Below are 44,565 nucleotides of genomic sequence, written 5' to 3'. Positions count from 1 at the left end.
AGCGGCTTACTTGAACCATCGCTTGCACACGGAAGACCGGTGGTGCGTTTTCAGGAAGGGATGCTCAATGTCCGAGGCGTCGGTGACGCGAGCCAATCTCCGACAATTGCTGACCGATTCACTGCGTGACGTGAACTGATTGCCATGCCAGACTTCGCCCAACTCAAAACACCAATCGCGTTCGTCGTGATACTTACGATTCTTGGCTGCTTGGGCGGTGCTGCGATTGGTTACCTGATGGGGACGTATCATCCAGCGTACTACCGTGCCATGTTTCCTAATGTTCAGCCGCAGCGTTTAGATGAGCTTTCTGTCGGTATAGGCTTGGGAGTGACGCAAGGCGGGTTCGGTGGCTTCATCGCGGGAACTGTGCTAGCCGTGGCAAGTGTATTCGCAAATGCGCGGTCGCGATCCGGTGATTCCTCGTGACACACATTCCTGAAGCCAGACGGCGGAGAACCACGACGTGCACCGAAGCACGCGATTGAAGTAAGATGACCGTCACGCGTCCACCGTGCATCCTCGGTGACGCTGGCGTTCCCCGACAATGGGCTGGTCAACATTGAACTGGATCGCAACCCTATCTGAACTCTACGCGACTGAAGTCCAACCGAAACGTGCCGCGCGTCCGCATTTTCGCGACCCCGTGACAGTTGCTGGAATCGAAGCGATCGAGTCCGAATTAGATTGTTCGTTGCCTGGCAGTCTACGCTCGCTGCTGCTTTAAACAAACGGCGTCTCGGATCGGATTGAGGCGGAGTGTGATTGTCTACAACGGTATCGAGTGGGTTGGCGGACTTGATTTAAAATCTGGATCCTGGCCGCATAGGCGTACTTTCAATCCGGCAATCACGTAGGGCGTGAAGAACGCGGAGTGAGCTGGCCGGGGATTGGGAGGCTTGGGCTGCATGTGTACGTGGTGGATTTTGCCACAGAGGGCACTGAGGTCACAGACACTTCAGACGCACCTAACCTCTGTGTTCTCGGTGTCCTCTGTGGCTCATTCCTCTTCTGAGCCGGCGTTGCACGTACGGTCAGCGTGGCTGAGATAGCGTTCACGTGTCGATGCTGCGCGATGTAATGGGCGCCGGTTCGAGCGTTAACGTTAGGCCGCAGGAGAATTGGAACCGATTGGAGATTCCGTTTCGGGTTAATCTGGCGTGGTTGCACGCTGGCGGCCAAAACGAGGAAAGCCCCGCTTTCGATAAGAAAACGGGGCTTTCGGTAGATCAAGATAGTGTGGGGAAAACTATCTAATGGGCGTTGAGGGACTCGAACCCCCGACCCTCTCGGTGTAAACGAGATGCTCTAGCCAACTGAGCTAAACGCCCTAGGGAAGCTGTGAGTGGTGGACCGCGAGCTTCGGATTTTGTTTCTACATTGCCGTCGTCGCTCTTGGCTGGGAGCGAGCGGCTGATTGTGGAAGGCGGTGGGCCTTCTTAGCGGGCCAGCAATTGGGTGCGTTTGTTGCGGCGTTCGGCTCGCAGGCGGGCTCGGCGGTTGGTTTCGCTCGGCTTTTCGTAGAATTCGCGGCGACGCATTTCTTTCTTGATACCGCTACGTTCCACTAACTTCCGGAATCGTCGTACTGCCTCTTGAATCGTTTCCCGATCTCGCACCAATAACTTTACCATGTCCGCTTCGTAAACCCTTCGTTTTGAATTCGTTGCATTTGAAAATCGCCTCCGTTTGAGGTCTGTTTTAACGGGAATCGTGGCACATATTGGCACGTCGTCAACGCACCGCGGGCCGGAATCCCTCTCGTGGGAAGCGGAATCATAGCGTCCGAAGTGGATCGTCGACAACCGAGGAAGCGACGAAAACCCGGATTTTTCGATTCTATCAAGGCCATTTCAACGTCTTGGTGTGCCCCATCGGCATCTTGCCGCGGGCACCGCGATCTTTCCCCGCCCTTGACCGGCGGGGCGGTGGTTAGCGGAGTTGGTCCCAGCTAACCGTTTCTCGGCGAACCCCATCGCTGCCGTAGAACACCATCGAACGGGTCTTGAAATCTGCGATCGCGGTGAGCTTGACGCTCCGAGGGCCGTGGAGGCAGAAATAGATGGCACAGGTTTTTCCGCGGCGAACGACTTCGCGTTGCGTCAGCGGGAACTCGCGTGGCTCGAGCGATCCGAGTTCGCAGAGTTTGGATTCGACTTGCAGCCTCATCTTGGGCAAATCAAGCGATTGGAGGGAAAATCCGATCATCGACAACTTTCAAGAAAGAACGAACGACAAGGGAGATTGTCGTCTTGAAGATGCTGCCCCACGGGCCTCATGCCGGTGCGGGGGCGGTCATCCGTCACGGCCGGCGGAGGAGAGCCTATCATTGCGAAAAGACACCCCGCCGGTCGAAGTCGAATGCCCGACAGCGTTGGGTATCGGCGCGATCGGCGATCGGCATTAAGCCTGGACCCGACTCAGAAGAGACTTAACCGCGTCAGCCGACCGGTCGCGATGACTTCATGTGAAACGTCGTGTCGTACCGATCGTGATGGGGGGCGGGGGCGCCTTATTGCGAGTTTTGCAAACTTTTGTTGATCTCACGCCGAGGCTGGACGACGTGAACGTGTTGCGCCGGAGCCACGACCACTAGATACGTATTGCGGCCATTGTCGATTCGCACAGATGCCTCGGAATCGTGCCCGACCGAAAATCCGTCGGGGCCGACGGGGGCGAGCCGGATGGCATGATCACCGACGGGTAATTCCGCTCGCAATACCTGGATCTCACGCGGGAGCAGCCCCCAGCACCGGGTATCCGCGGTTTCAGTTGCCGTCCATGCGGATGAGGCGGCGAATTGGAAAAGGGATCCGACTCCGCCGGTGATGCCAAGGGTTTCGCGGACTTTGCCGACCGCCATCTCCTTACCGGCCTGCCGAACAAAACTTCTCGCAATCGTCCAAGGACGTTCGGCGTCGGCTTGGGTTTGTACGAGTGCACCGACGTCGGTCAGCGATTGGGTGGCGCCGAGGAGCCCGAATGCGCGTGTTGGTGACGAAGGGACGATTGGAGCTCCCGCGACGGTGACGGCCGCGATCGGAGACGGCGGTATCACGACGGTGGGAATCTTGACGCTGGTGATCTTCGGCAGCCGTGTGATGTCGTCGTCCTTCTCGTCATCGTGCAGTAACAAGGTGGAGGCGATCGCGACGGCGGCGGAGGTGACGGGGGCTTCGGTGGGGACGAGCACCGGGCCCCTGCCGACCATGGCGAATACATACAGGACGCCGTGCCCAGGGCGGCTGTGGTTACCAACGGTCGCCCGCTCAAGATCGTCAAACGCCGGGCGGAAGTCGGGTTTGATCGAGCTGACGAGTCGGTAGTTTCGCTGGGCGTCGTCGAAGTCGTGATGGGTGGCTTCGCGGAGGACGCCCCGCAGGTACGGCGCGAATGCGAGTTCCTGGTGTGGCGTGGTGTCGAGAAGTTCAGGAAAGAATGTCTTTTGTCGTTCCTCGGCGACGGTCCGCAGCTTGGCTTGATGCATCGCGGCTTGGTTGATGTAACTTTCCGCGTCGACACCGTCACCGGCGAGTGAACAGATCGCGAGCATCGTGCGGATCATCACCTCTTCATACCCGGCCGGTTTGAAGACACGCGAGGTGTCATCGGTGACCATCGATAGGGCACTGCCTCCGGCCGCTTTGGCACCGGCCAGTAGGTTGCCGCCACCGCCGATCGCATTGGCTTCGCTCGTTTCATCGAACCGGTCGCGTAGGGCCCGCAGGCGTGCCGATGCGGCATCGACGTTGCCCGCGGCGAGTTGGACGACGGCCAAATCGAGTTTGGCAGGGTCGGAAAAACGACCTCGCTTCTCGGCCACTTCGCTGAGCATTGTTTCGGCGGCGGCGAGGTCTCCGGAGACAAATGCGTCTCGGGCCATGTCGATCGAAGCGAGCTTGGCCGCGCAGCCACACATTAGCAACGTGGTTAGCGTTGCGGCGGCTGCCGGAAGGAAAAAGGTCGCTTTCAGGAGTCGATTTCCCGCGAGTGAACATATCGGGAATGCAACGGTGCGGGAGGAATCTGTCGCTGTCGAAATTCCCATCTTTTCGACACCATTGTCCGTGGTGGCGAAACGGTTCGGCGAACCCTATCAACGCCGATTGACATGCCAGCACCGATTGGCATGCCAGCACCGTTTGGCAGGCCAACAACGGTTGGGCTCAGCCGTCCGCTTGGTCGAAGATTCCAAAGTTCCACCATTTGCCCGCCCGCGTCTTGTGGTAGCCCTTGCGGATCTTGGCGGATTCTTTGATGTAGTCGCCGCTGTGCAGGTTGACCATTTCGAGTGTCAGCACGTAATCACGCTGTGTCGATTTGTTGCGTTCGGTCGTTCCGGTGGTGATCGTCGCGTAGAGCAGGTAGTCAACAGGCGTTCCTTGGCGGCCGAGAGCGGCTGCAAAAGCGGCGCGGTTGGCGGGCAGGAACAGCGAGTCGGGACGCAGCCGGGTTTCGATCAATGCGGCGTCGACCATCCGGCGGCTGATGCTGCGGAAGGCTTCTCCGGCGTTGATTTGCGAATCGATCCTCTCGTAAAGCTGGTCTTTGAAGTCGACGAGTTCCTCAGCACTCTTGTTTTCGATGCCGATGAAACAAACACGGGCGGGCCCGGTGGCTAGCTGGGGTGGGCAATTCGGGTCCAGGGCACCGGGGACACCCAACATGTTGGGATCGTTGAGTTGGATTTCGCCGTTGGCGTGATGGCTGGCCATCATCGCGGGGGGCGTCGATCCGTTGGCGAAAGGCGATCCGAATGGCACCGGTTCGGGCGGCGGAGGACAACGGCTCAATAGCTGGGCCACGGAGGAGTCAACCAGCGGGTTCCAAGTCGCCGCGCCAGCCTCGTGGCTACCGACGAGGTCTTTGTCGTCATTTGCGACGATGTGGCCGTAGCGGTGAGCGCATCCACTAAAAATTGCCGCGGAAAAACCCAATGTTGCCAAAAAGAGTGTCGCGACGGCGGTGAAACCCGTTCGACGGGGTATGCCGGACGCCGAGAGATTGGCGGGGTTGCTGGTCGAATACTCACCATCCATGGCAATGCGAACTCTCAAATGACGAAAATGCCAGAATTCCGGCGTGGGGTGACTTGTGATGATTGCATCAGTTAGCAAAATGATCGGCACAACGTCGAGATGAGGCACTGAAAAGACGGGCCAGGCGAAATAGACTTAGCAAACTACTGTGCTTCTCAGACTGGCCCATTTTGACATCTGGCGGGATCTGTTCGAAATTCCCGTGATCTGTTCCATTAGCGATCCGTTTCGCTAGTGATTAACCTCTCGCCGTCTGAGGGAGTGTGTTGATTGCGTTTTCTCGTCTCGCTCCCCTTTTCGTCCCTGTGCTGATTGACCGTACATGACTGTCACGTTCCAACCGAATACCACTGAAATCGAATCCAGTTCTGATGTCGCGACGATGGAGCCGACCAAATCGCTGGAGCCGTCCAGGGGCGTCTCCCCGTTGCTTATCGACGATGACGATGATGATGACGACGTGGAAGACGATTCGCCATCAACGGACGATGACGATTCTTCGCCCGGATTCGGGGACGATTTGGACGACGCCGAAGATGACATCGACGAGTTCGATGACATCGACGAAGACGACTTCGATGATGACTTCGACGACGATTTCGAAGAGGAACTCGATGACGATTACGAGATCGAAATTGATGATGAGATCAGTGCCGAGTTCGGTCTCAACACGGCGGGTGATGATCTCGATGAAGATGACGACGATTTAGACGATTTTGACGATTTCGAAAACATCGACTGATCGCCGGTAAAGCGTGCCGGTGTTTGGCGCGGAGGGCGGGATTCGTGGGACTTCTTAGCGGAACGGCGCAGGCGGTCCACTCCCGCATTACCGGACGGTTGGCGGCGATCCGCTACTTTTGAAATCCCGCAGTCATTCAATCGGCATCCCTTGAATTCCCAGTCGCCCCGCGATCACCGCCGCGATCGGATCGTTGATCCGCGTGGTGGTCGCCGTTGGAATTGGCGATCAATCGATCGTCAGTTTGCCACGCATTCCCGGACGGGCTTTCCGGTTCGGGTTGTCGACCGTTGCCCACAATCGGACTTGCGAAGTCACCGGGTGGAGTTCAGCGGAAACGAATGTGACCACGCCATACAGCACGGTGGCTTCGTCAACATTGTTTTCCACTGCGACTTTCGAGTCACCGTTGCTATTGGCAGCGAATGAGGTCACGTCGGAAGACGGTTGAGGTGGGGCGATTTCGAATCGCACTTTACGTCCGACGAGACCGGAGTCGTGGAGTCGGCCGTCGACGAACCCGCTGACTCGAATCGGGTCGAGTGAGATTAATCTAACGATCGGTGCCCCGGCTTCTACCCATTGCCCGTTCTGCACGAAGACCTCGGCGACTTGGCCGTTGATTGTGGATTCGATGGTGTGTTCGTCGAGTCTCTGTTTGGCGAGTTCGCAGGCGGCTTGCTTTTCCGCCGCCGTTGCTTGGGCGATTTCGCGTTCCTGTTCGGATTGCTCGACGGCTAGTTCGGCTTGGTCAATCACCAATTGCAGACGATCGATTTCGGTTGCTGTCACCGAGCCCGGATACCGTTTGTTCGCCTCGTCGCTTTGTTGCAGTTCACGCTCGCGGACTTCGAGACTGCGTTTCGCGTACCGTGTGTTGACATCGTTTTCGGCTTGAATCATCGCCGCGTGCAACGCCGCTTGGGCTGCCGACCATTCGCCACGGGCACGACGTTCGTCGAGGCGTGCGAGTACTCGGCCGGGGACGATCTGCTCTCCTTCGACAATTTCAACCGAGTCAACGCGGCCTGCGATCGGGGTGGAAAGGGAGGTGTTCTGGATCAACAGCACTTGGGCTTGGTCGATCTGGATGGGTTCGTCGGCGTGGGTCGAGCGAACCGAAATGGCGCTTGCGACGATACCTGCGAGGAGGCAGGCGATCGCGCGAGATCGGCGTAGGGTCATGGGGCCGATTGCGGTCGCAGCGGTGCCGGGGGAGTGCGATGGGCACATCTTTTCGACTATCTTAGGGGGCACGAGGGTGGACCACTTCAGGCTAGTCTCGTGATTCAAAAGAGCAACTTTCCAACCTGTTTTCCCGTTTCAAGGCGGTCCTCACGCGTGCAACAAGTCAAACTTTTTAAGGGCGTCGACAACGATCTGCCGGAACTCGAGCGTCAAATCAACCGTTGGATTCGTAAGACCGGAGTGAAAGTGTTGTCGATTTCGGGCAATCTCTCGAGCCAACCGAACGCCGGAGCGGGCCCGATGAGCAGCTTCGCCGCCGGTGATGTGTTGATCATTGTTCAGGTAGAAACGGAGAAGCCGCTCGGCTAGCGGGAACGCGTGGACATGCCCCCGAGTGCGTTTGCCGTGCGCGGCGTATTTGCCGTCAATTGCCTTTTGGGCGACGACATCGGACCCTAATCCGGCCTCCCTCGACTTTGACGATTAGGGAAACTAGCCGTCTGTAATCATTGTTCTTCATATTCTGAAAGTGCGTCTGCCGATCATCTCCGGTAGAGGGGATGTCGATCGGGTCGTGTGGATTAAAACGATCATTTACGTCCCAGTTCGAATTCATCACACTCCGAATACTGATTGAACTCAAGGGCGGTCATCATGTCCACGAAAAGGACTCATCGTTTTCTCCGGCGTTTAATCGTCGGTGGCTTTGTGCTCTGCGGCGGTTTCACCTCCGGCACCATTTCCATCGCTGCGGATACCGACGGTATTCCTCTCGAACTGGTCGCAGGACTTTACGAGGAAAGCGAAACCAACAGCGGCGTGGAGACGATTTCCTCGACCAGCGACGCACTCACCGAGCAACCATTGCAGTTGTGTGCTGCCGAAGGCGGTTGTCTCGGCGGTGCCGGACCCGCTGGGATCCTTGAAGGTTCGTTGTTGGGGGGGCTCGGCAGCGGTTCAGCGAAATGTCCACAACCTTGGTGGGCGCACCGCAGCGGCGCGTTCGGCGAATTCCTTTATCTGACCGCAGGCAGTAGTGACCTGATCTACGCTGTCGAAGGAACCGATCCTGACCCAGCCGTTGGAACGCCTACCGGACCAATCGGCATCGCTCAAATGGAAGGTGACGCGGGGTTCCGCACCGGCTTCTCAATCGCCGCAAGTCCTTGCAGCAGTTTGAATGTGGCCTACTCCTATTGGCAAGGCAGCACGTTTGATGTGATCAATGCTGACAACGCAAGCGGCTATGTTTTGAATTCGCAGTTATTGCACCCGTCGCTCGATAACACGGGCGTGAGCAGTCTGCAGTCGAACGCCGATCACGAAATCTCGTTTCAGACCGTCGATCTGAATTACCGCCATCTGTGGAAACAAGCGGGAGCTCTCGCGGTGAACTGGACCGCCGGTCTACGCTACAGCAACCTGGAGCAAACGTTGCGGAGTCAGCAGACGTTCCAAGTTGCCAACGGGCTTACCGATGTCACGACCGATATCGACTTCAATGGTTTTGGTCTGACCGGTGGTTTGGATCTGAAGCGTTACAGCTGCGAAACTGGGCTTTATATCTACGGCCAAGGGATGGCTAGCTTGCTCGCTGGGGATTGGAAAGCCGACTATCGTCAAGCGAACCAGTTTGACGGTGGCGAAGCGAGAAACTCGTACGAAGATTTCCACGCAACGCCGATTCTCGAAGGTGAGATCGGATTGGGTTGGCAGAGCCCTGCCGGACGCGTGACGATGCAGAGTGGATACACGATGGCGGGATGGTATTCAGCGGTCACAACTCGCGGTTATATCGACGCGGTTCGCAACAGCGACTTGATCGACATCGGCGAAACGATCACGTTTAGCGGATTGACTTCACGTGTGACGTTCCAGTTCTAACTACCTGCGTCGTGCTGACGCGAGTCGTCTTGAGGTGAAGTAGACCAGCCGGAATCAACCGGCTGTCCGATGCCCCTCAATCAGCCGTTGGTTCGACAAGGTTGCCGAACCAACGAGCGGTGGAAACGCGGTCGGCATTGCCGCCGCTATTTCCGTTTCGGTTGATTCGAATTCGTCCGCGAGGGCGGCGAGTGAACCTTGAGAACGGGAATGTCTTCGGACGCGATCATGGAACCCGTGCCGGTCGCGGTGATTTCTGATGTGCCCGATTCAGCCACGTCGGTTTGCCAAGCGGTAACGAGATCGTCGTTGTCGCTGCTCTTGAGGCCATCGGAGTCGTCCTTCGGTCCGGCTGAAAAACCCAGTCGCGGCTTAAAGCACTTGCCGAGTGGGCTAACCAGCAACGCGGGCAACAAGATTAAATCGCCCACCAAAGCTGCGGCGAGCATGACCAGCATCAACGTACCGAAGCGTTGCGTCGGCGTGAACGTGGACAACGCGAACACGAATAAGCCAAGACCGCCGACGATCGTCGTTTGCGTCATCGCGGGGCCGACTTTGCGATACGTTTCAATCACCGCTTCGTATCGCGATTTGTTCTCTTCGAGGAATTGGCGATACCACGATAAGAAGTGAATCGTGTCGTCGACGGCGACACCCATCGCCACCGACGCGGTCATCATCGTTCCAATGTCGACCGCAATTCCGGCGATTCCCATCAATCCGAATATCAGCAATACCGGAAAGAGGTTGGGGATCATCGAAACCGCACCGGCGGCGATGCCGTCGAGGAGGTTCCGCGGTGCGAGCCATTGTGATGGGAAACTACCGGGGTTGAGCAAGACGATCATCACGAGGCCGATCAGCACAAAGGCCATCATGATCGATTCGAGCAAGCTGCCCAGCAGCGTCCGTTGAGCTTTGTAGACGACCGGCACGACGCCGGTGAACACGACTTGCGGCGCTATCGCATTCTTGACGTCGAACACGGGAACCTGACGATCGCCCTTGGTAATTCGAACCGCATGCGGGTTGTTGTGGTCGTGAGGCGTGGGTGCGACCCTCACAATCTCTTTACCGATCGGGGTGGCCGCAATCTCGTCAGCACGGATGACGATTTTTGCCGCTGCCAAAAACTCAGACGCTTTCGACGCAGCGCCAAGATGCAGCGGTTCGCCGTTGCCGCGTTGGCTGACTAACGAGGTTTCGATCCCATCGACCCAAATCACGGCATCGTAATTTGCGATCGTTCGGTCCCACGCCTCGCTTCCCGGTTGGGGTTGCAGTTTGGGGTTTTTGGGGTCGATCCAGTGTGGTCGTTGAACCTGTTCATTTTCAACCAACTCGTGCAGGGTACTCAGGAAGACTGCCGCTGCGTTGACCGAACCGTCTGCGTTGACGAGTGTTGCTTCGGCGAGACCTTTGACCCGATCACTACCCACGATCAGGATGCGTTGTTTGCCCGTGATGCCGGATTTCGATTCACTCAACGCGGTTAGCAACGCGGCACGCGTACGGTAGGCCTCGATCACCGGGGAGACGACATCACGTAGATCGTTGATGAACAGACCGTAATCGTTATCCGACAAGGCACTGACTCGCAAACTCAGACGCCACATTTCGCTGCCGGCGAGCGGACCGTGTTCCTCGATTTTGACGTAGTCGCTGTCGAGCATTTTGTCTTTTGATTCGCCAATGCGTTGTCGCATCGTGCTGCGAACGGTACTCCATCCTCGACTCACACCTGGCAACGGCGGCAAGAACGTGTCCATGCTCGACGCTTGACCAACCTCGCCGGTCCCCTCTTCGCCGAGGGTCCGCGTGACGGCGATTCGAATCCTTGACACCGCTTCGATGCGTTCGAGTAAATCAAGTGAAATCGCTTCTTCGGCAGCACCCGGTTCACCCCGTTCCGCCTTGGCCGCAACGGTCGAAGGGCTGGCAAAATCGTGCTGCAACTCAGGCGGCATCCGGACCACGATTTCCATCGGGACGAGTTTGCCGAAGTTCTCTTCTAGCCATGCGTAGTCGCGGAGGATCCGGGCGTTGGAGTCGAACAGTTTGAGCAACTGCACCGACGTGGTGATGCGAAACAGTCCCAGCGAAGCGATTGCCAATAAGAGCATACAAGTGATCGCGACGGCTCGGTGGTGCCCAGTAATGAACCGTCCGAACGCGACCCACCAAGCTGCCAATCCCATGTCGGTTTTGATCGGGAACGCGGCGGTAGGGTCCGGGTGCTCGGAAGTTTTGGCGGTATTGTCCGCCTTTGGTTTCTTCGTTTTTTTGCGGTCGACAAACTTGGGTGCGAACACCTCAAGTGCGGCGGGCAAGTACGAGAACAGAATCGCGAGCGTCGCGATCACACCGATCGCGGAATAGAGCCCGAAGTTGCTGATCGGTTTGAGGTTGCTCGTGTAGAGAGAACCAAGCCCGATCGCGGTGGTGACGGCGGCGAGTGTGCAGGGCAGTAACGCATGTCGTAACGCCCGGCCCGCGGCTCCGCGTTGGCCACGCACGCGGACTTCATCGCGATAGTAATTGATCACGTGAATCGCGCCGGAGAGACCAAGCACATAAACCAGCGACGGCATGCTCAAGAGAATCGCGTCGACCCGTCCTCCCGTCCATCCGACCATGGCCATCGAAAGCATGGCGGCAGAACCACCGACGATAAACAGCATGAGTGTCGTCTTGATGCTGCGGAAGCAAAAATACGACAGACCAACACCGATCAAGATGCAGTATCCGATCAATCGCACCAACGTCACGGTACCTTCTTCGTCGATCGCGATGTTATCGATCGGGGGTCCACCCATACGAAGCGGAGGCAGCGAGCCGACGGTTTCCGGCGGTTCACGATTGAACGGTGGTGGGGCCGTCGACGGTGGTGATGGCGGATGCACGCCGCTTTGTTCGGCAAGAGCCAGTAAGCGACCTTGGGGACTGCCCAGCGTGCCACGTCCGATCGCGTATGCCAAATTGTCTTTGGCCAAATCGGTCAACGTGACCAGGATGCAAGTCAGGCGTGGCGGTGCTTCTATTTCCAATGCGTCAAAGACGGCGTACCACGCGTCGGTCTGCACCGGAGTGATTGCACTGGAGATGGCATCGGGATTTCCATCCAACCGATCGTCAGCAAAGTCCTGCAGCGTTGAGTTAACGATGAACTCGTAGTCGGTAGGCAGTTTCTCGCGTTTTTCTGGAGGCAAAACTTCAACAAAATCCGCGACTGTCCATTCGAAACCGGGCGGGACCGCCGGTGCAAACAGGCTGCCCGTCAAGCGTTCCATGGCGCGGCGTCTGGCCACGAGCGGTCGCTTTTCGGGATCCGTCGTATCCACGGGCCAAAGCGCCCCGCCTTCGGCCGATAGTTCGCTGACGATTGTGGCTCCGGTTTGAACGGTTTCAAACAAGGGGGCGCACAGCAATGTAGGGTCGTTGTAGAACTCGTTGATCTTTTCCGGGGTCGATGGTTCGCCCAGGGCGGTGACGAGTTTCCCGTCGAGGTGATACTGGCCGATCGCTTTCTTGATCGCCCGCAGCAGACCGGCGGGACCGTTGTTGGCTTCTTCCCAACGATAGAATCGACCGTCAGGGGTGATGAAGTACCACGTTCCATTGGCGGAGGCGACCCACTTTTCGTCCCTGCCGCCCCAATTGTCGAGGTCTTGGCCGGGCGGGAGGAGCTTGAGCTCCTCACCGAGAGCACGGGCCCGCACGCGGGTGCGCCGTTCGGCAAGCGAGAGGCCACTCGCCGCATCGGCTTCTTCCGCGAGCAGTTGTTTGCGGAAGTCCGCTGATTCGTGGAGCAGCTTGTTTTCGAGTAGGTGCAACCGCTGATCACCGACGGTGCAGCCGGGCCATGTCGCCAACACAAAACTCTCCCCGGCGAAATGCTCGGCGAACCAATCCAGTTCGGCGGTTTCAGGGAAATCGCTCGGCAGCCAATCTTTGATGTCGTTCTCTTTGTTCTGCAGCCCCGAGCGGGCGCCACGAAACGCCGATGGCAGAATAAAGAAGAACCCCATCAGGACCAGCAATGCCATGCTGGTTCCCAGCGGGCCGGGACGTTCGAGAAAAGAACGCGAGGAAGGTGACGAGCTCATACGCGGGATGCGATGGGTGGAAGGCGTGGGGATGCGGATTGCAGTGAAAAGTAAGACTCAACCACGCAAACCTCCCGATTTCGGATCGAAACGGTTGGTTTGACAAACCACACAGGCTAACGAGAACACGCCCGTAAAACCATTGCTATCTGAACCATCCCACCCGATTTATGGGGCGAACGCATTGGGTCGGGAGGGTGAGTGAAAATGGTCGGCTTGGCAAAGCGAGGAGGTTTCCGCCCACTCGTGGGGATCCGGCGGCAAGGCGGCTCGGGACCGAACGCAGATCGGTTGGCGGGGCGGATGCCGCCCGATAGCGAGTGGCGAGCGCGTGAGACCAGTCGCGGGGGGGCGTTGCCAGCGGCCGATCAAACGCGAAAAACTTCGGAAACACCACGCCGGAGAGGTCGGGAGAGTTACCGACCGCTACCAGACCGCCCGTTGCGAACCCGATCGCTGGGCGAGTAACATGTTGCCATGCTAGGACCCGTATTTAATCGTGAAGCCACTGTCGCTCCCAAGCGTTCGTCAACGTATCTGGCGCGCGGAATCTATCTGCTGACGCTGTTTCTGCTGTTGTGTACCGGTTATTTGGTGCTCGACGGCTCGCGATCGCTGTTTGCCAACTCCGATGCGGCGAAATTTGGCGGTTGGATGTTCAGGCTTCTGGCGCCGCTGGAACTTGTGATTTTGTCGGCGTTGGCTGCCGTGAGTGCGGCCAGTAACGTGGCGCAGGAGAAGGATCGGCGGACGCTGTTGCTGCTTCTGATGACACGGTTGTCTGGGTTTGAGATTGTCGTGGGGAAAACGGCGTCTGCGCTATTGACCCCGCTCAGTTTGCTGGTTGTTTCTCTGCCGCTGTTTTTGACGCTGCCGTTGCTCGGCGGTGTCGCACCGAGTCAGGTTTTCGCGGTGTTTCTGGTGATCACGGTCAGCGTGATCGTCTCGGCGGCGGTCGGAACCGTCGTCGCGTTCTGGCGTGAGAAGACCTTTCAATCGATCGCGTTGACGTTCTTGGTTTTGCTGCTGTTGGTCGCCGCTGGCGAAATTTTGGCAAGCAGTACGCTAGCGTCGACGGTTTGGGCGACGGCGATTAGTCCGCCGCGAGCCCTGATCGCGGCGACAAACTCGAAGTCCAATTTGGCAACCGTTTTGCAATCCGGTGCAGGATGGTTTGTGATCATGGGCAGCATTGTGTCCGCCTGTGTGCTGGCGATCGGTATCGCGAAAGTTCGCGTGTGGAATCCGTCACGTGAAGTTCGTTTGAAGGCTCCCGAGCCGGAGACCAGCGAAGAGTATCTGCGAGATCTTTCCGCCGCCGGGGTCGCGACCGAGGGTGGTACCGAAGCGATTCGCGAAAAACCACACGTCGAAGGGCCAGCGTCGTGGAAAGTCCGGCAACCGCGACACGTTTGGGACAACCCCATCTTGTGGCGTGAGGTTCGAACATGGGCCTATGGACGTAAAATCCTGCTGATCCGCGCGGTATTCGTTTTGATGTTCGCCATCATTGCGGGAGCGATCTGGTATCAAGTCCAAAGCGGGGTGGCGATGGAGCCTTCAGGGCGTATCGGTCGCGCTTTTCCGGCGGTGACGATTCCGATGGCCGCGCTCGGCGTGATCAGTTTGGTGTTGGTCAACGCGCTCGCGGTGACGTCGATTACGGGGGAACGCGATGGATTGGCGTTGGACCTGTTGTTGGTCACCGATTTGCGACCGCGTGAATTTATCTTTGGCAAATTGTTTGGCGTGATGTATGCGGCCAAAGAGTTAATCCTGTTGCCGCTCGGCCTGATCGTCTATCTCGGCGTCGCCGGGGTGATGACTATTGAAAACATGCAATATGCGATCCTGGCGGCGATCGGGTTGTATGTGTTTGTCACGATGCTCGGCATCCACTCGGGTTTGAATTACGTCTCGGGACGAACGGCGACGTTGGCGAGTCTCGGGACGGTGTTTTTCCTGTGTGTAGGCATCGCAATTTGCATGACGATCATGGTCAGTTTCCGTGGTGCGTTTCAATTGCAACTGGCGCCGTTCCTGGTCATGATTCTCGGTGGTGGTGCGGCGTTGTTTGCGGCCCTGGGATGGCGGAATCCGTCGTCGGCGATTTTTACCGCCGCGTTCGCGTTGCCGTTGATCACGTTCTACGCGATCACGCAGTTCTTGCTGCAGACGGACCACCTATACGTCGCCGCCGCACTGATTTTCGGATACGGGTTCACAACGGCAGCCATGATGATTCCTGCATTGAGCGAATTTGATGTTCCGCTCGAAGTGGAACCGTCGGATTCACCTGCGGAGTTGTCCGCTTGAGCGAATTGGCGGCACAGTGGCCTTTTCTCTTGGCGATGTTCGTGTTGATCGTCGCGAGCGGTTTGTTCAGCGGCAGCGAGGCGGCGTTGTTCTCGATCCGAGATCGCGATCGCAAGAAACTCAAACGCAGCGGTGCGGCCGGCCGTATTGTTAATCATTTGCTCGACATGCCGGATCAGTTGCTTGCGGCGATTTTGTTCTGGAACCTGTTGATCAACATGATCTACTTCGCGCTCGTCGCGATGGTTTCGTCGGATATGTCGCGGCCCGGTGTGTTCACGTTCGCGGCACTGGTGACGATCATCTTTTTCAGTGAAATGTTGCCCAAAAGCGTCGCGGTGATGACACCGGTGCAAATCGCGTTGGTCGTCGGCGTTCCCATCAAAGCTGCCGTGACTGTTGTCAGTCCCGTGCTGCCCGTGGTTCGGTGGGCAAACGAGGCGGCAGCGAGATTGTTGTGGCCGTCATTTCAAAGCGAACCGGCGATTGATTTGGCGGATATCGAACGCGCCATTGATTTAGGCACTGATGATGCATTGCTGATTCGGCGAGAGCGGGCGGCCCTGCAAGCACTCGTTGCGATGACCGAGACGCGGGCCGATGAAATGATGCGGCCGCGGAGCCGGTTGCTCGTTGTCACTCCTCCGCTGGATCAATCGTTGTTGCACGCCGGTTCGCCTCCCGGCGGCTACATGATGGTTGCCGATCCGCGTGATGAAACCGGCGAGACCTGGGTCGGCTCGATCGCGGTGCGATTGCTGCGTCCGCAACAATTCAGCGATCTCGCGTCGGCGATGGATCCGGTGTTGTTCTTTCCATGGACGGCGCGTGTATCTCACGTTTATGACGAGTTGCATCGTCAAGACCTCAGCGTCGCGGTCGTCGTGAACGAGTTCGGCGAAGTCATCGGTGCGTTGTCGATCGATGATATCTTGCGAGGCGTCTTGGCTAGCAGGGGCCAGCGTGATGCGGCGGAAGATCAAATCAAACTGATCGGACGTGATCACTACCGAATGACGGGAATGACCAGTTTGCGTGCACTCGCCCGGATGCTCTCGATCGACGTTCCCGAAGAGCGAGTGGCGACGGTTTCGGGGTACGTTCAACGTTGCAACGAACGGGTTCCCCGTGTCGGTGATATTGCGAAGTTGCCCCCGTTTGAACTCGTCGTTACGGATGAAGACGAGGACGACATTTGGATCGAGGCGTGGCGCGGACCCGACATGGCAGGAGAATCGACATGATCTTGTCGTTGATACTGTTTGCGATCGCGCTGACTCTGAGTGCGTTCTTCAGCGGAACGGAAACGGGACTTTATCGCGTCTCTCGGACACGATTGGTGCTCGACGGGTTGAGCGGATCGTGGGCGGGCCGCGGTTTGGTGTGGTTGCTGAACCATCCCGCAATCTTCGTGGCGACAACGCTCGTCGGAAATAACCTCGCAAACTACATGACGAGTTTCTCGATCGTGATGTTTGTCCCATACGCGTTCGCCGGAGGGGCGAGCATGGAATTGGGTTTGACCGTGATGATGACGCCGATCGTGTTCGTGTTCGGTGAACTGCTGCCGAAGCATTTGTATTTCCAGGCTCCGTATCGATTGCTCACCTCGACACGTTGGGTTTTGTTAACCGCGACGATCCTTTTCTCACCGGTGTCGAGCCTGTTGGCCTTGCTGGGTAACGCCTTGCAAGCGATGACGGGGCAAACCCCGTTTCGGTTGAGCCTGACGATGGCACGCGGCGATCTCAACCGGGTGTTGCAGGACGGTCACGAAGCCGGGATTTTGACGACGAGCCAGCGGACGTTGGCGCAAAATATCTTCGAAATCGGAAGTCAAACGGCGGTGCAGTTCGGGGTTCGCCCAGATCGATTAGCCGTGGTGAATTCACCGGTCGATCTGGCGACGGCACGGCATCAAGCCCGGCGATGCAACCATCCGATTATCCTGGTGCGTCGACGCGGCCGAATCATCGGTTTCTATCGTTTCTCGGACCTGATCGGGAAAGAAGCGGTCCCAGAACCGCTGCCGGTTGTGCGAGGATCGCTGTCGGATCGGCATTTGGGAGTCTTGCTGCGTCTCTATGATGCCAACAGCGACGTCGCCGTGCTCTATGACGCGACCGGAAATTTGGCGGGCGTCGTCACGCGTCGGCAATTGTTGCAGCCACTGATGTAGGCTGCGTCGCAAACAATTTGCCGTGCAACGCGTTGATCGGTATGCGAAGTGCAAGAGTGTTTTCTTGGCTTCACCCTTGTCTTCAGGTGCAGGCAATTAGAATGCGATGGCTAGTTGCTTTGTCAGGGTTCAAATTTGGGATGGGACCGGACGGCTCGCGCCGTTCCGCTAAGGATTTTAGCGGCAGGGCGCAAGCCCTCCGGTACGGCATCCGAAAGTTGAGGTCAAGCAATGTGCTTGGTGCTTTGTCAGAATTCAAGTTTGGGATGGGACCGGACGGCTCGCGCCGTTCCGCTAAGGATTTTAGCGGCAGGGCGCGAGCCCTCCGGTACGGCATCCGAAAGTTGAGGTCAGGCAATGTGCTTGGTGCTTTGTCAGGATTCAAATTTGGGATGGGACCGGACGGCTCGCGCCGTTCCGCTAGGATTTTTAGCGGCCGGGCGCGAGCCCTCCGGTTCGGCAACCCCAAGTCAAGGTTTGACAAAGTACTTGCGTGAGGACAGTTGATTTTCTTTTTATGTGGTTACGACACCGAGACATTTCACGATGCGAATTTTCGTCACCGGAGGGTCCGGTTTGCTGGGGAATACGATTCTGCGACGGCTCAATGAGACGTCGCATTCCGCGGCTTACATGGTCCGAAGTGAGACCGACAGTCACGTCTTCGAAGGCATCGATGCAAAAGCGTTCCAGGGCGATTTGAATGATCGTGAAAGTATCGAGAACGCTGCCAAGTGGGCCGATGTGGTGATTCATTCCGCCGGGCTGATTCATCTCGGATGGAAACGGTTGGATGAGTCGATGCGGGTCAACGCCGAGGGGACCCGGAATGTCGTTGACGCTTGTTTGAAACACGATTGTCGCTTGTTGTATGTTGGGACCGTCAATACGCTTGCGGTAGCCAGCCGCGAAACGGTTGCTGATGAGTCGACGCCCCTGGAGCATGCCGGTGGACAAATCGAATGCAGTTATGTGGTGAGTAAACGCGCCGGTGTCGCTGAGGTGCAACGGGGAATCGAGAGCGGGCTGCAGGCGGTGTTGTTGCATCCCGGGTTCATGCTCGGTCCATGGGATTGGAAGCCGAGTAGCGGTCGCATGATGTTAGAGGTCGGACGCGGATGGAAGCCGATTTCACCGCGAGGAGGTTGCAGCGTTTGTGATGTGCGTGATGTGGCGGACGGCATCATTGCCGCGATCGATACGCAAGTCGCCAACGGGAGGTCGTTTGTTCTGGCTGGACATAACGAGACCTATTATCGGCTTTGGACCGAAATGGCGAAACGGTTTGGGCAGCTCCGCCCGATCATGCCAGCCGGACCGCTGCAAAGACTCGTTGCGGCGAAAGGTGGCGACCTATTGAGCAAACTGACGAGGCACGAGCCCGACATTAACAGTGCCGCGGTTGCGATGAGCAGCCAATACCATTGGTATAGCTCGGCACGCGCGCAAACCGAACTGGGATACCAAATCCGCCCGATGCACGAAACGCTCGATGATGCGGCGGATTGGATTCGTAATCGCTTTTTCTAAACCCACCGCCAACGAAGCTTTCGCTGTTCGTTTCTCAACGAGTTGAAAATACAACGGCTGCTTTTTCGAGACGTCAGCTCTTTCAATAAGACGCCGAGATTGAGGGCGGACGCACCGTGATCCTTCAATCACCCTTGGGACGTCGATTGTTTTAGTGCTTTCTTTAGCGGAACGGCGCGAGCCGTCCGGTCCCGAGTTACCGGACGGCTCGCGGCGTTCCACTACGTTTGAAATCCCGCAGTAATGAAATCAATGCCCTTCGGGTGATGACTTGATCGCTCAATAGCGGAGCCCGCTGAAATCAATAGCCCGTTGACCGCTGGTGTGATTGCCAAAACCACGGCCAGCGCCGTTTGGATAATCCAACTCGGTGAGGTACCGTTAGGCTCGATGCAACCAGAGGAATTGATACGGTTCCAATTGGATGTCGTTGGCTGTTGTGATCGTCTCACCGGTGTACAGATCTTCGAAGAATCGACCCATCCCCGCCGTTCGCAAGCGGTTGGAGTCGATTGTCTGCGGGAATTCGCTGAAGTTGGAAACGACGATCACACGATTGGCCGCTTCGGTGCGTACGTAAGCCAGCAGCTGTTCCGATTGCGTCGAGATCAGTTCCATTTCGAGCCCGGAGAAAGCGGGCGTGCGTTTTCGAATGTCGATCAGTTTTTGCAATGACGTGAAGATGCGGGCGCGGATCGATCCGTCGTCACCGAGTTCATCTAAGAACGTCCATTGCATTTTCGGGCGGTGGACCCAGCGGGTGTCGCCCGCTTTGGCAGGATCTTTGACGAAGTCATAATCGTTCAGGGCGCCCCACTCCTCGCCGAGATAAATCAGCGGGATACCGCCCACACTGAGCATCGACGCATTGAGCAGGAGTATCCTGCGAATGGCGAGTTCTTTGAGGTCTTCACGGTCTTGTTCGATCGCCTGTTCAAGGCCCGCGAGTGACGCCAACGTGCCGCTGATTCGCATATCGCCCGTGTCCATGTTGTGTTGGAACGGAACGCCGCGAGCGAAAGATCCTTCGAATTGACCGGTGTAGAACGCGTTTAAGAAATGTCGGTGGTCGTATGCATTGATTCCGACTGCGGCGGCATCGTCGTCATCAAACGTCCATCCGATATCATCATGGCAGCGAAGGTAGTTTACCCACGTGGTGCGATGCGGCAGTTTATGGCGTCGGGAGAGGGACCGTTGTAAAAGTTTGGTGCTGCGGGTGGCCAGCGATTCCCATAGCAGCGCCATCAAGGTCGGGTTGTATGAAGTTTGGCATTCGTCTTCGCTGATATACCGTACGACTTCGTCGGGGTGAACGATCGCCTCGCTTTTGAACACAAGCCCCGGTGCCGCGATCCGCGAACACGCGTTAAAGGCTTGGATGATTTGATGTGCCTCGGGGAGGTTCTCACACATCGTTCCCATTTGCTTCCAGATGAATGCAACCGCGTCGAGACGCAAGATGTCGACTCCGGTGTTGGCGATGAACAGCATTTCGGCCAGCATCGCGCGGAAGACTTCGGGATTCCGGTAGTTCAGATCCCACTGAAAACTATTAAACGTCGTCCAGATCCAACGATGCATGCCGTCATGCCAGGTGAAACTGCCGCGGCGAACGGTTGGGAAAATTTCACGCAGCGTTCGTTCATACTGATCGGGCATCGTCCGATCGGGGAACATGAAATAGTAATCGCAGAACTCTTCGGCACCGGACTGGGCTTGCTGGGCCCAGTAGTGATCGTCGGCGGTGTGGTTGAAGACGAAGTCGAGAACCAACAGGATCCCGGCCTCGCGCAGCGCCGCGGCGAGATCTTTGAGATCGTCGATCGTCCCGACACGTGGGTCAACACTGCGGTAGTTGCTAATCGCGTAACCGCCATCATTGTTTCCCGGGCGGACCGCGAAGAGCGGCATCAGGTGCAGGTATGTCAGGCCGAGTTTTTGGAAGTACGGAATCTGATCGCGCAGGCGACCAAGATTTTCGCTGAACAGATCGACGTAGAGGGCACCCCCAACCAGTTTTTCGGAGGTATACCAACCGGGGTTATTGATTCGATGCCGATCGGTTTCTCGCAGTGCCTCGTCCCGCATCCGCCACCCGCGAACCATCGTCATCAGAATCTGTTCGAGGTGATAGAAAAAGTCCCATTTTTCCCCGTAGAGCCCCAGGAGCAATTGGAACAATCGCGGCCAGTGCCGCTGCAGTCGCTCCATCATTTCGTCGACTTCTGACTGGTCCACGTCTTCGGCTTCCCAGAACGCTTCCAATGTGGGCAGCATTCTCTCCAGAGCGACGTAGGCACGGGAATCGCTCCGTCGGGCGGCGGCGTTTCCGGTTGCGACGATCTTTGGGGAATTGAGTTTCAGGGCAATCATGTCGGGCTAGGTGAAAGTTGTACGTTAGTGGGTATCGGTGTCTGTACCCTTTCTAATAGGGCGGCAAAAGCTTGAAAACAACGGTTCGGGAGGCGAAAAGAACGGTCGGGAGGGCACGGCGACCGTTGCCGGGATGAACGCCCGCCCCGGTCGTCGTAACCACCGCATTTCGATCCCGCGACCGATATCGTATTCAGTCTGGGCAGATTCGTCCAAAAGGATATAGGTCGCAACCGGCCACTTGTCAGGCGTGGCCGTTGGGATTCGCGTTAACCGGCCGACCGAGAGGCTGCGTCACGCGGCTTTTGTGGCTCGGTTGTGTCCGTATAGTTCGTGTCTTCGTTGGTAGAGTCGGCTTCCACTTTGTCGTTGGGGATCCGGATGTGGTTGAGGAAATCGTAGTATTCGATTCCCTCAAGCACACCTCTAGCGTGGTGTCCCTTTGCAAAGTAGATCCGGGGCAATCGTCTCAACTTTTCGAGCTCGGGGCTGTAGTTGCCGACGACCACCCCGAGGGTGGCGCCTTTGAGCATGCCTTCGTCGTTGCCGCAGTCACCGGCGACGAGGATGTGTTCGGGCTCGAATCCCCATCGATACGCGAGGTGCCGCAGCGAAAGTTCACTGCCACCGCGGATCGGGATGATGTCCAAGAACGACCCGAGCGACAGGATCGGATTGACTCTCAGGCCCGCCTCCCGCAGGCGTTTGCGTACGGTATCGATGGACTGGACCACTTCCGGATCGATCCGATAACTGATCTTAAATTCCGTCTGATCTTTATCTTTTTGCAGGAAGAGGCCTGGCATCTCGTCGAGCACCTCATGCACGAGCTTGGGGTTCCAACAGTGGGCAATCTGTTGGTACCAAGAACGATCGGGTGTCAGGTCGCTACCGTAGTACAATTCGGTGCCAACGGCGGTCGACAACACGTCGGGACGTGGCAGGCCGAGTTCATTGATGAGGCTCATTGCTTCGGAAAGAGATCGGCCGGTGTCAATTCCGAATCCGACGTCTTTGCCCGCGTGCTTCAACAGGTCAACAAATTCGTTTAGTGCCTCTTCATCACCGGTGAGGGTGTTGTCGAGGTCGGTCATGATGATCCGGTCGAATTCAGGCAGTCGCTTCGATGTTCGGCGGTCAGGTTTCGCGAGTGCCGGTGGCGCGGATGCTTCGATAATCTCGGAAACATCGCGCAGATAGCGATCGACGTGATGCCTCCAACTGTAATGCTCTCGCGTGCCCACGATGCCGGCCTTGGACCAAATCTCCCATTGATCGGGTTCGGTCAAACAACGCATGATCGCATGGTCGATCGATTCAGGATCAAACGGATCGATCAGGAGACCGTTTTGGCAGTTGGCGATGATGTCGCGAGGCCCGCCATCGTTGGTCGCGACGATCGGTACCCCCGAAGCGGCAGCTTCGAGTAGGGTCAGACCGAACGGTTCGGTCATCGCCGGGTTGACGAAGACCCCCTTTTGGCGAGCGACGAGACGATACAGATCGGGCACGTCGGCGGGGCGGTGGGACTTCGGATAGGCGACTTTTCCGTAGAGATTGTAGACGTCGATCAGATGCAGCACATTGGTGATCACCTTCCGCTGGGATGGCGCGAGTTGCCGCAAGTCATCGCGTCCGCCCATGACGAGAACAAGGTTGGCGGCCTCCTGCATCTTGGGGTTTTCACCATAGACGCGGACGAGCATTTCGAGATTCTTGCGTTCGTCCGGCCGCGCCATCGCCAACACCATCGGTTTTTCCGGTTCGCGGAGAAACGGCAATAGTTTGTCATAAATTGGCGGCAGTGGTTCGGCAGCATCGTCGGGATAGAAGTGGGTCAGGTCCACGCCAGGCGGGATCACTTCCATTCGGTCTGGTTGGTAGTGGTGGTAAATCGAGTACTGTTGCTCGACCTCTTGTCCGGTGCTCGTAATCACCATCGAGGCGGTTTCGAGAGCAGTTTCTTCTGCCTCTTCTCGAACTTTAAATTTGAACTTCTTGTCCAAGTCCTCGGGGGATTTTGGATTCTTTGATTTCGCCGTCGACGCAAGCATCCGTTCTCGTTTGACGCGGCCGAGAGAGTGTCCGGTGAACACGTATGGAATGTGCAGCAGACGCGAGAGTTGGGCGCCTGCGTAACCGGCATCGGCGTAGTGCCCATGAATTAAATCGGGCAGCCCCGTCCGTCGATAATGGCCGAGCATTTGATCGATGAAGGTTTCCAGGTAAGGCCACAACGCCTCCTTACGCAGGTATCGACGCGGCCCAAAGGGGACACGGATAATTTTTGCCTTGTCGCACAACGGTTCTTCGACTTGGGCGTAGTCGGGGCCGACGCGATCATCGATCAACTGCCGCGTGACGAGTTCAACCGACGCGACTTCATCGCGGGTGGCGAGTTCGCGGGCGAGTTCGAGCACGTATTTGATTTGGCCGCCGGTGTCGGCGTCACGTCCTAATTCAGGATCATGGCCGCGAACGAGTCCATGAAGACTGAGTAACGTAATTCGGAGCCCGTCGTGGTCAGGCGAATGCATAGCTAGTTTCGTGTGGTTGCGGGTCAGGTATTATGAAGAAGAAAAACGATAGAAATGCGGGTCGTCGCATGTTGCCCCTTTGAGAGAACATACCTTCGATGCGAAAGCGACCGCGTCATGAAGCGAATTGGTGAATGGTCTATCCGTCAGGATACCGTGAAGAACCACCGCGGCGAACGCGTCGCCTGCGCCGACGGGGTCTTCCATCTTTTCGGGTTCGGGAGATTTCACCCGCAGCGGTTCGCTGCAGCCGGGGGTGTAGCACAACGCACCTTCCGCACCGAGCGTCACGAGTAGGCCGGAAAGCGGTACTTGCGAAGGATCTTTTTCAAACTCGCGACCAGCCACCATCGTGCGTTCGACCGGATCATCGCTTCCACCGCCATTGAGTTCGTTCAACTCATCGAGATTTAGTTTGATGAACGAAGCGGATTTGCGAAGCTCCTTCAGGATGTCCTGTTCATAGTGCGGGGCACGCAGGTTGACGTCAAAAAAGGCATTGGCGCGAATCGGATCATGCAAGATCAAGTCACGCAGTTTCATGAGCGTGGTGCGGGATCGTGGATCACGGAATGCAAGACTGCCGTGATAAAACAGCGCGGGCAGGTGAGCCCGATGTGCCGCAGCCATGCGATCACTGATCATTTCGGATAGTTCGTGTGTCGGCATTGGGATTTGGTCCCAAGCCACACCGCGAACGATATCGTATTTAGGTTCGCCGTTTTCAAGCGTGACTTGCACCGTTCCGGTGGCCACGCCCGGCAATACCGCGACCCCTTGGGTTGCCATGCCAAAGCTCTTCATGCGGGATAAGATCTCGTGGCCGAGGTCATCGTCGCCGACAGCGCTGATGAACAATGGATCGAGTCCGAAACCGGCGAGATTCCAAGCGACGTTGAGCGGGGCACCGCCGAGTATTTGGCGGCCACCATCTTGTTCTGAAAAGCAATCCCACAATACTTCCCCTACGATGATGGCGGCAGGTGAGTCGGACATAGTCGTATGGGTATCCTTCGTAGAGGTAGCCGGAATTGATGAAGCCAGATCAAACCAAACGCGTTTGCGAACATCCGATCCGCAGAGATCGGTTGGCTCTGGTATGCATCTATCATAGCGGCCCGAAAGTGCTGGACGAAGCACGCCAAAAAAACTAAGCAATCCAAAAAAAACAAAAAAATAAATGAAACTGAAACAGCGTCCGCGAGTTGTTGCAACTGATCTTGATGGCACTTTTATCCCGCTTGATGGTGACCGCGAATCTTTTGAGGCCCTGGAGCAAATACGAGGCCAATTGCGTGAAAGACGGTTGCCGCTCGTCTACGTTTCAGGCCGTCATCTCGAATATGTGTTTGACGGAATCATCGAGGACGGCCTCCCCGTGCCGGACTGGATCCTGTGTGATGTCGGTACGAGCGTTTACCAAAACTTTTTAGGGCAATCGGAAGAAAGCAGTGATAAGGAACACTCGCCGACGCAGCAATCGCTCGCCGCGCGCTTTCGCCGGAGCGAGGATTTCGATGCGAGGTTGGATGAGATCGTTGGGGATGCCGACATCGAGCGTGTTCGCCGCGAGATCGGTGACCTGCCGAAGTTTCGTTTGCAAGAAGCGTTCAAGCAAGGCAAGCATAAGCTCAGCTACTATGTGCCCGCGGAATCTCTCGAAGAGTGTCAGGTCGCCGCGCAAGCGTATCTCGATGAGCGTTCGTTGCCGTACGGGATCATCAGTAGTGTTGATCCGTTTAACGGCGACGGGCTCATCGACGTTCTCCCACGTGACGCATCGAAGGCGTTCGCCCTGGATTGGTGGTGTGAGTCGCAGGGATATCAACACGGCGAGATCGTGTTCTGCGGGGATTCAGGCAACGACTATGCCGCACTGGTTGCCGGTTACTGCGCCGTTGTGGTTGGCAACGCGAGCCGTCGTCTGGCAGTGCAGGTATTCGATGCTCACGCGGATCGCGGCTGGCATGACCGATTGTTCCTCGCCTTGAAACCGAGCACCGCGGGAGTCCTCGAGGGGCTGCGGTGGTTTGGTTTGGTTGCCGGCCAGGACGAAGCCATGGTCGAGAATTGCGTCGCACCTATGCATTGGGGAGCCGTTCCGAAAGGCTTTCAAAAGGTCGACTTTTTGGTGTTTGCACCCGCTCACGAATCGCTCGCGATCGAACTGTACGAGTGCGACGAGGCGGACGACGCGACGCCGCGGCAGATTGAGATGAAACGCGACGCCGAAGGCTTTTTTCGGGCGAGTGATGACGCCTGTCCGATCGGAACACGTTATCGCCTCCGGCTTGGTTCTTCAGCGACCGATGTGGTGCCTGGCCCGCCAGTGATCCCCGATCCCGCCTCGCGTTATCAGCCCGACGGGGTAAATGCCGCCTCGCAAGTGGTCTCGAATCAGTTCCCTTGGCAGCATGACGACCAACCTCGTGCCCAGCGTGTTGAAGAATTGATCGTGTATGAGTTGCACATCGGAACGTTCACCGATGACGGAACGTTTCGAAGCGCGATCGAACGGTTGGACGAGCTTGTCGACCTCGGCGTGACGGCGATTGAGTTGATGCCGATTGCCCAATGTCCGGGGCGTTGGAACTGGGGGTACGACGCGACGTATTGGTTTGCCCCGATGAGTTCGCTGGGCACGCCGGATGATTTGCGTCGATTGGTTGATGCCGCACACGCGAGAGGCTTACACGTTTTTGCCGACGTGGTTTACAACCATTTCGGTCCTGAAGGTAACTATTGGTCAAACCTGGGGAATTATCTGTCGGACCGGCATGGCACTCCGTGGGGAGCGGCGCCGAATTTTGATGAAGGGCCGGAGGCCCAAGCGATTCGACGGTTTGTGATCGACAACGCGATCTATTGGCTCGATGAGTTTCATCTCGACGGGCTGCGGGTGGATGCGATTCATTGCATGAAAGACGACAGCGAAGAGCATATCACCCGTCAGTTTGGTCGTGAGGTCCGACAGTGGTCGCAATCGCAAGGGCGGCGCGTTTGGTTGATCGCCGAAACGAACGTGTATGACTCGTCGATGACGGTGCCTTTGGAGGACGGCGGTTGTGGATTCGACGCCCAGTGGGGAGATGATTTTGCCCACGCGCTGTTGGCGTGTGTGCGAGCACACGATCAATTGACCGTTAGGCGGTACCATCCCTACGTGGATCTTGCTCGTGCCCTCCAACGTGGGTTCGTGTTTCAAGGTGATGTCCGGGGTGATCGGGGGCGGGAAGAGGTTTCGGTCGCAACGGCCGAGCGGGTGGACACATCGGGGCTCGTGTACTGCATTCAAAATCACGACTTCATCGGCAATCATCCGCTCGGAAAACGATTTCACCAAATCACTGCGCCGGAGACACAAGCATCCGCTGCGGTGTTGTTGATCTTGTCACCGTCGATTCCGATGTTGTTCATGGGGGAAGAGTTTGCGTGCGAGAAACCGTTCGCATTCTTCGTCGACTATGGGGATGAGTCGCTGCGGCAAGCCGTTATCGAAGGGAGACGACGTGAGTATCCGCAGCACGACTGGTCCGACGGTGTGTTGCCCACCGAAGAAATTGCGTTTCATTCTGCCCGCATCGGAGCGATCGAAGACGGAGATCTGGCGATGCGAGATTGGTATCGCGAAGTCATTCGGGTTCGCAAGCAGTACACGCGAGCGGGGATTCTGGCAGCGGCGAATTGTTTGGCCATTACCGACATCGACCGAGGTGTCTATTCGTTGAAATTCACTCGCGAGGGTGAAACGCTGCTGGTCGTATGCCGATTGGCCGAATCGAGCGAGCAGGTGAGGCCCCAAGCCGATGGTATGTCGGAGCAAGAAGTCGCCGCGTTGCTCGGTATGGCGGATGGTCTGCCGCCTTGCATTCTCGATAGTCGACGTCGCGCGGGGGTGACGACGGAGCAACCGTTTGAGTTGTTGCCCAATCATGCGGCCGTTTTTGCGTCGTCTGGTGCTTAAGAAGGTCGAGGGGCAGCTCGTTCAGGCAGGCGTCTAAGGCAGCGTGGTTACGTCGACGTAGCGGTAGCCGCCGCCGTTGCGGCGAACGAGACGTTCGAGAAACGTGTTCGCCGGTGGCGGGCCGGTGCCGAATTGGATCGCGTGGATGGTGGTCCCCGCATTTTCGGCGCGGCGGGTGATGTCATCGAGTTGCTGTTGCGACATCGTCTGAATTTTGGCGTCGGTGAGGAAGAAGATCACGTCTGGAGCCAACCGCAGTGCCATACGAAGGGCTGTTTCGTGTTCGGTTCCGCCGATGGCGGTGGTTCGCCGGACGAATTCTTTCGCCCGCTCGATCGTCGCCTCCTCGCCGGTGACCAGTCCGATGCGATCCCCTTCACTGCGAAAGACGTCGGCGGAATCGTTGTAGAAGATGATTTGAAACTGTTGACGTTCGGTTAACGTTTCGAGACTGCGGATGAGCTCCGTTTTGGAGGCCCGCAGGGGGGCCGATCCCGCAGCTTTCATGCTCTCGCTGCGGTCAAAAACGTAGACAAACGTGCTGCCGGTTCCTGAAACACCGAAGACTTGGGTGGTCGTTGTCCCGGCACCTTGGCCGGAACGGGCGACTCCGGGGACGAGTTCTCGGTCGCCGAGCTGATCGACCGTTCGTCCGTCGGCGAATCGGATGCGGCCGTGGACGAGCGATGCCGGACCGCCCGCACCGCTGCCACTTTGGCTACCGCGATCGGTGCCGGTTGCGCTGCCGGTACCGGTCATTTCGGCGAGGATTTTGGACAGGTCGATCGGCGGCTTGATCCCCGTGGCGGTTTGCTCTGACGAGGAGGTTCCGCCCGCGGCAGATGAATCGGAGGAGGCGTCAGCTGACGTTTTTGAGGTCGATTTGGGCGGAGCGGGAGCCGTTGCGGCCGCTGCCGTGGACGATTGGGGCGCCAATGGAAGCTTGGCCGTCTCTTCGGGCTCGGTGACGTACCGCGTCCGATCGGGCATGCGGTGGGCGATGGCCATGCCGACGCTTCGGACGTTGGCATCCTCCACCGTCCCCTGGCTGGGCCGAGATGCGAGCAGCCAAATCATGCCCAGCAAGACCAGCACGTGCATCCCCAGCGATGTGATCATCGCGGGCCAACGGGGGCGGGTATCCGGGGGCAGGTGCTTGGGCATCAATTCGTCAGGCGGATATTCACGCCAATGGCAATCTGAGTAATCGGGAAAAACCGCCAAAGTCGTCGGTTTTCAGAAACCCCTCGTGAGATTATTGTACACGTTGCCAAGGTTTCCGGCGGCGCGACGATTTTTCCCGAATGTCCGGGTTCACGCGATTTGCGGAGACTTCTTTTTGACCAATGTGGCTTCGTGCGTGCTCTAAACACGCGGGGGGCCGAAACCGCGGAGTTTTCAGTAGTGAGTAATCAGTCAGGTCGTTACCTTTTCACCAGCGAATCGGTCAGCATGGGGCACCCCGATAAGTTGGCCGACCGAATTTCCGACAGCATCCTGGACGCGTTACTCGCGCAGGACCCGATGAGCCGCGTCGCTTGTGAAACCCTCGTAAACACCAACCTAGCCGTCATCGCTGGCGAAATCACCACCAAGGCCGACGTCGACTACGAGAAAATTGTTCGCGAAGCCATCCTTTCGGTCGGATACAACAACGCCGATACCGGCATCGACGGAGCCAATTGCGAAGTCCAAGTGCGCCTCGATTCGCAAAGCCCCGACATCGCTCAGGGTGTGAACTCGGACGAAGCGTCGAACAAGGAAATCGGTGCAGGCGACCAAGGTTTGATGTTCGGTTACGCCTGTGGCGATACCCCCGAATTGATGCCGTTGCCGATCGCTCTGTCACACCGGATCATCAACCGCATCACCGAAGCCCGCTTCAACAAAGAAGTCAGCTGGCTCCGGCCCGATAACAAGAGCCAAGTCACGGTGGAATACGAAGGCAACAAGCCGGTTCGTATCGATACCGTCGTCGTCAGTGCCCAGCACGCTCCGGGCGTGACCAACGATGAAATTCGTGCATTCATCATCGAGCACGTGATCAAGCCTTCGATCCCAGCCGAACTCGACAAGGGTGACATCACCTATCACATCAACCCGACCGGCAAGTTTGAAATCGGTGGCCCTCACGGTGACTGTGGTTTGACGGGACGCAAGATTATCGTCGACACGTACGGCGGCTGGGGACGCCATGGTGGTGGAGCTTTCAGTGGGAAAGACTCAACCAAGGTGGACCGCAGTGCGGCTTACATGGCACGCTACGTTGCCAAGAACATCGTCGCTTCAGGATTGGCCGAGCGTTGCGAAGTGCAACTCGCCTACGCGATCGGCGTGACCGAACCTGTCAGCGTGCACGTTGATACCGAAGGTACCGGCAAGATTGCTGATTCGAAGTTGTGCGAACTCGTTCGTAAGCACTTCGATCTGAAGCCAGGCCAAATCATCGAGCACTTGCAACTGCGTCGTCCCATCTTCACCGAAACCACCGCAGGTGGTCACTTCGGTCGTGAAGGCGATGCCTTCACGTGGGAAAAGACCGACAAGGCCGAAGAACTCGCCGAAGCCGCCGGTTTGGTCGCAACCGCTTAAAGCGTTTGAGCCTCTGTGTGATGACGAACCGTCATTCCGGTTGGGGATGGCGGTTCAGCGGCGTGCCGATTGTGAGTTTTGCCCATTAAATTTTGTGGACAAAGTCACGCGGGGGAATCCCGCGAACGTTCCGGACCCTGGCGGTTTTCGTCGGCTCATTCCCACGCGGCACTCTTTCTCAACATCACGCCGTTGAGACCTGTTCCGAGACGCACGCGTCGTTGCGGAAATCGATTCCGGAATCAACTCCAGTTACCCTGAAGGGTCGATCGCTTTGATACGCCGAATGGATCCTGCTCATTCCGATGGTGTCGGGGCTCACCGCATGCCCGTTGCGACCATGGCGTGGATCACCGATCCGCATTTTGATCACGCGAAATTGGAGACGTGGCGAGAGTGGGCAGATGAGGTCATCGGTCACCATCCGACCGCGTTGGTCCTCACGGGGGACATCTCCGAAGGTGACGACGTCTCCTATCAACTCCGGTGCATGGCCGAAACATTCGATCGGCCGATCTATTTCGTGCTGGGTAATCACGATTTTTACGGCAAGTCAATTGGCGGTACACGACGGCAGATTATCGATCTCGCCCGCGATGTTCCCCAATTGCATTACCTCACCGATTGTGGGCCGGTCATGCTCGCGAAGGATGCGGCCCTCATCGGTGACGACGGATGGGGGGACGCGACTCAAGGTGACTACGAAAATACAACGGTTCGTTCAAACGACTTCGAATTGATCGATGATTTTCGAACGAGTTCGCGAGACACATGGCGTGAAATCTTGCAGCGGGAAGGCCGTCAAAGTGGTGAGCGATTGAGTTCTAAGCTCGCGTCGTTGCCTAAGTCGGTCCGTCACGTGTTGATCGCGACACACGTCCCGCCGTTTCGTGAATCGTGTTGGTACGAAGGTAAGACCACCGACGAGAACTGGGCTCCGTTTTTTGTTTGCGGTGGAGTCGCCGAGGCGCTTCGCGTGGCAGCGGAGGCGAATCCCGATCGCATTCACACCGTCTTGTGCGGGCACACTCATCATGATGGTGACGCGGAAATCTTGCCCAACTTGATCGTGCACACAGGGTATTCACGATACGGAACATTGGACATTGAGTCGCTCATTGAACTCAGCGGCGATGGGTTCTTTGTGCCACGTGTTGTTGAAGCGATGGAATAGGCGGCGGACCACGTCTTTCGAGAGGTGGTTGGTTCACGCCGCGAGGCGTTGCGTCACTTTTAGTTTCGGATCAGCATTACGATGACACGTGCTGCGATCGCTTCGCTGCGACCGACCGCGTCGACGCCTTCGCCCGTTTTGGCTTTGAGGCCGATCGAGTCGATGGGGCATCCGAGCATGGACGCCACCGCGTTTCGCATGTCGTCGATGTGGGGAGCCATCTTCGGCCGCTGGGCCAGAATCACTGCATCGACGTTGCCGATGGCGTATCCCGTCTCGTGGACCTTTTCGATCGCAGCGGCGACAAAGTCGCGGCTATCGCGTCCGCGATTGACCTCCGCGTCGTCAGGAAACAGTCGGCCGATGTCCGCGGCGGCGATCGCACCGAGCAGCGCGTCGGTCAATGCATGCAGCAGCACGTCGGCATCGCTATGGCCGATCGCGTGCACGCCGTCGGAAGCTTGTTCAATGTCGATCCCGCCGATCCTCAATGGTCCGCCGGGGCCGAGTCGGTGTGAGTCGTAACCGAGTCCGATCCGAAAGGGAGGTGAGGGGGAAGACATCAGGGGCAATTCAGCGTTTCGGTAACAGGACGTCGAGAATGGAGCAAAGACGCGACGAATCGCGCGAGTTGATGGTTGTGGCAAAGCAAAAGACCCGGCATCGCCAAAGATGTCGGGCCGTTTCGCCACGTTGGTGTGCGATTTCGCAGGAGGATGATTCCTGACCCCTAGGACTTCCGTCGTCATGGAATTTTGGCGAAATCCACTGCGTCGTTCGGTTGCCGAGCGGTCCGTGGTGGATCAGCTTGGTGGTTTGAACTTGGGCGCCGAGGGTTCGGGGGTGTCGTCCTCGTCGTCTTCGTACATCGTGCTAGAAGAATTAACGGGTGCCTTGTCGTTGATCGTCATCGCCCGATCGACTTCCCGCTGAGCTTCGCGAAATTGCTGCTGCACCTCCTGCAGGCTTCGTCGCAATTGGCTGTACGTGCTACCGAATTTCCGCGCGACCTCGGGCAGGTTGCCGCCAAACAGCACCACTGCGATGATCCCGATCACCGACATTTCAAAGAAACTCAGACCGAACATCTCAGATCTTTTCCTTGAGTTTTTCCGTTTCGTCGGTGTCATCAGCCGTTTCAGCCATACCGCGTTTGAACTCGTTGGCGCTCTTGCCCAGGTTTCGCATCAGCGTTGGCAATTTGGCACCGCCGAAGAGTAACAGGGCGAGGAAAAGTACGATCAACAGTTCGGGCGCTCCTGGCATCCCGATGAAACCGAGCATGGCACCGAAAGAAGTAGTCATCGCAAACATGGCAAGAGTCCCGCTAAAGTCGTTTGGTTTGTGGAAGTGTAATGGGATGTGGGTGTTGTGTCGGAATGTCCCAACAAGGAGGTTCCTGACGCAGTCCGCATTGAATGAATACGCAGCCGCAGACGACCGATACGGTCAATCGCGAGTATGCGGTGGCTGGTGACCCAGCCGTCGTGATTCAGCGGACAACCTCGGCGAGAGCGGGTAGATCGAGTGCATCCTCGATGAAACGAAGTTCACCAGAATCGCAAACATCTCCGGGACCGAAGAAGTACAAGCGGTCGCCTCGAAGGTGGTGCGACGTTGCCTGTCATGATTCGATTATAGACCGAGCAGGATCGATCGTCAAAGGGCAACTCCGGGGAAGATGTCCGCCGGCCGTTTTCCAAAGGAAATTGTGGGTGCCTAAGCAATCACACCGCGGGCACCAAGCATCGATCCAGCGGAAGTGTCGAGTCTGAATTTCCAGGCGATTGATATCCGTAGGATGCCCCGTTGGGATGATCCCGCCGGATTCAGTATCGAGTCGAACCGAACGCGGGGGAAGCGATTTGAGTACCACCGGCGTTGAGTTGGGCGTCGTAGGCGGAGTTGATTTGCCGGCTCAGAGCCGCGACGCGTTCGGTCGCGAGCTGCGAGTTGCCTCCCATGCTTCCACCGCTCAGGGCGAGAACACGTTGGTAATTCTGCAGGGCTTGCACCGGATCGCCGCCGTTTTCACGCAGGCGAGCGAGAGCCAACCAGGCACGCGGGTTGTTGGCATCGGTTTGAACTGCGTCCTCAAGATATTTGAGTGCCGTCTGGGGCTCACCGTGCTCTTCGTACAATCGGGCCAGTTCGATCCGTGGTTCGGCAAGATTCGGGTTCTGGGAGGCCCAGTTCTTGAGCAGCGTGAAGGCGCGGTCAGGACGCCCGGAATCAACCAGGAGCACCGCCAGTCCGCGGTGGCAATCGACATGGTTCGGATCGTGATCAAGGCATTGGTTGTACAACGCTTCGCTTTGACGAATCAGGTTCGGGTCCTGTCGTTGGTTGCCCAGTCGGTGGGTGGTCGCCGCGAGGTTGTAATAGCCGTCGGGATCTTTGGGGTTCGAAGCGATCGCTTTCTGGAACTGTTCCATCGCGCCGGTGTACTGGCCTTGGTTGTACATCGCTGCACCTTGGCTGTTCTGGCTCGACGCCGCCCACTGGCAACCGGTGAGGGTCACGATCGCGATTCCGAGAACAACCGATGTGATCAAATACGTCCACGTCATCCAAGGACGCCGAATTCCGATCGCGTCACGATCAGCAAAAGGAGCGATTGCGACGCTCGAATCGTCGGAATCCAGGTGCGAGTCAGGACGGACCAAACGCAGCCGCGGGCTACCGGACTGTGAAGCGGGCGATGGTGTTTGCGTTGCCGGCGAGCCGGTGGCGGGTGCCGGTTGGCGTAATGCTGGAATGGGCATCGGCTTTTTTTCGGAAAAAGGAGGACGCGTCTAATCTGTTGTTAACGTTTCTCCCGAACCGACCGCAAGCCGAACTCCCATTCAATTCGCTTGCTGATTGATCGGTTCTTCGACGACCATCGCGGCCGGGAAATCCGCGGCCGAATGGCCATCTCGTTTTTCCCAGCGTTTATTGTTGATGCCACCGGCGGGCTGGTTCATCGGGATGTCCATTCCGCCCTTTTCGGCCAACATCGAGTACAGCTGGTCTTCCATCTCCTTCGCGACGCTCTTGTACGCAGGATCGTAGATCAGATTTTTGGTCTCAGTCGGATCAACGGTTAGGTCATACAATTCGTCGGTGTCCCACAACCCGTAGTAAGTGATGTATTTGAATCGGTCGCCGCGTAGGGCAAACTGCGTCGGCGTTTGCGGGAAGTTCTTTTCCCAGTAGTAGACGTAGAGAAAGTATTCTCGCCATGGCATGTCGCGATCGTTCGGCATCTCCAAAAAACTCTCGCCATCCATGTAGTCGGGCTTCGCGAGTCCAGCGGCGTGCAGGATCGTGGGGGCGATGTCAATATTTCCGATGACCTTCTCGAGCGGTTTGCTGCCCTCGAACAGCTCGGGGCACTGCATCAGCATGGGGACTCGGATCGACTCTTCGTAGGAAACGCGTTTGTCGATCAAGCCGTGTTCTCCCCACATGAATCCGTTGTCGCCCATGTAGATCACCAGTGTTTCGTCGTGGACGCCCATTTCGGTGAGTTTGTCCATCACGCGTCCGACGCTGTCGTCAACCGCCAGCACCGATTCGCAGTAGCGGCGGTAGAGATAATCGAGGCCCCGGGCACTGTGGTACGAAAAGTCGATACCGTGCCAGCTGTTTCGTTGATCGCGGACCCAACGCGGCGTGTTGTTCTCAGCCGTGATATCGTCGCCGGTGGGTAGGAAACTCAGATCCGCGTCCGCGTATCGGCCTTGGTGACGTTCGGCGGGAGTGAAATTGGAGTGGACGGCTTTGTGCGACAGGTACAAAAAGAACGGCTTTTTGGTGGTTTGTCGGTCCAGCCAGTCGATCGCGTAATCGGTGAGTTCGTCGGTGATGTATCCCTTCTGTTTCACCCGTTCGCCGTTGACGTTGAGTGTGTAATTGGGGCGCGGTGGCAGATAGTTGCCTTGGCCGCGAAAGCTGATCCAGTGATCGAATCCCGGGCGTGGGTCATCGTGCTCGCCGCCCATGTGCCACTTTCCAATGAATGCGGTTTCGTAGCCTGCGCGTTGCAGGTATTCGGGGAAGAAACGCGTGCCTTGGGGGACGGGACGATTGTTATCAATGACGCCGTGTTTGTGCGTGTAGAGTCCCGTCAAAATCGACGCCCGGCTCGGCGAGCAAAGACTCGTGGTCACGAAGGCGTTTTTCACGTGCACGCCCTTGGCGGCGATCGCATCGAGATGGGGCGTTTCGAGAATTGGATGTCCCGCACATCCCATCGCGTCGTAGCGATGGTCATCGGTCAGGATAAAAACAACGTTGCGAGGGGGGATTCCGTCGCGTTTCCCGGTTGCGGGCAAGTCATCGGCGAAAGCAGCGGTGGGAAGCGTCGGGATCGCACATACCGAGATTGCGAACAGACAAAGGCGTCGTGAAGTCATCATCGTTGTGTGTTGGCATGGGGAGGTGGGGAAAGCGGGAGAACGTCGATTGTAAGCGCAATCGCATCGCCAGTGGTTTTGTGGGGAGAAGTTCTCGGTGCCAACGAGTCGCCAACGAAGATGGCAACATCGGTATCTACTGCGACAGTACGGTGCAGGTCGATGACGCGGTTGCGATCAGTTTGCCGCGACGGTCTGTGATACGGCAGTCCACAAAACCGATCCGCAGGCCTCGCTGAATCACGACCGCGGACGCCTTGAGCATGCCCACGCGAATCGGCCGAATGAAGCTGACCTTCATTTCGACAGTCGAAAAGTCTTCGCTTTCGAGCAACGTGCGGCCGAACGCGATCCCCATCGCGGCGTCAGCTAGCGCCGATATCAGTCCGCCATGGACGCGGCCCATCGGGTTGTGATGTTGAGGCCCGCAATCGATTTCGACGATCGCTTCGCCCAAGGATTCTTGGGCCGATTCGTCAGGTGGGTGTACGCGAAATCCGACTAAACGAGAAATCGGGGCATTGGCGAAGCGTTCACTCACGTCGTTGTGGCTTGGGGAGGCAGAGAGGATTTAGCGTGGGTGACGCGGCGTCGCGGTCGACTTCGTCGCCGGATTCGCATAACCGCTCCGGCGGTTCGATGCGACCAACGTGATGAACCGACCCTGTTGCAGCAACCGGCCATCGCTTGAAATCAGCTTCCGCAACCAAACGATCCGTCCGGCGCGTCGTCCGTGAGGAGCCACCGTTTCGATCTCGGTGACGACGTGAACGACTTCACCGAAGAAGATCGGGTTCTCAAACTGCCAATCGGTAATTCCGACTAGGGCCAGCGTCGCTGCACGAGGATATTCCGTCGATAGCCCAGCCAAAACGCTGAGCCCGAGTATCCCGTGAGCCACCGGCTTGCCAAAAGGCGAGTTCGCCGCTGACTCGGACGCGGTTTGTGAGTCGCCGGCAGCATGCAGCGGATCAAAATCGCCGGTCAAAGAGGAGAACTCACGGACATCGTCGAGCGTGATCTCTCGTGAGGGACTCTGCCAAATCTGACCGGGCGCCAGGTCCTCGTAGTACAGCGTCGTGCCGACTGGCGTTGCACCCGAACGTTTTGCGTGTTCGTTGGAGTCCGACGAGATTGTCACAGTCGACATGAAAAACGTACCTGCTAAATGGGGGGATGAGCCTCTGACGCTACAATTCTGCACTCCAAATTGGGTGCAGACCTCATTTTTCCCAGTGACGAACCGCAAATTGCCGTCACACAGAGTCAGTTTAGCTGGACAAGGACGGATAGGTAGAGGATTTTGAGTGTTGGTCCCAAAATCCCCTAATCGTTACCACCCGAACATCCCTCAGAGGCGTTAAGGTGGGAATCCGCGACACTGGGAATGGCAGCGGGTGCAGTTACGCGGTGAGCAGCGGGGACGAGCCTCAGTTGGCACCGCCGGGCGGGACTGATTTTTGCCGTGCTGCCCGAGGCCGCCCAGCAGATGGCGGAAACGCACTCGTCTCAACCAACCAGCGGGATTTCCGTTTTCGCAACGATCGATTCGATGATTTGCCCCGTTTCGTCCATCGCGTGAGAGGCGTGCCGTGAACTGACGCGGTGGCCCAGTGTGGCGACGGCCAGATATTGGACGTCATCGGGGAGGACGAAGTCTCGCCCTTCTAGGCCTGCTCGTGCTTGGGCGGCGCGGAGCAACATCTTGCAACCTCGCGGGCTGCACCCGACCCTCAACCGACCGTCGATACGAGTGGCTGTCGCCAAGGCAACGATGTAGGTAGCGATCTTGCGATCGACGCGGATGCTGCGCACCCAACGCTGCAGGCATTCCAAGTCGTCGACGTGCATCACCGGTTTGAGGTCTCGTACCGGTTCGTGGTCCGATTGCTGGACCAATAAATCGACCTCGCTGATCGGATCCGGATAGTCCATCTTCAGCCGAAATAGGAACCGGTCGAGTTGCGATTCGGGCAGCGGGAAGGTGCCCTCGAATCCCGCCGGATTTTGCGTCGCGATAACGATAAACGGGTGTTTGAGATCGTAGCGTTGTCCCTCGATCGTGACCTGCGTTTCCGCCATCGCTTCCAATAAAGCGCTCTGTGTTCGGGGCGAGGCGCGATTGATTTCGTCGGCGACCAACAGATTGCAGAAGACCGGACCGGGGCGAAACTCAAACTCACCGATGGCGGGTCGATAAATCGAACCACCGAGGATATCGCCAGGCAACAGGTCGGGAGTGCACTGAATCCGCTGATACTCCAGGTCGATCAATCGCGCGACGGACTTGGCTAACGTCGTTTTGCCGACGCCGGGAACGTCCTCAAGCAGGATCGAACCCTCCGCCAGTAGCGACGTCAAAACGAGTTCGACCACATCGTCTTTACCACGAATGACCGTTCGTAGTTGGTCAGCAGCGATGTGGAATTTCGTCCAAGCGTCGGCGATTTCCGCGGACACGTCTGCGACCGCATCAAGCCCGCTCGTTCCTGACGTCGCCGGGCCAGAATTCAAATCGACGAGTTTATTCACATCTTTACCTTCATTGTCACGCGGGTTCCGGTGGCAATCGGCGAGTTCCGCTGTTGGCACGATTCGATTTGCAATTCGACTCCTCCTGCTGCGGCACGCTGTTTGGCCAAAGTCAGCCCGTGGATCTGTTCTCGGGACACCTTATCCGGATCGTACCCGGTTCCATCATCGGTGACGCAGATGAGAACGCCCTGATCCGAATCTTTCACGGAAACTTCAATCAATTTGGCATCCGCGTGTCGGACAGCGTTTCGGACGAACTCGGTCGTCAGTCGGTAGACCGCGATCGCCGTCTGCGATGGAAGTTTGCCCGAGATTGGGGAGCCACCGGCACCCTGTTCGCTCGGCCATGAAATGATAGGGGGCTGGTCACCCGTGGAGAAATCAAGAACTTCGTCCAGAAATTCTTTGGCCGCGCGAATCGGATCGACAATCGCGGCAGGAGGGTAACTGATCCCGGACATCAGCTTTCGGGCGACTTCACGGGACTGATCAATCCACTGAGCAATGTCGTCCAGCGGCAGTTCGAGGGGCCCACCGATGACGTCGGGCGATTGACGAATCGCTGCAATTTTGGCGGCGGAAGCGAAGAGATAGGGCAACAACCCGTCATGGATTTCCGCTGCGATTTCTGATCGCTCGGCCTCAACGAGGGCCTGAATCTCCTGCGGGGTCAGCTGAACCAGCCCTTCTTGTCGAAACTAGCTAATGCTCGTTCTTCGCTATCTTGAATGTCAAATAGCTTATTGAGTTTCGTGATTTTAAAGACTTCCATCACGTTTGGCGAAACTTCGCAAAACTTCAGAGCAACACCCTGTGCTTTGCACCGTTTGTTGAGCATCACGAGTTTGGTGATCATCGCCGAAGACATGAACGAGACGCCGCGAAAATTTAGCAGCAAGCGCTTGTGAATCGCTTCGTCGACGGCGTCTTGCAGTTCTCGGCCTACGGCTTCGATTTTCTGGCTATCGAGAATCTTTGTGTCGGTAAAGCCGAGCACCAAGATTTCTCCTTGCATTTGATTAGTAATTGACGGCATGCGAGCGTTCCAGTGGAATCCGAATGGGGGCCGTGGGGGGGGTGAATTCGTGCAGTCGACAAACTCGCCCGCCGTTTTAGTTTACCCCCATAACAAGAGTCTACCTAGTACGTCCACTGCAGCAACACGCCCGAAATTTTTTGCAGCCCATTGGTGGGAATGCCCTGGACACCCGTGCGGTGAAATTGCTACAGCCCGGACTGGTTGCGGACGATCCGCATGAATGCCCGAGAATCGGTTCACACTTTTTCGCATCGCGAATGGGGGGGTGAGCCCAGTGGCCTCAGGATGGAGGTCAACAGCGGAGTCTCAGATGAGCACTTGGATTGGAATCCCTTTTTTGTCTGCTTTCCTGTTCGTGATGGGGGGAATACTGGTCGGACATCTGCTCTGGTATCGGGACCGCAGCCGCGACATGCAAGCCATCAAAGAGGCTGAATCAAAGTACAATAAGGCGAAGGCAGCCGCCCGAGACCGCAAACACCAATACATCGAGCTGTCACGTAGCGCGCAGACGTTTGAGCAACAGTGCGAAGATTATCGAAATGAAATCGATTCCCTCCGGCACGCCCTCGATAGTCAGAAACAGCACACTGAATCGCTCGAAAACGAGATGGGCAAACTGCAGGCGGAGCACAGCAGATTCGAGCTAGCGTGCCGCGATGCGCAGCAACAGCGTGATTCCGCGTTGGATCGAGCTGAAGATACCGCTGTCGAGCTCGATAAAGTTCGCGGTCAACTTCAAGACGCCGAAGCTAAGTTCAGCGAAGCGGCGTCGAAAATGGACGAGTTGGCCGCCGCGGCCGAAGCTGCCGGAACGCAAATTGAAGACCTGCAGTCACGCAGCGAGCAACTTGTTGCTCAAAACGAACGGCTCGATCAAGAAGTCGCTACCGTTCGCGAGCAACTCGAGAATGTGCAAACACAACGTGCCGAACTCGAAGCAGAACGCGATGCACTGCAAACGCAACGCGAAGAGAATCAACGCGAGATTGGGCAGCTTTCCTCACGCGCCGACGAACTGGAACAGGAGATTGTTTCGCTCCGTGAGCGTCTCGAAACCGCTCTGACGCAACGCGAAACGATCGAAGAAGAACGCGACGCTCTGATCAAGCAGCGTGACGAAGGTCAACAGGAAATTGGACAGTATTCGGCACGTGGCGAAGAGTTGGAACAAGAGATCGTTTCGCTCCGTGAAGGACTCGAAACCGCACAAACGCAGCGTGATTCGCTAGAAACCGAACGCGATCTGTTGATCCAGCAACGCGATGATAACGCACGGGAATACGGTTTGATTTCGGGTCGTTGCGAGAAACTTGCAGCCGAAATTGAAGAGCTCCGTGAACGATGTGACGACCTGACGATGCAGCGTGATGAAGCGGTCGAGCAGCGCGATCACGCGCTCCAACAACGCGATCAATTCGCCACGGAACGCATCGAAATCGAAAACCAAAAAGCGGAAGCGTCAACGCTCGCGAGCGAGACGGATGAGAAGTATTCCGAGTTGCAAAAGGAATACGCGTCCCTACGGGATCAGTACGAAGTCGCTATCCAAGCCAGCCAACAACACCGAGAACAGTCCGACACCCATCAGGCCGATGTCGAACGTCTCGAGAAAGAATTGCAAGCGACGACGCTGCAAGTCCAAACGTTGCAAAGCGAGCACGACGATTTGTTGGAACAGCTCGACGAACGCACCTCGCGGATTCAAGCTGCGATCGATGGTCGCGTGACCGCCGAAACGGCAGTGAGTCAAATGGAAGCCCAGATCGAATCATTGGAAGCGGAGCTCGAACAGGCCGGTCGCGTTCGCTGTGAGCACGAAACGAAGCTCAAAGAGATTTATTCCTCCACCAACGAACTGAAAGTCCAGGCTCAAGAACTCAGTGAGCGTTTGACGGGTAAGGACCAGCGAATCGAAGAGTTACAGTCACGAATCGCCGAACAAGAAGACGCGATCAATCGTCATCGGGCTGAAATTCAGCGACTGCACTCGTTCCGCCCCGAGTTCGAAAAACTCAAGGAAAACGTTGCTCAAAAATCGGCCGCGTTGGCAACCGCCGAGGCCGAATTGCGAACGCGTCGAAGCATGGAAGCGAAACTGCAAACGGAACTCGAGCAACGCGACGAACGGATCTCGGTCTACAGCCGCGAGCAACAACTGGTCCAACAGCAAATCGACGAACAAACCGAGGTCATAGGGACGCTCCGGCGTGAGTTACAAGAAGCCACCACTGAGCTTGAATCGGCCAAGCAGTTCCAGCCGCAAGCGGTTGCGATGCAGAAGAAAGCACAGATGTTGCAGATTCTAGAGAGCGATCTGCGGAAACAATTGCAGAGCGTTTCGGCGGAGCTGGATGCGAGCCTCGATGCCAACGCGTCGATGCAGGAACGGATCCGGCAAATCGAAGCACAGCTGCACGAAAACGCAGTCGCGATGCGAGATCTCCGTCGCAAGCGAGCCAACGTCCCGGCGCTCGGGGCGGCATCACAAAGCGAGCAACGTAAAGCCGCGTAGCGAGTCTTGAATGGTTTGGTAGGGAGACAACGTCGCGCGAAATCGTCTCGCTGGACAGCGGCACTTTGCGCGTCGCTCGCTTACTGCGAGATTTCAAAAGTATCGGAACGACGCAAGCGGGCTGTTGTTTTAGGCGTTTCGCAAAAATGAGTGAGCCGACAGCGCTAGCTGCGGGCCTCCAATGGCGTTCTAGCCGTTAGGCCCGCGGCTAGCGCTGTCGGCTCACAAAAACAGCAGCCCGCAAGCCGTCCGGTAACTCGGGACCGAACGGCTCACGCCGTTCCGCTAGAAAAATCACAAAAACAATCGTTGTCCCCCCGACCGTGCACCACATGCTGGCGAGCGTCGCTACGTATCAAGGGTGACGAGCATCGTGATGGCTTCCGCGGCTTCCGGAAACACGCACCAAGACGTCGAGTCGCATTGATTGCTTGGCGCTTACGGCTTGCTGACAATGACTTCGTCCCCGTTCCATTGGATGGCCAGTCCAGCGGATGCGGCGACAATTTCGGCGAGCTCTTTGAGGGTTTTTTTGGATCCGTCGAGATTGATCCGTTTTTGACTGCCCAGCTCCGCGTTTGCTTCGATTCGGATTTTTTTCCCATCGGCGGCTGCCAGTTGACGCAACACATCCCCTGCCGCTTTGTTGACCAGCTTGAGATCGAAGACGGCGGATTTTGGTGTCGCCCCTGGCTTTCCGCCAGTCTCCGCGGGCGCGGCGATCCAGTGGGTTGCCAGCGCGAGACGGTGGGTTGCCGCCGTGGCCAGGATCGTGAGCTGTTTGCCGCTTGCCCGAATGGACGGTCGCGGTTTTTCGCCGGCTAGGCGTTTGCGGATTTCGTTTGCCGAATCGCCGGCAGGGTACGTGAGCGGAAAAGGTTTGGCAGGCAACGTTTCGGTCCAGGCTTGGACACCGCTCGGCATTTCCGTTGCTCGGCTGATGGGCGGTGCGCCGTCCGCGGGAGCTGTCTTCGACATCAGGGTTTCTAATCGTGTTCCCCGTTTGAGGCTGAGATCGAATTGGGCAAGCACCAGCGAAACCGCCGTGCTGCGGTCGACATGGATGAGTTTCCCTGACGGCCAGATGTCATGCGGGAGCCAAGTGACTTCGAGGGCACGTGTGTGATCGTGCGGGTTTGGCAGACGGAAAGTCGCCAGGTCGGTAATGTCCGTGTCGCCGGGGGCTGAGTCGGGTGAAGCGAGGATCAAGGCGAGCACTTCCGCCGCCGTACTGCCGGTGGGCCAGCGGACGGAGATGAGATCGCGGCTCGTGGTTGGGCCGACTGCCAGTTGGCTGGCCGCCGTGTCCACCCATTCGCTCCTGCCAACCAGCATCACGCCGGGGAGAGGGAACATCGCGAGGTTGTCCTTGCGGAGTAATTCCAGCATGACCTGAGCGGCCGGCGTGGAAGCGACCGTGAGGCTCACTTTCGTGGTGGGATCGACGCGGCGATCCATCCAGATCGAGCGGACCGGACTGGGCGGGGGCTCACGCGACGTCTCGCTGGTCGGTGGTTCGCCGGCGACGACAGACCGAAGGACTTGGTCGAGCAGGGTGCCGAGGGTCTGTTCCTCGACACTCATGGTGATTCGCGTTCGCGCCAGCGATTCGGCTGCCAACGGACTAGGCAAAGGAGGCTGTGCCATCGCCGGCCGGGCAACCAGGGCGAACAACAGCAATGCTGTCAAACGGGCGGCTCGATCGGCACGCAATTTGAGACGCCGATCGCCGATCGCGAGCGACCAAAAGTGACGCGTCGGCGGCGATTTTGATCCGTGAAAAAGCATCGTGGGGGTGGCCGGGGTGAGGGAGAGGGGGCGAGGGCAGCTATTTCGGGCTCGACGCTCGATGCCACTGCTTCGTCTCGTTCCACATCCCAAATTCTTTTTGATTTGTCGCCTTGCCTGTCAGCTTGATCGGTCTAACATCGGAAAGTCAAATGGGGGAGAGAAAGAAAGCGGATCTTTGACCTCGATGACGTAGCAGTGGGATAATTGAAACGAATATACCGCCCCAATTGGATTACATCGTGACGACACCTCTTGTTCATACTACCCGGCTGACAGCCGCCTATCGACGATATCTGCAATCGGCGAACTCATGCCGGTTTGCCCATGAGGTGGACGAGTCATACACCTCGGCGACGTTGCTCGCTCTGCTCGGCCGCGGTGTGGTGGAGCAGCGTCGGGCCGCGGCACTTGCCCTTGGAATGCTGGGCGACCGCCGCAGTGTGGATGCATTGGGCCGGGCGATTTCGGACGACGATCGGGGCGTGCGGTTGGTGGCGGACGACTCGTTTCGAGCGGTTTTGGTTCGCGATGCTGCCCCGCTGCATCATCAGCAACTGCTGCGGGTGATGCACCTCAACGATGGGGGCGAGTACGCTGCCGCCCTCTCACCGGCGTTGATTTTGATCGATCAAGCGCCGACTTATGCCGAAGCCCA

At 57.4% G+C, this 44,565-nt stretch carries 34 protein-coding genes and 1 tRNA gene (1 of these 35 running past the window's edge); 13 read left to right on the top strand and 22 right to left on the bottom strand.

What is annotated here, in order from left to right; translation table 11 throughout:
• The first annotated feature begins 144 nt into the window (after positions 1–144).
• A complete protein-coding gene (locus tag NB063_RS17950; protein WP_250930126.1) occupies positions 145–429 on the top strand; it encodes a hypothetical protein in 285 nt (94 codons plus the stop codon).
• A gap of 828 nt (positions 430–1,257) precedes the next feature.
• Here the strand turns inward: NB063_RS17950 and NB063_RS17945 are convergent.
• From NB063_RS17945 to NB063_RS17925, 5 genes are all read right to left on the bottom strand, one after another.
• A tRNA-Val gene (locus tag NB063_RS17945) sits at positions 1,258–1,331 on the bottom strand.
• Between the two features lie 108 nt (positions 1,332–1,439).
• Positions 1,440–1,634 carry a 30S ribosomal protein S21 gene (gene rpsU / locus NB063_RS17940; protein WP_044256699.1) on the bottom strand — a complete coding sequence of 65 codons (195 nt, stop codon included), beginning with the start codon at positions 1,632–1,634 and terminating at the stop codon, positions 1,440–1,442.
• A gap of 298 nt (positions 1,635–1,932) precedes the next feature.
• Positions 1,933–2,208, bottom strand: coding sequence for a hypothetical protein (locus NB063_RS17935; protein ID WP_250930125.1), 276 nt, complete (start codon positions 2,206–2,208; stop codon positions 1,933–1,935).
• A gap of 304 nt (positions 2,209–2,512) precedes the next feature.
• A complete protein-coding gene (locus NB063_RS17930) occupies positions 2,513–4,048 on the bottom strand; it encodes a tetratricopeptide repeat protein (protein ID WP_250930124.1) in 1,536 nt (511 codons plus the stop codon).
• Between the two features lie 118 nt (positions 4,049–4,166).
• Positions 4,167–5,039: a penicillin-binding protein activator LpoB gene (locus NB063_RS17925; RefSeq protein WP_250930123.1), complete on the bottom strand. Its 873-nt coding sequence runs from the start codon at positions 5,037–5,039 to the stop codon at positions 4,167–4,169.
• A gap of 322 nt (positions 5,040–5,361) precedes the next feature.
• Between NB063_RS17925 and NB063_RS17920 the strand changes: the two genes are divergently transcribed.
• Positions 5,362–5,781 (top strand): hypothetical protein, encoded by a 420-nt coding sequence (locus tag NB063_RS17920; RefSeq protein WP_250930122.1) that lies wholly within the window; start codon positions 5,362–5,364, stop codon positions 5,779–5,781.
• 228 nt (positions 5,782–6,009) lie between these two features.
• Here NB063_RS17920 and NB063_RS17915 read toward each other — a convergent pair whose 3' ends face one another.
• A complete protein-coding gene (locus NB063_RS17915) occupies positions 6,010–7,038 on the bottom strand; it encodes an efflux RND transporter periplasmic adaptor subunit (RefSeq protein WP_250930121.1) in 1,029 nt (342 codons plus the stop codon).
• Positions 7,039–7,122: 84 nt separating this feature from the next.
• Here NB063_RS17915 and NB063_RS17910 point away from each other — a divergent pair, with 84 nt between their 5' ends.
• Together NB063_RS17910 and NB063_RS17905 are read left to right on the top strand one after the other, a co-directional pair.
• Positions 7,123–7,338, top strand: a complete 216-nt coding sequence (locus NB063_RS17910) for a hypothetical protein (RefSeq protein ID WP_250930120.1) — start codon at positions 7,123–7,125, stop codon at positions 7,336–7,338.
• A gap of 285 nt (positions 7,339–7,623) precedes the next feature.
• Complete coding sequence (locus tag NB063_RS17905; RefSeq protein WP_250930119.1) at positions 7,624–8,853, top strand: Lpg1974 family pore-forming outer membrane protein; 1,230 nt, start codon at positions 7,624–7,626, stop codon at positions 8,851–8,853.
• 146 nt (positions 8,854–8,999) lie between these two features.
• Here NB063_RS17905 and NB063_RS17900 read toward each other — a convergent pair whose 3' ends face one another.
• Entirely contained in the window at positions 9,000–12,962 is a 3,963-nt protein-coding gene (locus NB063_RS17900) for an efflux RND transporter permease subunit (RefSeq protein ID WP_322975238.1), read from the bottom strand.
• Between the two features lie 477 nt (positions 12,963–13,439).
• Between NB063_RS17900 and NB063_RS17895 the strand changes: the two genes are divergently transcribed.
• The 4 genes from NB063_RS17895 (at position 13,440) to NB063_RS17880 (ending at position 18,987) form a co-directional block, all read left to right on the top strand.
• Entirely contained in the window at positions 13,440–15,278 is a 1,839-nt protein-coding gene (locus NB063_RS17895) for an ABC transporter permease (RefSeq protein ID WP_250930117.1), read from the top strand.
• Entirely contained in the window at positions 15,275–16,522 is a 1,248-nt protein-coding gene (locus tag NB063_RS17890; protein WP_250930116.1) for a CNNM domain-containing protein, read from the top strand. The genes NB063_RS17895 and NB063_RS17890 overlap by 4 nt, the downstream gene beginning before the upstream one ends.
• The gene (locus NB063_RS17885; RefSeq protein ID WP_250930115.1) at positions 16,519–17,457 is read left to right on the top strand and encodes a CNNM domain-containing protein; all 939 of its coding nucleotides are present in this window, start codon (positions 16,519–16,521) and stop codon (positions 17,455–17,457) included. Before NB063_RS17890 ends, NB063_RS17885 begins: the two co-directional genes overlap by 4 nt.
• 546 nt (positions 17,458–18,003) lie before the next feature.
• Entirely contained in the window at positions 18,004–18,987 is a 984-nt protein-coding gene (locus NB063_RS17880; RefSeq protein WP_250930114.1) for an NAD-dependent epimerase/dehydratase family protein, read from the top strand.
• Positions 18,988–19,368: 381 nt separating this feature from the next.
• Here NB063_RS17880 and NB063_RS17875 read toward each other — a convergent pair whose 3' ends face one another.
• The 3 genes from NB063_RS17875 to NB063_RS17865 form a co-directional block, all read right to left on the bottom strand.
• Complete coding sequence (locus NB063_RS17875) at positions 19,369–21,363, bottom strand: alpha-amylase family glycosyl hydrolase (protein ID WP_250930113.1); 1,995 nt, start codon at positions 21,361–21,363, stop codon at positions 19,369–19,371.
• Positions 21,364–21,632: 269 nt separating this feature from the next.
• Positions 21,633–23,900, bottom strand: coding sequence for an HAD family hydrolase (locus NB063_RS17870; protein ID WP_250930112.1), 2,268 nt, complete (start codon positions 23,898–23,900; stop codon positions 21,633–21,635).
• 30 nt (positions 23,901–23,930) lie between these two features.
• On the bottom strand, positions 23,931–24,896 hold the full coding sequence (locus NB063_RS17865; protein WP_250930111.1) for a carbohydrate kinase family protein: 966 nt from the start codon (positions 24,894–24,896) through the stop codon (positions 23,931–23,933).
• Between the two features lie 184 nt (positions 24,897–25,080).
• Here NB063_RS17865 and NB063_RS17860 point away from each other — a divergent pair, with 184 nt between their 5' ends.
• Positions 25,081–27,864, top strand: coding sequence for an HAD-IIB family hydrolase (locus NB063_RS17860; protein WP_250930110.1), 2,784 nt, complete (start codon positions 25,081–25,083; stop codon positions 27,862–27,864).
• Positions 27,865–27,897: 33 nt separating this feature from the next.
• On the opposite strand, the gene NB063_RS17855 is transcribed toward NB063_RS17860, so the two are convergent.
• Positions 27,898–29,028, bottom strand: a complete 1,131-nt coding sequence (locus NB063_RS17855) for a vWA domain-containing protein (protein ID WP_250930109.1) — start codon at positions 29,026–29,028, stop codon at positions 27,898–27,900.
• 240 nt (positions 29,029–29,268) lie between these two features.
• Between NB063_RS17855 and metK the strand changes: the two genes are divergently transcribed.
• Positions 29,269–30,456 carry a methionine adenosyltransferase gene (metK, locus tag NB063_RS17850; RefSeq protein WP_322975237.1) on the top strand — a complete coding sequence of 396 codons (1,188 nt, stop codon included), beginning with the start codon at positions 29,269–29,271 and terminating at the stop codon, positions 30,454–30,456.
• A 286-nt stretch (positions 30,457–30,742) separates the two neighbouring features.
• Entirely contained in the window at positions 30,743–31,630 is an 888-nt protein-coding gene (locus NB063_RS17845) for a metallophosphoesterase family protein (protein WP_250930108.1), read from the top strand.
• 59 nt (positions 31,631–31,689) lie between these two features.
• On the opposite strand, the gene ispF is transcribed toward NB063_RS17845, so the two are convergent.
• From ispF to NB063_RS17795, 10 genes are all read right to left on the bottom strand, one after another.
• Entirely contained in the window at positions 31,690–32,193 is a 504-nt protein-coding gene (gene ispF / locus NB063_RS17840) for a 2-C-methyl-D-erythritol 2,4-cyclodiphosphate synthase (RefSeq protein WP_250930107.1), read from the bottom strand.
• 240 nt (positions 32,194–32,433) lie between these two features.
• On the bottom strand, positions 32,434–32,718 hold the full coding sequence (locus NB063_RS17835) for a Sec-independent protein translocase subunit TatA/TatB (RefSeq protein WP_250930106.1): 285 nt from the start codon (positions 32,716–32,718) through the stop codon (positions 32,434–32,436).
• Between the two features lies 1 nt (position 32,719).
• Positions 32,720–32,935 (bottom strand): twin-arginine translocase TatA/TatE family subunit, encoded by a 216-nt coding sequence (gene tatA / locus NB063_RS17830; RefSeq protein WP_250930105.1) that lies wholly within the window; start codon positions 32,933–32,935, stop codon positions 32,720–32,722.
• Positions 32,936–33,459: 524 nt separating this feature from the next.
• Positions 33,460–34,395, bottom strand: coding sequence for a tetratricopeptide repeat protein (locus NB063_RS17825; RefSeq protein ID WP_250930104.1), 936 nt, complete (start codon positions 34,393–34,395; stop codon positions 33,460–33,462).
• Positions 34,396–34,476: 81 nt separating this feature from the next.
• Complete coding sequence (locus NB063_RS17820) at positions 34,477–36,033, bottom strand: sulfatase family protein (RefSeq protein WP_407652652.1); 1,557 nt, start codon at positions 36,031–36,033, stop codon at positions 34,477–34,479.
• Positions 36,034–36,166: 133 nt separating this feature from the next.
• Positions 36,167–36,571, bottom strand: a complete 405-nt coding sequence (locus tag NB063_RS17815; protein WP_250930103.1) for a PaaI family thioesterase — start codon at positions 36,569–36,571, stop codon at positions 36,167–36,169.
• A 30-nt stretch (positions 36,572–36,601) separates the two neighbouring features.
• On the bottom strand, positions 36,602–37,180 hold the full coding sequence (locus NB063_RS17810; protein ID WP_250930102.1) for a MaoC family dehydratase: 579 nt from the start codon (positions 37,178–37,180) through the stop codon (positions 36,602–36,604).
• 359 nt (positions 37,181–37,539) lie between these two features.
• Positions 37,540–38,478: an AAA family ATPase gene (locus NB063_RS17805; RefSeq protein ID WP_407652654.1), complete on the bottom strand. Its 939-nt coding sequence runs from the start codon at positions 38,476–38,478 to the stop codon at positions 37,540–37,542.
• Positions 38,479–38,558: 80 nt separating this feature from the next.
• A complete protein-coding gene (locus tag NB063_RS17800; RefSeq protein ID WP_250930100.1) occupies positions 38,559–39,164 on the bottom strand; it encodes a sensor histidine kinase in 606 nt (201 codons plus the stop codon).
• A 71-nt stretch (positions 39,165–39,235) separates the two neighbouring features.
• The gene (locus NB063_RS17795; protein WP_250930099.1) at positions 39,236–39,601 is read right to left on the bottom strand and encodes an STAS domain-containing protein; all 366 of its coding nucleotides are present in this window, start codon (positions 39,599–39,601) and stop codon (positions 39,236–39,238) included.
• Positions 39,602–39,914: 313 nt separating this feature from the next.
• Between NB063_RS17795 and NB063_RS17790 the strand changes: the two genes are divergently transcribed.
• The gene (locus NB063_RS17790) at positions 39,915–42,119 is read left to right on the top strand and encodes a coiled-coil domain-containing protein (RefSeq protein ID WP_250930098.1); all 2,205 of its coding nucleotides are present in this window, start codon (positions 39,915–39,917) and stop codon (positions 42,117–42,119) included.
• 438 nt (positions 42,120–42,557) lie between these two features.
• Here NB063_RS17790 and NB063_RS17785 read toward each other — a convergent pair whose 3' ends face one another.
• Positions 42,558–43,907, bottom strand: a complete 1,350-nt coding sequence (locus NB063_RS17785; RefSeq protein ID WP_250930097.1) for a hypothetical protein — start codon at positions 43,905–43,907, stop codon at positions 42,558–42,560.
• A 242-nt stretch (positions 43,908–44,149) separates the two neighbouring features.
• Here NB063_RS17785 and NB063_RS17780 point away from each other — a divergent pair, with 242 nt between their 5' ends.
• Positions 44,150–44,565, top strand: the 5' portion of a protein-coding gene (locus tag NB063_RS17780) for a tetratricopeptide repeat protein (protein WP_250930096.1). The gene runs 253 nt beyond the window's last position; only the first 416 of its 669 coding nucleotides appear in the window; the start codon lies at positions 44,150–44,152; its stop codon lies off the right edge, out of view.

Origin of the sequence: Aporhodopirellula aestuarii (assembly GCF_023701485.1) — a bacterium.
Taxonomy (GTDB): Bacteria; Planctomycetota; Planctomycetia; order Pirellulales; family Pirellulaceae; genus Rhodopirellula; species Rhodopirellula aestuarii.
The sequence above is the reverse complement of the archived record's forward strand: the minus strand, read 5'-3'. Positions and strand labels throughout refer to the sequence as shown.

Coding starts and splice junctions, on each gene's coding strand:
- NB063_RS17895 (WP_250930117.1), top strand. CDS start 13,440: ATGCTAGGACCCGTATTTAATCGTGAAGCCACTGTCGCTCCCAAGCGT.
- NB063_RS17790 (WP_250930098.1), top strand. CDS start 39,915: ATGAGCACTTGGATTGGAATCCCTTTTTTGTCTGCTTTCCTGTTCGTG.
- NB063_RS17870 (WP_250930112.1), bottom strand. CDS start 23,900: ATGCATTCGCCTGACCACGACGGGCTCCGAATTACGTTACTCAGTCTT.
- NB063_RS17905 (WP_250930119.1), top strand. CDS start 7,624: ATGTCCACGAAAAGGACTCATCGTTTTCTCCGGCGTTTAATCGTCGGT.
- NB063_RS17865 (WP_250930111.1), bottom strand. CDS start 24,896: ATGTCCGACTCACCTGCCGCCATCATCGTAGGGGAAGTATTGTGGGAT.
- NB063_RS17795 (WP_250930099.1), bottom strand. CDS start 39,601: ATGCCGTCAATTACTAATCAAATGCAAGGAGAAATCTTGGTGCTCGGC.
- NB063_RS17920 (WP_250930122.1), top strand. CDS start 5,362: ATGACTGTCACGTTCCAACCGAATACCACTGAAATCGAATCCAGTTCT.
- NB063_RS17820 (WP_407652652.1), bottom strand. CDS start 36,033: ATGATGACTTCACGACGCCTTTGTCTGTTCGCAATCTCGGTATGTGCG.
- NB063_RS17885 (WP_250930115.1), top strand. CDS start 16,519: ATGATCTTGTCGTTGATACTGTTTGCGATCGCGCTGACTCTGAGTGCG.
- NB063_RS17900 (WP_322975238.1), bottom strand. CDS start 12,962: ATGAGCTCGTCACCTTCCTCGCGTTCTTTTCTCGAACGTCCCGGCCCG.
- NB063_RS17855 (WP_250930109.1), bottom strand. CDS start 29,028: ATGCCCAAGCACCTGCCCCCGGATACCCGCCCCCGTTGGCCCGCGATG.
- NB063_RS17845 (WP_250930108.1), top strand. CDS start 30,743: ATGGATCCTGCTCATTCCGATGGTGTCGGGGCTCACCGCATGCCCGTT.
- NB063_RS17785 (WP_250930097.1), bottom strand. CDS start 43,907: ATGCTTTTTCACGGATCAAAATCGCCGCCGACGCGTCACTTTTGGTCG.
- NB063_RS17930 (WP_250930124.1), bottom strand. CDS start 4,048: ATGGGAATTTCGACAGCGACAGATTCCTCCCGCACCGTTGCATTCCCG.
- NB063_RS17925 (WP_250930123.1), bottom strand. CDS start 5,039: ATGGATGGTGAGTATTCGACCAGCAACCCCGCCAATCTCTCGGCGTCC.
- NB063_RS17880 (WP_250930114.1), top strand. CDS start 18,004: ATGCGAATTTTCGTCACCGGAGGGTCCGGTTTGCTGGGGAATACGATT.
- NB063_RS17860 (WP_250930110.1), top strand. CDS start 25,081: ATGAAACTGAAACAGCGTCCGCGAGTTGTTGCAACTGATCTTGATGGC.
- NB063_RS17835 (WP_250930106.1), bottom strand. CDS start 32,718: ATGTTCGGTCTGAGTTTCTTTGAAATGTCGGTGATCGGGATCATCGCA.
- NB063_RS17875 (WP_250930113.1), bottom strand. CDS start 21,363: ATGATTGCCCTGAAACTCAATTCCCCAAAGATCGTCGCAACCGGAAAC.
- NB063_RS17810 (WP_250930102.1), bottom strand. CDS start 37,180: ATGTCGACTGTGACAATCTCGTCGGACTCCAACGAACACGCAAAACGT.
- tatA (WP_250930105.1), bottom strand. CDS start 32,935: ATGACTACTTCTTTCGGTGCCATGCTCGGTTTCATCGGGATGCCAGGA.
- ispF (WP_250930107.1), bottom strand. CDS start 32,193: ATGTCTTCCCCCTCACCTCCCTTTCGGATCGGACTCGGTTACGACTCA.
- NB063_RS17950 (WP_250930126.1), top strand. CDS start 145: ATGCCAGACTTCGCCCAACTCAAAACACCAATCGCGTTCGTCGTGATA.
- NB063_RS17825 (WP_250930104.1), bottom strand. CDS start 34,395: ATGCCCATTCCAGCATTACGCCAACCGGCACCCGCCACCGGCTCGCCG.
- rpsU (WP_044256699.1), bottom strand. CDS start 1,634: ATGGTAAAGTTATTGGTGCGAGATCGGGAAACGATTCAAGAGGCAGTA.
- NB063_RS17935 (WP_250930125.1), bottom strand. CDS start 2,208: ATGATCGGATTTTCCCTCCAATCGCTTGATTTGCCCAAGATGAGGCTG.